Origin of the sequence: Serratia sp. NFX21, from assembly GCF_048517035.1 — a bacterium.
In the GTDB taxonomy this organism is placed as follows: domain Bacteria; phylum Pseudomonadota; class Gammaproteobacteria; order Enterobacterales; family Enterobacteriaceae; genus Serratia; species Serratia quinivorans.
This window is the reverse complement of sequence record NZ_CP183196.1, coordinates 4,406,369-4,464,039: the sequence shown is the minus strand read 5'-3', so window position 1 is coordinate 4,464,039 and position 57,671 is coordinate 4,406,369. Positions and strand designations below refer to the sequence as shown.

Genomic DNA, 57,671 nt, shown 5'->3' with positions numbered 1-57,671 from the left:
CGGCGTTTGGCGAGGCATTGGTGATTGCCGGTCATTCGCTTGGCGGTGGCCTGGCTGCAACGGCGGCACTGGCGACCGGCACGGTGGCGGTGACTTTTAACGCCGCAGGCGTTTCCGATTACACGCTGAACCGGATGGGGATCGATCCGGCAGCGGCGAAACAAGATGCGCAAGCGGGGGGATCCGCCGTTACAGCGAACAATACGACATGCTGACCGGCACTCAGGAATCCACTTCGCTGATCCCGGACGCTATCGGGCATAAAATCACGTTGGCCAATAACGATACTCTGAGCGGTATCGATGACTGGCGGCCGAGCAAACATGTGGATCGCAGCCTGACCGCGCACGGAATCGATAAGGTTATCAGTTCGATGGCGGAGCAAAAGCCATGGGAGATCAAGGCCAATGCCTGACAGGCGGCGCGTGCGGCAGACGTTGATTATCGCCATGCTGGCGTTGGTTGCGATCTCCGGTTTGCTGATTATGGCTAAGGAGCAACAGATGAATCAGGATATCTCTCCGTTCAACGGACGTGGCAATGCAGCGCTGGCTCAGGCGGTAGCGCGCGGTGATGTACAGGGTATTGCCGAACAGGCCACACAGGGGCGTCTGAGCGAGCAGGGTGAGCGTCAGGTCACTTTGCCGCAGTGGGCAATATTGGCGCAGCAACCGCAAAGTCTGGCCTTACTGCTGGAGCTGGGAGCTGATGCTTCCACTCCGGGTCTGGATGGCAACAGCGCGCTGCATACCGCGGCGGCGGTGCAGGACCCGCAGTATTTGCGGCTGTTGCTGGAGCAGGGGGGAGCGGTTAATCCACGTAATGCGGTAACCGGCGCCACCCCCTTGGCGACTGCCGTGTTGGCCGGGCGGGAAGAGCAACTGCGGTTGCTGTTGGTCTCTGGGGCGGATGTCACGCTGAGCGATCGGCTGGGCGATACGCCTTTGCACGTAGCGGCTAAAACCAACGCGCCGCAGTTGGCGCTGATGCTGTTGCAGGCGGGGGCAGATGCCAAGGCCCGTAATCAGCAGGGGATGGCCTTTCAGTTCTATTTCTCACAAACGCCAACGTCGTTGCAGAGTGAAGAAATGCGCGAGGGTTATCGTCAACTGAATGCCTGGCTGAAAGCCCATCAGCAGGCAACGCATTACGCGCAGCAGTAAGCAGGCATAAAAAAACCGCCTTCAGGTTAATGGAGGCGGTTTTTATTCACTACGGCAGCATTACTTCGCGCCGTTGCTCTCAGGTTTGGCCTTCGGCTGGCGACGTTTGCCCACGTTTTTCGCATCGCGATGACGCACTTTCACCTTGGCTTTTTCTTTGTTCTTTTCTTTATCGGCTGCGCGTTTGGCAATCACCTTCTTGGAAGGCTTGCCGTTGCTTTTTTCGCTCGGTACTTTGGTTGACGGACGCAGCTCTTCGATCACCCGCGCTTTCAGCGGCTCGTTCAGGTAACGGCCCACTTTGCCCAATAGCAGGTGGTCGTGTGCCTCAACCAGCGAGATCGCGGTGCCTTTACGCCCGGCACGACCGGTACGGCCGATGCGGTGCAGGTAGGTGTCCGCCGTGCGCGGCATGTCGAAGTTGAATACGTGGGTGATATCCAGGATATCCAGACCACGGGCAGCAACGTCGGTGGCGACCAGCACGTTGACACGGCCGTCCATCATGCGTTTTACCGCTTCGTTACGCTTGGCCTGCACCATTTCTCCTTCGAGGTAACAGGTATTGATGCCAGCCTCGCGCAGCCAGGCTGCCAGCTCATGCACGCGCTCACGCTTACGCACGAAGATTACGGATTTCTGCACGTCCGGTTGTTTCAGCAAATGCACCAACAGGGCGGTTTTATGCACCACGTCATCGGCGCGGTAGTACCACTGCAGGATCTTTTTGCGCTCACGGCGTGACGGGTCAGCTTCGACTTCTACCGGCTCTTTCAGAATGCGTTCGGCGAATTCGCGGATGGCATCGCCTTCCAGCGTCGCGGAGAACAGCAGGGTCTGGTTACGCCAGCGGGTTTCGGCGGAAATAGTTTCGATGTCCTGCGCGAAGCCCATGTCCAGCATGCGGTCGGCTTCATCAAGGATCAGCGTTTCTACCGCGCGGCAGTCGAAGTTTTCTTCTTTAATGTACTGCAGCAGACGACCGGTAGTGGCAACGACCACGTCCTGGTTTTCGCTGAAGACTTCCGCGTGGTTCATATAGGCGACGCCACCGGTGATGGTAGCGATATCCAGCGAAGTATGAGCAGCCAGTTCACGTGCCTGATCGGCTACCTGCATCGCCAGCTCGCGTGTCGGGGTCAGGATCAGTACGCGCGGTGGGCCGGACTTCTTGCGTGGGAAGTCGAGCAGATGTTGCAATACCGGCAGCAAAAATGCAGCGGTCTTGCCGGTGCCGGTCGGCGCCGAACCCAATACGTCGCGCCCATCCATCGCAGGCGGGATCGCCTCGGCTTGAATGGCGGTTGGGCGTTCGTAGCCTTTATCACGCAGGGCGTTTATCAGGCGTTCATCGAGTTCGAGCTCGGAAAAATTGGTTACTGTCATGGTCTACCTCTACTTGGGGCGCCGATTATAGACGGGTTGGCCGCGTTCTTCACCTATTTAAGCGGAAAGCATCTCTTTTCCCAAAAATCAGATTGCCTTATGCTACGCCAGTTTTGTATTCAGGTGGTTATTGTGAGCACTCAATCGAAAGCGAATTTTACTCCGCGTCGCGGCGGTTTTACCTTTAAGCAATTTTTTGTTGCTCACGATCGCTGTGCAATGAAAGTGGGTACCGACGGCGTGCTGCTCGGTGCATGGGCTCCCCTGGCACAGGCACAACGGGTGCTGGATATCGGCAGCGGTAGCGGATTGATCGCGCTGATGCTGGCGCAGCGTACCGCCGAGAACGTGCAGATTGACGCTGTAGAGCTCGATGAAGCCGCCGCTGCACAGGCGCATGACAATGTGCTGGAATCCCCTTGGTCGCTGCGCATTCAGGTGCATGCGCAGGATATTCACCATTTTGCCCAACATCATGCCGGTCAATATGACCTGATCGTCAGCAACCCGCCGTATTTCGAGCCTGCGGTCGCCTGTCGCGACCAGGCGCGCCATAACGCCCGTTATACCGAAACCCTGACCCACGATGCCCTGCTGGCCAGTGCGGAACAGCTAATCGCACCGCAGGGAATCTTTTGCGTAGTACTGCCGCATGACATTGGTGAAGCTTTCGAAACTAATGCACATCGCCGTGGCTGGCATACTGCGCAGCGGCTGAATGTCAGCGATCGCGCGGATACGCCGATGCACCGGGTATTGTTAGCCCTGACGCGTCAGCCTGTGGAAGAGGCAACCGAGCAGAAGTTGGCGATTAAGTTGGCCGATGGCAGTTACACCGATGATTTTCGCCGTCTGATTACCGATTTCTATTTGTTTTACTGAGATGAAAAGGGCGCCATGGTCAGGCGCCCAAGCGGCATCATTAGGGCTGCAGAATGGTCGGCAGCGCTTCCGGCAGCAGATCCGGATAGTCCAGCGTATAGTGCAACCCGCGGCTTTCCTTGCGCTCCATGGCGCTGCGGACGATCAGCTCCGCCACCTGCACCAGATTGCGCAGTTCCAGCAGGTTGTTGGAGATGCGGAAGTTGGCATAGTACTCGTCAATTTCTGCCTGCAAGGTATTGATGCGGCGCAATGCGCGCTCCAGCCGTTTGGTGGTGCGCACGATCCCTACGTAGTCCCACATAAACAATCGCAACTCATGCCAGTTATGTTGGATCACCACGCGTTCATCGGCATCGTCAACCCGGCTTTCATCCCACTGTGGCAGCTGTTTCGCCAGCTTGATAAACGGCAGACGCATCATGATGTCTTCCGCCGCTGACCAACCGTAGACCAGACATTCCAGCAGTGAGTTGGACGCCATGCGGTTAGCGCCGTGCAGGCCGGTATAGCTGACCTCGCCAATGGCATACAGCCCGTCAAGGTCGGTACGGCCATGCTGATCGACCATCACGCCGCCGCAGGTATAGTGCGCGGCAGGGACGATAGGGATCGGCTGGCTGGTCAGGTCAAAGCCCAACGTCAGCAGTTTTTCATGGATCATCGGGAAATGCTGGGTAATGAATTCAGCTGGTTTATGGCTGATGTCCAGATACATGCAGTCCGCACCCAGACGCTTCATTTCGTGGTCGATGGCTCGCGCAACGACGTCCCGTGGTGCCAGTTCGCCGCGAGGGTCAAAATCGGGCATAAAGCGGCTGCCATCCGGGCGTTTCAGATAGGCGCCTTCACCGCGCAACGCTTCGGTCAGCAGGAAGTTACGCGCCTGCGGATGGAACAGACAGGTCGGGTGGAACTGATTGAATTCAAGGTTGGCGACCCGGCAACCTGCGCGCCAGGCCATGGCGATCCCGTCGCCGGATGAGATATCCGGGTTGGTGGTGTATTGATAAACCTTGGCTGCACCGCCGGTAGCCAGCACCACTGTTTTGGCGCGGTAGGTTTCTACCTGCTCCAGCTCGCGGTTCCACACATAGGCGCCGACCACCCGACGAGTGCCCGGCAGGCCGATTTTGTTCGAGGTGATCAGATCGACCGCATTACGGCGTTCCATCACGCAAATATTCGGGTGGTTGCTTGCTTTCCCCACCAGGGTAGTCTCTACTTCTTTACCTGTAGCATCAGCGGCATGCAGGATACGGCGGTGGCTGTGCCCCCCTTCCCGCGTCAGGTGGTAATGTGCTTCGCCCTGAGCGTTGACCTCGGTGTCGAACAATACCCCCTGATCGATCAACCACTGCACGCAGTGGCGCGCATTGCCGGCGATAAACTCAACGGCGTCTTTGTCACACAGGCCGGCTCCGGCAATCAAAGTGTCATCTACGTGTGAGGCAATGCTGTCCGTTTCATCGAAAACCGCGGCGATCCCGCCTTGGGCATAAAATGTGGCGCCTTCGTTGAGCGGCCCCTTGCTGAGTACGGTAACCTTGCAATGCTGCGCCAGGCGCAGCGCCAATGACAGGCCGGCAGCACCACTACCGACGATCAGTACATCGCTAACATGTTCAGATGATGGTTGCATAGCGTATGATGTGTGCAGAAGAAGAGTGAAATTCATGTTAGCCTAATTGTCCGGGCAAAAGCCACGGATGGGTGACATCAACATAAAAAACAATGGCAATACGGAACTTCGTGTTCTGTATGAACTCCAAGCGAGTGCTTGCTCAGGAAAATAATGTATGGCTGGCAGTACAATTTTACGCGTGGAGACGGATTTGGGGAGAGTTTACCTCGGATGAGCGAGCAGTTAACGGATCAAGTTCTGGTTGAGCGGGTCCAAAAGGGCGATCAGAAATCGTTTAACTTACTGGTAATTCGTTACCAGCATAAAGTGGCGAGTCTCGTTTCCCGATATGTACCGCAGGGCGATGTGCCGGATGTGGTACAGGAGTCGTTTATTAAAGCCTATCGCGCACTGGAATCGTTCCGTGGGGATAGCGCTTTCTATACCTGGTTGTATCGAATTGCTGTGAATACGGCAAAAAATTATTTGGTGGCTCAGGGCCGTCGTCCGCCATCCAGCGATGTGGATGCCAACGATGCCGAAAATTACGAAAGTGCGGGTGCACTGAAAGAAATTTCGAACCCTGAGAACTTAATGTTGTCAGAAGAGCTGAGACAGATAGTTTTCCGTACCATTGAGTCTCTCCCTGAGGATCTTCGCATGGCGATTACCCTGCGGGAGCTGGATGGTCTAAGCTACGAAGAGATAGCTGCCATCATGGATTGCCCGGTAGGAACCGTACGCTCGCGTATTTTCCGCGCCAGGGAGGCTATCGATAATAAAGTTCAACCGCTGATTCAACGTTAGCAATGGCGGACACAGGAAGGGTACTTAGGCATGCAGAAAGAAAAGCTTTCCGCTCTGATGGATGGGGAATCGCTCGATAGCGAGCTGCTGAGTTCGTTGTCTAAAGACAGGGCGCTTCAACAAAGCTGGCAGAGCTATCACCTGATACGTGACACACTACGGGGTGATATCGGACAAGTTATGCATCTCGATATCGCAGATCGTGTTGCTGCTGCACTTGAGAAAGAACCTGCACGTCTGGTTCCTTCTGCAGTTCCAGAATCTCAGCCGCAACCTCACACCTGGCAGAAAATGCCGTTCTGGCACAAAGTCCGCCCTTGGGCCAGCCAGATCACACAGATTGGTATGGCGGCCTGCGTGTCGCTGGCGGTGATTGTAGGCGTACAGCAATACAATCAACCGGCTGCACAATCTGGCGCCGCTGAATCACCGGCGTTTAATACCCTGCCAATCATGGGGCAGGCGTCACCGGTCAGCCTCGGCGTGCCGGCAGACAGTTTCTCCACCGGCAGCGGTCAACAGCAGCAGGTGCAGGAACAGCGCAAACGCATTAACGCTATGCTGCAAGATTATGAGTTGCAACGTCGTTTGCATTCTGATCAGCTGCAGCTTGAGCAAAGCACCCCACAACAGGCTGCCGTTCAGGTTCCCGGAACTCAGTCTTTAGGAATGCAACAGCAGTAATGAAGCAAATTTGGTTCTCCGTCTGTCTATTGACGGGCAGCCTGCTCTACTCAAACATCGCCCCGGCGCAGCCCTCTGCGTCCGGGGCGTTGTTACAACAGATGAGCAGTGCCAGCCGTTCGCTCAATTATGAACTCGCCTATATCAGCATCAGCAAGCAGGGGATCGAATCGCTGCGCTATCGTCATGCGGTGATTGACCAGCAACCGCTCGGCCAATTACTGCATATGGACGGCCCGCGCCGTGAAGTGCTGCAGCGTGGCGGCGGAATTAGCTATTTCGAACCCGGCCTGGAGCCCTTTACGCTGTCCGGCGATCACATCGTCGATGCGTTGCCGGCCATTGTTTATGCTGATTTTGACCGTCTGGCGAAATATTACGATTTCATCTCCGTCGGCAGCACCCGAATTTCCGATCGTCCATGCGAAGTGATCCGCGTGGTTGCTCGCGATGGTTCACGCTATAGCTACATTGTCTGGATGGATGAAGCCACCAAGCTGCCGTTGCGGGTGGATTTGATCGACCGTGATGGCGAAACGCTTGAGCAATACCGGGTGATTTCGTTTGTCGTCGGGTCGCAGGTACAAGGCGCGATGCAGGGGCTGATCAAGGCTAATCTGCCACCCTTGCTGTCGCTTCCTGCGATAGATAAAATCAAGTTGAGCTGGAGCACGGGCTGGTTACCGGCTGGGGTCGATGAAGTCGCACGTAACCGTCGCAAGTTGCCGAATGTGAACGAACCTGTTGAGTCGCGGCTCTACAGCGACGGCTTGTTCAGTTTCTCGGTCAACATCAGCCCGGCGGGCAGCGGTGCCGGCCAGCAATATTATCGCCAGGGGCGTCGTACTATCCAAACCGAAGTGCGTAACGGCAATGAGATCACTATCGTGGGCGAACTGCCGCCGGCAACGGCCAAGCGTATCGCTGACAGTATTTCCTTCAAGGTGTCACCACAATGATGAAAGAGTGGGCCACGGTCGTTTCGTGGCAACAGGGCGTGGCGCTGCTGCGCTGTGAGCCGAAAGCCGGGTGTGGCAGTTGTACTGCCCGTTCTGGCTGTGGCGCGCGGGCGTTGAATGAACTGGTGCCGGAAACCGAACACCAGTTGCAGGTACATATCGAGCAGCCGCTTGAGCCGGGCCAGCGGGTTGAGGTGGGTATTGCGGAAGGCAGCCTGTTGCGCTCAGCAATGCTGGTTTATCTGACGCCGCTACTGGGCATGATGCTGGGGGGCAGCCTGTTGCAATACTGGTTGGGTACCGATGCTTCTGCCGCGCTTGGCGCACTGCTCGGCGGTGTCGCGGCCTTTATGCTGGCGCGCAGTCTGGCACACCGCCTCGGTGAACAGGCAAATTACCAACCCATCGTTCTGCAAATTGGTTTACCGCCTGGGGCCATGCGCCTGCAAACGGAAAACCAGCCTCTGCATTAAAACTGCTGCCGCGTCATCGCCGGGTTATGGTAGGCGGTGATGCGGGCGTAGATCATATGCTCCAGCAGCGCGATAAACAAATCGGCGCTGAGCAGCGAAAAATAGCCGATAGTAAATAACGCATTGCCCTGATTATCCAACAGGCGAATGGTGCCGCGCTGCGGATTATTTTCCAGTTCGCGGATCTGCTCAATCGGGATAGACCCCTGAGCTGTGATCAGTGCCGTTGAACTCAGGCTCAATGTTTGGGGCGATTGTCCTTTCCGATGGCCAGGCAGCAATTGGGTCAGCCAGCGAGTGCCGCAACTGAGATAGCGAAACGACAGCACTTCCCCCTGATACAGTGCATTCAAGGCCTGTGGTCCACGCTGTTGGATCTGCTGAGCGATAATGGTATCGGCCAGCCGCAAGGAGTGAGAAACATTGCTGAACACCGGACACCAGGGTTGATCAGCCGACGCGCGAAATGCCATCACATCCAAGACTCCCCCAAATAAACGACCGCCGCGAAAACGATAAATATCACCAATTTTTTCAAAGGGGATAAATCGTTCTTTATGACTATGTGGGTTAATCACCCGAACACCCTGTTCGTACAGGCGATAGGTCAATGCTGGCCGCAGGTAATGGCGCAGTGCCAGCAGGATACAGCCGAGTAAAATAGTCGCTGCGCCGGTTTGCAGTAAGGTCAGTACCTCATTTTCATCCATGTTGCTCAGCAGCGGCAGCAACAGCAGTGCCGCACCGAGAGTTAACAGCAGCGCTGCCGCTGCGAGAATGCCCCAATTGACCTTTGAAAAATCGTGCCGGCTCAGCATTTGCCCTTTATCGATCATTATGCACCTTCCAATCAACACGCAGAGATATGCTGGTGAACCCCGGTGGGCATGCCGATGTAGTGCCCTGAATTATGTTTTATCGCGGTGTTCACCCTCATTTCTATAGGAGCAGTCGGCGAGCGTACATCGGGTTTTTCCTAAAGCCCGGGGGCAAAGCGCAATTCTAAGATGTTGATCCAAATATTATTTTATTCAGAATTAGGAGAGAGTTTATTGCGTTATTGGCTGATATGTATTAACGGGCGATCCCGTCAACGGCTGGCGAGGCAATATGGGAGGGCAAGATTGTTATAACTTACCCTTTCGACCGCGTCGGGCTTTGTTAACATCCGCTTTCATAACCCGGAGCGCTCTGTAACATTAAAGTGTACATAATAGAATGCCTTCACTGCACCGATCGCTAGGTTTTCAGTGTTGTGGCATGTAGAATGCAGCGATTCAGGCGCAAGACGGCCGAACCCATTCACTGTCGCTTTAGGTCCATGCGGGTTTCTATAGGCGAGTAATTCAGAAATACCAAGGCAGAAAAACTTTTATAATGAAGCATATACGAAATTTCTCCATTATTGCCCACATTGACCACGGTAAGTCGACGCTGTCCGACCGTATTATCCAAATTTGCGGTGGCTTGACCGAACGTGAAATGGCCGCGCAGGTGCTCGATTCTATGGATCTTGAGCGCGAGCGTGGCATTACCATCAAAGCGCAGAGCGTGACGCTGGATTATAAGGCGCAGGACGGCCAAACCTACCAGCTCAACTTTATCGACACCCCTGGACACGTTGACTTCTCCTACGAGGTTTCCCGTTCACTGGCCGCCTGTGAAGGTGCACTGCTGGTGGTCGATGCCGGGCAGGGCGTAGAAGCCCAGACGCTGGCCAACTGCTACACCGCGCTGGATATGAATCTGGAAGTGGTGCCGGTACTGAACAAAATTGACTTGCCGGCAGCCGATCCCGATCGCGCCGCGCAGGAAATTGAAGACATCGTTGGCATCGACGCTACCGATGCGGTGCGTTGCTCGGCCAAAACCGGCGTTGGCGTACCAGAAGTGCTGGAACGCCTGGTGCGTGATATTCCGGGGCCGGCAGGCGATCCGGAAGCGCCACTGCAGGCACTGATCATTGACTCCTGGTTCGATAACTACCTTGGCGTAGTTTCCCTGGTGCGCGTCAAGAACGGTACCATGCGCAAGGGCGACAAGATCAAGGTCATGAGCACCGGCCAAACCTATAATGCCGATCGTCTGGGCATCTTCACCCCGAAACGTGTCGATCGCGACGTGTTGAACTGTGGTGAAGTGGGCTGGTTGGTCTGTGCAATCAAAGACATCCTTGGCGCACCGGTGGGCGATACCCTGACACTGGCTCGCCAACCGGCGGACAAAGCCTTGCCGGGCTTCAAAAAAGTGAAGCCGCAGGTTTACGCGGGCCTGTTCCCGATCAGCTCTGACGATTATGAATCCTTCCGCGACGCGCTGGGCAAGCTGAGCCTGAACGACGCCTCGCTGTTCTACGAGCCAGAGAGCTCCACCGCGCTGGGCTTCGGCTTCCGCTGTGGCTTCCTCGGCCTGTTGCACATGGAGATCATTCAGGAACGTCTGGAGCGTGAATACGATCTGGAGCTGATCACCACCGCGCCAACGGTAGTGTATGAAGTGGAAACCACCAGCAAAGAGACTATCTACGTTGATAGCCCATCCAAGCTGCCGCCACTCAATAACATCGAAGAGCTGCGTGAACCGATCGCCGAATGTCACATGCTGATGCCGCAGGAATTCCTGGGTAACGTGATCACCCTGTGTATCGAGAAACGCGGTGTGCAGACCAACATGGTTTACCACGGTAACCAGGTTGCGCTGACTTACGAAATTCCAATGGCGGAAGTGGTGCTCGACTTCTTCGACCGTCTGAAATCTACCTCGCGTGGTTATGCGTCGCTGGATTACAACTTCAAACGCTTCCAGACCTCTGACATGGTGCGCGTCGACGTGTTGATCAACAACGAGCGCGTGGATGCGCTGGCGCTGATCACTCACCGCGACAATTCGCAGTACCGTGGCCGTGAGCTGGTAGAGAAGATGAAAGAGCTGATCCCACGCCAGCAGTTCGATATTGCCATCCAGGCCGCTATCGGTACTCATATCATCGCGCGTGCGACGGTGAAACAGCTGCGTAAAAACGTTTTGGCTAAATGCTACGGCGGTGACGTCAGCCGTAAGAAGAAGCTGCTGCAGAAGCAGAAAGACGGTAAGAAACGCATGAAGCAGGTGGGTAACGTCGAGTTGCCACAAGAAGCGTTCCTGGCCATTCTGCACGTTGGCAAGGACAAGTAAGTAACAGCGATAAAGTCGCGAAACTAGGGAGTTTGCATGGCGAATATGTTTGCCCTGATCCTGGCACTGGCCACATTGGTGACCGGGATCATCTGGGCCTTTGAGCGCTTCAGATGGGCGCCGGCCCGCCGAGCGAAGATTGCGGCGGTGAATGCACAGACTGCGGGCGCCGTAGATGATAAAACGCTGGCAAAAGTAGCGAAACAACCGGGTTGGATTGAAACCGGCGCGTCGGTTTTCCCGGTATTGCTGCTGGTCTTTGTGGTGCGTTCGTTTATTTACGAACCTTTCCAGATCCCGTCCGGTTCCATGATGCCGACGCTGTTGATTGGCGATTTTATTCTGGTGGAGAAATATGCCTACGGCATTAAAGATCCTATTACCCAGACCACGCTAATTGAAACCGGTCATCCGAAACGCGGTGATATTGCGGTATTTAAATATCCGCTGGATCCGAAACTCGATTATATCAAGCGCGTAATTGGTCTGCCGGGCGACCGTGTGAGTTACGATCCGATCAATAAGCGTGTGACCGTTCAGCCTTCGTGTAATAGCGGCCAGTCATGCGACACCGCATTGGCAGTGACTTATAACGACGCACAGCCAAGTGACTTTGTGCAGCTGTTCAGCCGCAGCGGCATGGGTGAGGCCAGCAATGGTTTCTACCAGATCCCGCTGAGTGAAAACGTACCGCAGGGCGGCATCCGCCTGCGTGAACGCCAGGAAACGCTGGGTAATGTTTCTCACCATATTCTGACCGTGCCGGGCACGCAGGATCAGGTGGGCGCTTACTATCAGCAGCCGGGTAAACAGTTGGCGGAGTGGGTTGTGCCGGCGGGTCATTACTTCATGATGGGTGATAACCGCGACAACAGCGCCGACAGCCGCTATTGGGGCTTCGTACCGGAGAAAAATCTGGTAGGCAAGGCCACGGCTATCTGGATGAGTTTTGAAAAGCAGGAAGGCGAATGGCCTACCGGCGTAAGATTTAGCCGCATCGGTGGAATTCATTAATCCGGCGTCTATTAACGCAGCATTATATTTCCACTCGTTGTAGAATACCGGCTCGAGCGATAAAAAGTTGGCTCCCTGTTGGGGGCCACTGCAAACGAAACAGCTTTGGATTGGCTTTCGGCAAAGCAGGCCTGTTCCGTATGCTGCAAGTTTTTGACGCATTCTTGATCTATTGGTAACTCATGAACCCCATCGTAATAAATAGGCTACAGCGGAAGCTGGGCTACACTTTTCAACAGCAGGAGCTCTTACTGCAAGCGTTAACTCACCGTAGCGCCAGCAGTAAACACAATGAACGTCTTGAGTTTCTGGGTGACTCCATTCTCAGTTTTGTCATCGCCAATGCGCTGTTCCAGCGTTTTCCTCGCGTAGACGAGGGCGATATGAGCCGTATGCGCGCCACGCTGGTGCGCGGTAATACGCTGGCAGAGATGGGGCGTGAGTTTGATCTGGGCGAATGTCTGCGTCTTGGTCCGGGTGAGTTGAAAAGTGGTGGATTCCGCCGCGAATCAATCCTGGCGGATACGGTGGAAGCCTTGATTGGCGGCGTTTTCCTGGATAGCGACATCCAAACTGTTGAACGACTGATTTTGGACTGGTATCGCAGCCGGTTGGACGAAATCAGCCCCGGTGATAAGCAGAAAGACCCAAAAACCCGTTTGCAGGAGTTTTTGCAGGGTCGTCATCTGCCATTACCTTCTTATCTGGTGGTGCAGGTTCGCGGTGAGGCGCACGATCAGGAATTTACTATCCACTGTCAGGTGAGTGGTTTGAGCGAACCCGTCGTGGGAACCGGCTCAAGCCGCCGTAAAGCCGAACAAGCGGCAGCGGAACAAGCGTTAATAAAGCTGGAGCTTGAATGAGCGAAGAGAAACAATACTGTGGTTTTATTGCGATAGTCGGTCGCCCCAACGTGGGCAAGTCCACGTTGCTGAACCAACTGCTGGGGCAAAAAGTCTCCATCACCTCGCGTAAACCACAGACGACCCGTCACCGCATTATGGGTATCGATACCGATGGCGCCTATCAGGCCATCTACGTCGACACCCCGGGTCTGCACATCGAAGAAAAACGCGCCATCAACCGTTTGATGAACCGCGCGGCCAGCAGCTCAATCGGCGACGTCGAGCTGGTGATCTTCGTTGTGGAAGGGACCAACTGGACCGCCGACGATGAAATGGTGGTCAACAAGCTGCGTAGCCTGAAATGCCCGGTGCTGCTGGCGATCAACAAGGTCGACAACGTTACCGACAAATCCAAGCTGTTGCCGCATATTGCGTTCCTCAGCCAGCAGATGAACTTCCTCGACGTAGTGCCGATTTCTGCCGAAAAAGGTATGAACGTGGATACCATCGCGGCTATCGCACGCAAGGTATTGCCGGAAGCGGAACACCACTTCCCGGACGATTACATCACCGACCGTTCCCAGCGCTTTATGGCTTCGGAAATTATCCGTGAAAAGCTGATGCGTTTCCTGGGTGAAGAACTGCCTTACTCGGTGACGGTTGAGATCGAACAATTTGTGCCGAATGAACGTGGCGGTTACAACGTTCACGGGCTGATCCTGGTTGAGCGCGAAGGCCAGAAGAAAATGGTCATCGGCAACAAAGGCGCCAAGATCAAAACCATCGGTATCGAAGCCCGCCAGGATATGGAACAGATGTTTGAAACCAAAGTGCATCTGGAACTGTGGGTGAAAGTGAAATCGGGCTGGGCGGACGACGAACGTGCGTTGCGTAGCCTGGGCTATACCGACGACCTGAAATAAACTATCCAATGGACGGCTGGGAACGCGCTTTCGTCCTGCATGGACGACCGTACAGTGAAACCAGCCTGATGCTGGATATGTTTACCGAAAGTCATGGGCGGGTGCGCTTGCTGGCAAAAGGCGCGCGCAGCCGCCGTTCCAATTTAAAGGGTTGCCTGCAACCCTTTACTCCTCTGCTGGTACGCTGGGGCGGTCGTGGCGAAGTCAAAACGCTGCGTAGCGCCGAAGCGGTCTCTCTCGGTTTACCCCTTAGCGGCATGATGCTCTACAGCGGCCTATACGTGAATGAATTGCTGTCACGGGTGCTGGAGCAGGAGGCAAACTACTCGGTATTATTCTTCGATTATCTGCAATGTTTGCAGGCGCTGGCGGCAGAAGACGTTTCGCCGGAGCAGGCATTACGTCAGTTCGAATTGGCCTTGCTCAATCACCTGGGCTACGGCCTGGACTTCCTGCACTGTGCCGGTAGTGGCCAGCCAGTGGACGACGGCATGACCTATCGCTACCGCGAGGAAAAAGGCTTTATCGCCAGCCTGGTGGTGGACCATTACAGCTTTACCGGCCGCGAGCTGCGTGCGCTGGCAGAGCGCCAGTTCCCGGACGTGCAAACCTTGCGTGCCGCTAAACGTTTCACCCGCATGGCGCTCAAACCCTATTTGGGGGGCAAACCACTGAAGAGCCGCGAGCTGTTTCGTCAGTTTGTCCGTAAACAGCCGGATCCGCCGGTCGACGACGCCTGACCTTTTCCCCTTTTGCAGCACTGTTCCCGCGTGTAAACTACGGCCACTGAAAATCGTTTTTTAGAGGGTTGTCATGGCTGATTTGCTGCTGGGCGTCAATATCGATCACATCGCCACGTTACGTAACGCGCGCGGAACCCAATACCCGGATCCGGTTCAGGCGGCATTTATTGCCGAGCAGGCAGGGGCCGACGGGATCACCGTACACCTGCGTGAGGACCGCCGTCATATCACCGATCGCGACGTTCGCATTTTGCGCCAGACCATCCAGACGCGCATGAACCTGGAAATGGCCGTGACCGATGAAATGCTGGATATCGCCATTGAGTTGAAGCCGCACTTTTGTTGCCTGGTACCTGAAAAGCGTGAAGAAGTGACCACCGAAGGTGGGCTGGACGTCGCCGGGCAGCAAGATAAGATGGCCGTTGCGGTTGAGCGTTTGGCAAAGGCCGGCATTCTGGTTTCGCTGTTTATCGATCCGGATCATCGACAGATCGATGCGGCGGTGGCGGTGGGGGCACCTTACATTGAAATTCATACCGGCGCCTATGCCGAAGCCGAAGGTGAACTGGCGGTGAAAGCCGAGCTGCACCGCATTGCCGTTGCCGCTACCTACGCCGCAGAGAAAGGCCTGAAGGTCAACGCCGGCCACGGCCTGACTTACCATAACGTTCAGCCAATTGCTGCTCTGCCGGAAATGCATGAGCTGAATATCGGCCATGCAATCATCGGCCAGGCAGTGATGTGTGGATTGCCGGCAGCGGTGACAGATATGAAGTTACTGATGCGCGAAGCGCGTCGCTAATGGCGGTGCTGGGGCTGGGTACCGACATTGTCGAAATGGCGCGCATTGAAGCCGTCGTTGAGCGCAGTGGCGATCGTCTCGCGCGCCGCGTGCTGAGCGAGGCTGAATGGGAATTGTACCAGCAACATCAGCAGCCGGTGCGCTTTCTGGCCAAACGTTTTGCGGTGAAAGAAGCCGTCGCCAAGGCGTTTGGCACCGGTATTCGCAATGGGCTGGCGTTTAATCAGTTTGAAGTGTTCAACGACGGTCTCGGCAAGCCGAATATTCGCCTGCATGCTCGCGCCGCCGAGCTGGCAAAGGAAATGGGGGTCACCTCGATCCATGTTTCGCTGGCGGATGAACGTCGCTATGCCTGTGCCACGGTGATTATCGAAGGGTAATGGTTTTATCCGGCGACAAAATCAAAGGGCGCCTGTAGGCGCCCTTTGATCTGAACTACGTGGTCAGAGTCGGTCGGCGTGGTGCAGCACCACAAACTTGTCCCACAGCTGTTCGTTGGTTTCGTTGTGCTGCGGATCAACCACAATAGTGTTATCGATAGGGCACACCTGCTGGCAGGTGGGAACATCGTAATGGCCGACGCATTCGGTGCAGCGATCGGTATCAATCTGGTAGATATCCTCGCCCATCGAAATGGCCTGATTAGGGCATTCGGGTTCGCACATATCGCAGTTGATGCATTTCTTGGTAATCAGCAGTGCCATGTCAGTTATCTTTTAATCGGTGCACACGAACAGGCGCGCAATCTATCATAAAACCCATTTTTCCGGGCGTTTTTTCACCTGTAGCAGCAGATACGCTTAACCGGGCCGTCATAGTAACTCTGGCGGGTCGTTGGCCAACTGATCAAAATCAACCATTTCCTGACCATTGAAGACATGCCGTGTGCCTTGCGCAGTCACCGCTGCGTGTAATTGTGGTTGGGTGAGGGTAATCCCAGCCTGTTGGGCAAACAGACTGAGAAAGTCAAAGGCACTGTGCGGATCCTCTATGAGGGTATGCTGTCGGTCGGAATCAGAAAGCACCAGCAGTGGCACCTCATAATTCTGCCGATTATTGCCGCCATGGCGTAGATACAGCTTGCCGTCAATATCTCTGTGAGAAAGACCGTGGTCAGAGAAATAGAATAATTTAAAGGGAGAGTGAGTCTCTTGCAGCATTTGATAAGCATGCTCGATAAATCGATCTGTCTTGCGGTAGGTCGACAGGTAACAACCTAGCTCGGAATTATCGCTGGTGAAAGCCGGTGGCTCACCGCCCAGTCGTTCGCAAAAGTCCGAGTGAGATCCCATAATATGCAGAACATACAGGTTCCCCACGCCATTATGGGCCAGTGCCGTTTGCAACAGCGGCAGTAGTTCATCGTCATCGGTATTGCGTGATTGGTAATCTCCTTTTTTCAGGAACTGATGCTCATCACTGAACATGGCTATTTTGGAGATCGGCGTATCAAATTGGCCAATCAACCCTTGGTTGGAAAACCAATAGGTATGCAGTCCTGCGGCTTTTGCCAGGGTGATAATATTATCCGCAATATGATGTGTTTTTCCGTCGCTCAATGCCAGGGTTCTTGGCAAGGATTCGAAAGTGTTCGGCGCGGTGGAAATATAATTACTGTAAAAGGTCCCGTTCACGTGATCCAGAAAAGGGGTCGTCGGCGTCGGATAACCAAATAATGACATATAGTCCCTGCGCATGCTTTCGCCAACCACAATGACATAGTTAGCCTTGTTACTATTAGCGCCATTAAGGAGCCAGTTGGGTTGGGAATGCGTACCGGCTTCAATTTCGGCCATTTGTTGGTTGTAGCTCTGGTACGAAGAAGTTAGCGATGAAAAGAAATTCACCAAATGAAGATTCCCCACTCCCCCACTGAGTATTCTGGCGAGCAGCACAACGATAAAAATCACCAAAAATGGCAATATTTTTCTAGTCGGGAGTGGCCGCTGCCAGCTATAGCGAGCAAGAATAAACAACGTGAGCAGGGTGGCGCAGGGTAACAGGTAGCAGCCGGCAGGTATGGCGTACAGAAACTCGATGGCTTCCGCCCGGTTGGTTTGAAACAGGGCCGACACCACGGAGACGGAAGGTGGGCCGTAGATCACGCCGACGGGGGCATAAATGGCACAGAATATAATATAGGGGATAACCAGAAAATATCGAGTGAGGGGGATTGCGGATAATAATAACAGGCTAAGGGAAATAAACAGGATATCAATCCCTTTGGTGCCGCCATATCCCATCGCCTTTATTAATATCAACGAAACGACAACGAAAAGCAAAAAATGACGGGCCACGGGTGATGTTGCGAGTATGTGGGTTTTATTTAAAATTGCTGTATGTGTTTTCATAAAAACTCGATTATCAATATATTGCTGTCCATGCCTGATTAAATTCTGGGCGGAATTTAAACAATAAACGCCACGTACTCTATTTTTAGATGAGTTTTTTATATTCTGGTATTTGTGGCATGGGCATTATACGACTTAGACGAGTTTTTTCACTAACTGTTCGCTGTGTTTTATTCTATCGCGGGCATGATCAAGATCGTGTTGAATTAAGGCCATAAACAGCAGATCGGTGAGGGCATATTGAGCGGTGCTGGAAGAGATGGCAGCGCTGCGGGTGTTGGGTTCTTCGGCGATAGTATATAAGCAGTGGTCGGCACGTTGCTGCAGGCCGTTCGGTGAGAAACTGGTCAGCGCCAGTACTTTAGCACCGGCCAGGCGGGCTTCTTCCGCCGCCAGGTTGATTTCCCGTCGTTCGCCGCTGAACGAAATGGCCAACAGCAAATCCCGCTTGTCCAGCGCCTGAACCGTTGCCAACTGGACGTGCATATCCTGCTCGGCCACTGCCATCACGCCAATTTTAAGCAACTTATAGGAGAAGTCTTTGGCGACCAGGCCGGAAGCGCCAATCCCCAACAAAATAACCCTTCGCGCCTGACGCAACATTTCCAGTGCCTGATGCAGGCGTTCCTCACTATTAATGTCCAGCGTGGCGCGCAACGCTGCCTGCTTTTCTACCAACAGTTTTTCACCAACGGTTTTCAAGGCATCACTGCTGAGGATCTGGTTATGTACTGTAACTACGGGGGCTGTCTGCGGTTGGGCCAGGGTCTCGCTTAGCGCCAGTTTTAGTGCCGGGAAGCCTTTGTAGCCCATCTTCTGAGCAAACTTCACCACGCTCGACTGACTGATGCCAGCCAGTTGGGCCAACTTTTGCGAACTGAGATGGCGAGCCTGCTCGGCGTTATGCAGCAGAAAGTCCGCCAGCTTGCGATCATTTTGAGCCAGCGTTGGATACATCTGGCGAATACGAAGAAGGGTACTCATTGATATTGATATATCCCTGGAAACCAGACGCTATTCTGCCACGGTGATGGCGAAAACGCGCAGTGAAAATTTTTTGTGAGCCGGTCTCTAAAATAGCAAAAAGCGCTCGCTTTGTTGAATAAAATATTCAAATAATGATTTCAGTTTGTGAATTAAAAATTCAAAGGTGAAAAAATGAACTTGGGCGCTTTAGTCTCTGAAACCCGCAATCCGGCCACCATGGGGCTCGACGAGATGTCGACGCTGGAGATGGTGAGCTGTTTTAACCAGGAAGACCGCAAGGTACCGGAGGCGATTGAGAAAGTATTGCCGGCCATCGCACAAGCGGTGGATCTGGCGGCCGCGGCGTTGAAGGCCGGTGGGCGGTTGATTTATCTGGGGGCCGGCACCAGTGGCCGCCTTGGGGTGTTGGATGCCTCGGAATGTCCGCCGACCTTCGGCGTGCCGCATGGGATGGTGATCGGGCTGATTGCCGGTGGCCCGGGCGCGCTGCTCAAAGCGGTGGAAGGTGCGGAGGATGATGCGGCGCTGGGCGAGGCTGACCTTGTCGCGCTGGATTTGACCGCCACCGATATGGTGGTCGGGCTGGCAGCATCCGGGCGGACACCTTACGTGATTGGTGCACTGCGCTATGCACGCCAATTGGGCTGTCCGACGGCGGCGATCTCCTGTAACCCGGATTCGCCAATCGCCCATGAGGCGCAGGTGGCGATTTCACCGGTGGTGGGGCCGGAAGCCCTGACCGGTTCGACGCGTTTGAAGTCTGGCACTGCGCAGAAACTGGTGCTGAACATGCTGTCGACCGGGGCGATGGTCAAACTGGGTAAAGTCTATGAAAACCTGATGGTAGACGTGAAGGCCACCAACGTAAAACTGGTGGATCGTGCCTGCCGCATCGTGGTGGAAGCCACCGGTGCCGAGCGCAGTCAGGCCGAAGCGGCGCTGACGCAGACCGGTTTTGAAGTCAAACCGGCAATCCTGATGATCCTGGCCGGTATCGACGCACAAGAGGCGCAGCAGCGCTTACAACAGCATGACGGCTATTTGCGCGCGGCATTGACGCGCTAAACCACACCTGGGGCGGGCGATGGACAAGACAACGGCACTGGCGACACAGATTCTGGCGGGCATTGGCGGTGAGGGGAATATCCTCCGGCTGGAGAACTGCATGACACGAGTACGTGTCGAGGTTAGCGATGAGCAACGCCTTGACCTGGCAGCGCTCAAGCAGTTACCGGGTGTTAAGGGCTATATCAAACAGGGCGAACAGCACCAGTTTATTGTTGGGCCGGGTGCCGCTGCCAAGGTGGTCGATGCCATGCGTTCACTGCTCACCGGCGCACCGGTTGCCGTGGCCAGTGGAGATGACGTCGCCCGTAACAAGGCACAAGCCAAGCAAAAGTATGCTGCGCCAATGAGCGGCGCGCTGAAAAAGTTGGCCGATGTCTTTATTCCGTTGATCCCGGCGTTCATCGCCTCCGGTCTGATTACCGGCATCATCAACCTGCTGAAACGGCCGGATATTGCCGGCGAACTGGCGTTAAATTACCCCAACGTGCTGGGACTGCTGGCGATTTTTGGCAGTGCCGTGTTCGCCATCATGAATATTCTGGTCGGGGTTAACGCCGCCAGGGTGTTTGGCGGTTCTCAGGCTATGGGCGGCGTGATGGCCGGTATTCTCTCCAGCCCGGCGTTGGCGCAGATCACTTTGTTCGGTGAGGCGTTACAGCCGGGTCGTGGCGGGGTGATTGCAGTGCTGCTGGTGGTGGCGTTGATGTGCTGGGTGGAAAAGCGGCTGCGTAATTGGCTGCCGGAGTCGATCGAGCTGATCCTCAATCCGCTGATCACTACGCTGGTGACCGCATCGTTGGCGATTGTGATCCTGCAGCCGCTGGGCGGCTATATTTCGGATGCCATCGCCCACGGCGCTAACCTGGCTATCGACAAAGGGGGCCTGCTGGTGGGAGCTGTGCTGTCCGGGCTGTTCCTGCCGTTGGTGCTGTCCGGTTTGCATCAGGGGCTGGTGCCGATCCACGTCGAGCTGGTGCAGGCACATGGTTCCAACCCATTGCTGCCGATTTTGGCGATGGCGGGTGTTGGTCAGGTCGGGGCTGCGCTGGCCGTACTAATGAAAACCCGTAATGCACGGCTGAAAAAGGTGATCAAGGGAGCGTTGCCGGTCGGTATTCTCGGCATTGGTGAGCCCTTGATTTTCGGGGTGACCTTGCCGCTGGGGCGGCCCTTTGTCGCCGCGTGTCTCGGCGGTGCTGTGGGCGGGGCGCTGATCAGCTACTGGAAGGTAGCGACGGTGATCACCTTCGGTATCTCGGGTTTACCTTTGGCGTTAACCATTGTCTCGGGTAAGGTGATGTTGTATCTGACGGGTCTGGTGATTACCATTGCCGCTGGATTTATTTTCACCTGGATAATGGGATTCAACGATCCTGAGGAGTAGCGCTTGAGCGAGAAACAGAGCCAACAGGCCGCGGAAGGCCGCCGTGTGGTGTTCTTTGATCTGGACGGCACGCTGCATCAGGAAGACATGTTTGGTAGTTTCTTGCGTTTCTTGTTGCGCCATCTGCCATTGAATCTGTTGCTGGTGGTACCGTTGTTGCCGGTTGTCGGGCTGACGCTGTTGGTGATGGGCCGTGCTGCCCGCTGGCCGATGAGCGTGCTGCTGTGGTCGATTACCTTTGGTCGCTCGGAGGCCCGCTTAAAGGCGCTGGAACAGCGTTTTGTCAGTTATTTCCGCGATAAGGTGACCGCTTTCCCGGTGGTGCAAATGCGTTTGCGCCAGTACCTCGAAGCGAATGATGCGCAGGTATGGCTGATTACCGGTTCGCCGGAGCGTCTGGTGGAGCAGGTATATCAGGACTCTGCTTTTCTGCCGCAGGTCCATCTGGTGGGCAGCCGTATTTTACGGCGTTACGGTGGTTGGGTGCTGGCTCTGCGTTGCCTGGGGGTACAGAAAGTGACTCAGTTGGAACAGCGTCTCGGCGCGCCGCTGAAGTTATATAGCGGCTACAGCGACAGCAAGCAGGATAACCCTTTGCTGTATTTCTGCGAGCACCGCTGGCGGGTCAGTAAGCTGGGTGAGCTGCAGCAGTTGGAATAACTAAAGGGCGGATATCCGCCCTTGGTTTAATCATAAAGCTGTTGGTTAGACTGAGATACCCGGGCCTAGCGCACCGAGGGGCGCTCCGGCAGCTAAAGCTGCTACGACCCCTTCGGCACGCTCTCCCTAATAACTGGCTTTAACGAAGTATAAGGGCGGATATCCGCCCTTTACTGTTTTTAATGGATTACATTGCCGCGCGGAAGATGGCGACGATCTGTTCGTGGGTGGCTTGTATCGGGTTGGTGAAACCGCATGCATCTTTCAGCGCGTTGGCCGCCAGCGTATCGAAGTCCTGTTCTTTCACTTTTAAATCGAGCAGCCCAGCCGGGATGCCGACGTCTTTTGCCAGCAAACGAATGGCGGCGATACAGGCAGCGGCGCCCTGTGGGTCGTTAAGATGCTTCACATCCAGCCCCATGGCGACGGCGACGTCTTTCAACCGTGGCGCGCAAACGCGGGCGTTGAACTCCTGCACGTGCGGCAGCAGCACCGCGTTACATACCCCATGAGGCAGATCGTAGAAACCGCCAAGCTGGTGCGCCATCGCGTGCACATAACCGAGAGAAGCGTTGTTGAAGGCCATTCCGGCCAGGAACTGGGCGTAAGCCATATTTTCACGCGCCTGCATATTGCTGCCGTCGGCGACCGCGTCGCGCAGCGATTCGGCAATCATGGTGACGGCTTTTAGTGCACAGGCATCGGTAATCGGGTTGGCGGCGCTGGAAACATAGGCCTCAATCGCGTGGGTTAATGCATCCATCCCGGTGGCGGCGGTCAGGCCTTTCGGCATACCGGCCATCAGGTGCGGGTCGTTGACCGACAGGATTGGGGTGACGTGCTTGTCGACAATCGCCATTTTGATGTGGCGTGCTTCATCGGTGATGATGCAAAAACGGGTCATTTCAGACGCGGTGCCAGCAGTGGTGTTGATGGCAATCATCGGCAACTGCGGTTTGGCGGAGCGATCGACACCTTCATAATCCTTGATCTCTCCGCCGTTGGTCGCGACCAGCGCGATGCCTTTGGCACAGTCGTGTGGCGAGCCGCCGCCAAGAGAAACTACGCAGTCACAGCGGTGTTCTTGCAGCAGCGCCAGGCCCTGTTTCACGTTAAGGGTAGTTGGGTTAGGGTGAGTACCGTCATAAACGCAGCTTTCGATCTGTTGCGCGGCGAGTAACTGTTGAACCTGGGCGACCACGCCGATGTTATTCAACACTTTGTCGGTCACGATCAATGCGTGGCGCAATCCCTGTTGTTTCATGGTCTTTGCCGCTTCGTCCAGACAGCCGGAACCAATCATATTGACGGAAGGGATAAAGAAAGTTGAGGCAGCCATAAGTCACTCCTTGATAAAAGCTTTATTGCTTGCCTCAAACATTACTACGCTAATTATTAAGCGTTTATGATCTATCGCAATTTCGCGGTATACCCGTTGTCTTTTAAACCACCCTGTTGTTAGCTGCGCTGCAGACGTGGCCGGATGTTAATCATCGGTCAGGTCGTGCGGTTTGCGGCCCAGTTGCCATATTTTTTCAGCGTAGTGGCCTAACGCCCACAGACTCAGGCCGAGCAGCACAAAGAAAATCGCCTTTGGCATCGCACCCCAGAAAAACTCGAAAAAGCGGGTATAGAGGTTAATGCCAAGGAAAGTCAGGCCGAACCCGCGCAGCATGCCATCGTCACGTTTTAGCCCCAGCCAAATGCAGCCGACGGCGACAAGGCCGAACAATAGGCTCCAGTGCAACAGTTCTATTTGACGAGCGTTGTACCAACTGTCGAGGTCACCATAGTTGCCAAAGATTGACAGCAGCCACAGGGCAATAAACAGATACAACAAGCCCATCGCCAGGGAAACTCGTTCCAGCCCGCGACTGGCGAGCAGCGGTCGTAACAGCAAAGCCGCGGCGATCAGGACCAACCCGAAGGCAATAAAGCGCATCGGGAAACTCATGCCCAGCCAATAAGCTCCCCAGCCGGACATATAACCGGTTTCGGCGCCGAAGGCGTTGCCGAGTGACAGCAGGGCAAACCACCACACCAGCCCGGAGCGGCTGAACCAGCCGATCACGCCATACAATAGGGCGGCGAATATCAGCAGCAGTGAAACCCGGCCGCTGCCGTTATCCAGCCAGACGCCCATCTGCCACAGGGCACAGGCGGTAAACAGCACGGCAACGAACAGCGCCGCCTCATTACCGTAGCGTTTTTCCGGATGGCGACGACGACGGCGCAGCGCCCAGATATAGCAAAGTGCGGCTACTACGGCAGCGATAGTCATGCGCACCGGTGCGTCGAAGCGGAACAATTCGCTCAAGCGGTAAAGCAGCTCGCTGTCGGCGAACAGGCTGCTGATGGCTATCACCAGCGAAGCCAGCGCGGCGAGAAACGCATAACGTGCCAGTCGTCGCCAGTCGAAGGGTTGTACCTCGAGATGTTGCAGCAGCTGCTGCTGTTGTTGCGGGGTCAGCGCGCCTTCACCCACCCAACCGTCCAGTGCTTTTCGCACCACGGCGGCATTTTTTTTGCTGAACTTCATGTTTCCTGTCCCTGAAAAGCACCGTTATTCAATCAGTATATACCCGTTGTATTTCAAGCAGCAGAGTTCAACTTTGCTCCCACCTGTAGGGGGCGAATATATTCGCCCCGGCTAACACGGGCGCAGCATGCAGCGCCCCTACTGTGTATAATGCCCGCCGCAAAGTGCACGAGGAATGATGCAATGACTGAATATAACGATGAGTACTGGATGCGTCAGGCATTGCGGTTGGCCCTGCGTGCGCAGGAAGAGGGCGAGGTGCCGGTAGGGGCATTGCTGGTGCTGGATAATCAGGTGATAGGCGAAGGCTGGAACCGACCGATTGGCCGCCACGATCCGACGGCGCATGCGGAAATCATGGCTTTGCGGCAGGGCGGGGCAGTGCTACAGAACTACCGTCTGCTGAATGCTACCCTGTACGTGACCCTGGAACCCTGCGTGATGTGTGCAGGCGCTATGGTGCACAGCCGTATTCGTCGGTTGGTGTACGGCGCGGCCGATGTTAAAACCGGTGCGGCAGGGTCGCTGGTGGATATTTTGCGCCACCCCGGCATGAATCATCAGGTGGAGATCCTGTCCGGCGTGCTGGCCGAGGAGTGCGCCGCTACGCTGAGCAACTTTTTCCGCATGCGTCGTGAGCAGCAAAAGGCGTTGAAACAAGCGCAGCGCACCGATGTAGATAACAAGCCGGAATAATCAGAAGTTCAGTGCCAGTTCCGGCGTAACGGCCGGATAACCTTTCCCCAGGTCAGCCTGTTCGGCCGCTTCCTGTGCCGCCTTTCTCTCTTTTTCCTGCAAATAACCCACCAGGCTGACCTGATAGCGGCGAATGTTTTCCACGTAGTTATAGGCTTCGCGCCCACGCGCATAGCCGTAGGTTAATTGCGGGTAATAGCGTTTCTGGCTGAGCATCGGCAGACGCTGTTTGACGTCGACCCAGCTGTCCGGATTGCCTTTTTGCATTTTGGTCAGTTTGCGGGCATCGAGCATATGGCCCCAGCCCATGTTATAGGCTGCCAGTGAGAACCAGATACGTTCATCTTCCGGCACGCTGTCGGGCACCTTGGCCATTAGCCTTTGCAGGTAGAGGGCACCGCCCTGAATACTTTCCTCGGGATCGAGACGATCGTTAACCCCCAGACCGTCGGCAGTGGCGCGTGTCAGCATCATCAGGCCACGCACGCCGGTCGGTGAGGTTGCCTGCGGGTTCCAGTGCGATTCCTGATAGGCAATGGCCGCCAGCAGTTTCCAGTCGATCTCGCTGGCGTACTTTTCAAACAGTGAGCGGAAGGTCGGCAGCACCGAATCGATGGCGGACAGGAAGGTTTTGGTATCGACGTAATCGAAACTGCCTACGTGGCCGAGGTACTTCTCTTCCAGCCGCGCCAGCGTGCCGTCATCAACCATCTGGCTGTAGAAGTCCAGCATTGCCGCATACAGGCTGTCATCGGTGCCACGTTTCAGATACCAGGTGACCGGTTCTTCATCGGTGACGTCGAACGCCACTGCCAATTGCGGGTGGATGCGTTGCAGCAGCGCGATGGTAACGGAATCGCCGAGGGTGTAATCCAGCTTGCCGTCGGCCACCTGCTCGAGCAGCTCTTTGGAGGTGAGATCGCTGGAGGCTTCCCAACTGAGATCCGGGAATTTACTTTGCTTGAGCTGTTTCAGGGTGCTGACGTGTGCCGAGCCGGAGGCCACCGCCAGTTTGCCTTTAATATCAGCAAAGGTTTTCGGCCGCGCCGTACCCAGGCGATAAACCAACTGTTGGGAAACGGAATAATAAGCCGGGCCAGTGCGCGCGCGGCTGAGGCGATCCTGATTGTAGATCAGACCGGCGGCCAACAGGTCGGCATCGTCATCGTCCAGATCGTCAAACAGGTCATTAATGTTCTTGTGCGGGATCACCACCAGTTTCACGCCCAGGTAGTTGGCGAAGCGTTTTGCCAACTCGTAGTCGAGACCACTCGGCCCCTGCTTGGTGGTGAAATAGGTCAACGGCGAGTTTAGCGTACTGATACGCAACTCTCCGCGCGATTTGATCTCTTCGAGTTGCCCGCCCTGACCGCCGCGCCAGGTAATATTGGGCCACAGGGCGAGCGCCAGAAGCAAGGTAACAACACCGATTAGAATGTAGTTTATTTTAAGGCGTTTCAAATAGTTATCCAGTGGTGGCACACATGCACTGCCGACGGCTGACCAGTCTTTTCTTATGGTTAAATCAACAGTGCCGGGGCATTTTGCGCAACAAAACGCCAGCGCGCAACTTTATTGACACGTTATGACAATTCGAGGGGGCGGAGAGCTTTTATCAATAATAGCTACGCAAACGGTTTCGTCGGCGGCGTAGATTCTCTATAATGGCGCGCGTTTTCCCCCTGTTGCGCCCAATGAAGTGCTGAAGTCAGTTGCTTCGAAGACGAGAGAACTTTGATTATGGAAATACTGCGTGGTTCGCCCGCTTTGTCGGCTTTTCGTGTTACCAAACTGCTGTCCCGCTGCCAGGACGCTCAACTTCCGGTCAGTGATATCTACGCCGAGTACGTCCACTTTGCTGATGTTAGCGCACCATTAAATACCGAAGAGCACGCCAAGCTCGCGCGCCTGCTCAAGTACGGCCCCTCTCTCGCCGAACATGCCCCTGAAGGCCGCCTGCTGTTGGTGACGCCGCGTCCGGGTACCCTTTCTCCGTGGTCTTCCAAAGCCAGCGATATCGCCCATAACTGCGGTTTGAAGCAGGTGCTGCGGCTGGAGCGCGGTCTGGCGTTCTACGTCAAGGCAGAGGCGCTGACCGAAGCCCAATGGCAGCAGCTTGCCACCTTGTTGCACGACCGCATGATGGAAACCGTCTTCAGCAGCCTGCAACAGGCGGAGCAACTGTTCGCTCAGCATCAGCCGGCACCTTACCAGAGGGTCGATATGCTGGGGGAAGGGCGCAGCGCGCTGGAGCAGGCTAACCTCAAGCTGGGCCTGGCACTGGCCGAAGACGAAATCGACTATCTGCTGAATGCCTTTACCGGTCTGGGGCGCAACCCGACGGATATCGAACTCTACATGTTCGCGCAGGCCAATTCCGAGCACTGCCGCCATAAAATTTTCAATGCCGATTGGATCATCGACGGCGAACAGCAACCGAAGTCGCTGTTCAAAATGATCAAAAATACCTTCGAACAGACGCCGGATTACGTGTTGTCGGCATATAAAGACAACGCGGCCGTGATGGAAGGCTCGCAGGTCGGTCGGTTCTTCGCCGCACCGGAAAGCGGCCAGTATGACTACCATCAGGAAGCCGCTCATATCCTGATGAAGGTGGAAACTCATAACCACCCAACGGCGATCTCCCCATGGCCGGGTGCGGCTACCGGCTCCGGCGGCGAGATCCGTGACGAAGGCGCGACTGGCCGCGGTGCCAAACCCAAGGCCGGTCTGGTAGGCTTCTCGGTTTCCAACCTGCGTATTCCCGGTTTTGAACAGCCATGGGAGCAGGATTTCGGCAAGCCAGACCGCATTGTGACGGCACTGGACATCATGACCGACGGCCCATTGGGCGGTGCGGCGTTCAATAACGAATTCGGCCGTCCGGCGCTGGTGGGGTATTTCCGTACCTATGAAGAGCAGGTCAACAGCCATAACGGCGTGGAACTGCGTGGCTACCACAAGCCGATCATGCTGGCGGGCGGTATCGGTAACATCCGTGCCGACCACGTACAAAAAGCTGAAATCACCGTCGGTGCCAAACTGGTGGTGCTGGGTGGCCCGGCAATGAATATCGGCCTGGGCGGCGGCGCGGCATCATCCATGGCCTCTGGCCAGTCTGATGCCGATCTGGATTTCGCTTCGGTACAGCGCGACAACCCGGAAATGGAACGTCGTTGCCAGGAAGTGATCGACCGCTGCTGGCAGTTGGGTGAACAAAACCCGATTCTGTTTATCCACGATGTCGGCGCCGGTGGCTTGTCCAACGCCATGCCTGAACTGGTCAGCGACGGTGGCCGCGGTGGTCGTTTCGAACTGCGCGATATTCTGAACGACGAACCGGGCATGAGTCCGCTGGAAGTCTGGTGTAATGAATCGCAGGAACGCTATGTGATGGCGATTGCACCGGCGCAGATGGCGCAGTTTGATGAGATTTGCCGCCGTGAGCGTGCGCCTTATGCGGTGATCGGTGAAGCCACCGAAGAACAGCATCTGACACTGAACGACAGCCATTTCGACAACCAGCCGATCGACATGCCGCTGGACGTGCTGTTGGGCAAAACGCCGAAGATGACGCGTGACGTGACTCGTCTGCAGGCCAAAGGCCAGCCGCTGCAGCGTGACGAGATCACCCTGAATGATGCGGTCAACCGCGTACTGCATCTGCCGGCGGTTGCAGAGAAAACCTTCCTGATCACCATTGGCGACCGTACCGTGACCGGTATGGTGGCACGCGATCAGATGGTCGGCCCGTGGCAGATCCCGGTGGCCGACTGTGCGGTTACCACCGCCAGCCTGGACAGCTATTACGGTGAAGCGATGTCGATCGGCGAACGTGCGCCGGTAGCCCTGCTGGACTTCGCTGCCTCTGGCCGCCTGGCGGTCGGGGAAGCGCTGACCAACCTGGCCGCGACCGAAATCGGTTCGCTCAAGCGCGTGAAGCTTTCTGCTAACTGGATGGCGGCAGCCGGTCACCCGGGTGAAGACGCCGGTCTGTATGAAGCGGTGAAAGCGGTGGGCGAAGAACTTTGTCCGGCGCTGGGGATCACTATTCCAGTGGGCAAAGACTCGATGTCGATGAAAACCCGCTGGCAGGAAGGCAACGAACAGCGCGAAATGACCTCGCCGCTGTCACTGGTGATCACCGGTTTTGCTCGTGTAGAAGATGTCCGCCACACCGTGACGCCACAACTGCGTACCGATAAGGGCGACAGCGCACTGCTGCTGATCGACCTGGGTAACGGCCATAACGCGCTGGGTGCCACTGCGTTGGCGCAGGTTTATCGTCAACTGGGCGACAAACCGGCCGACGTGCGCAACGTTGAGCAGTTGGCGGGCTTCTTTAACGCCATGCAGCAGTTGGTGGCCGATCGCGCGCTGCTGGCTTATCACGACCGTTCCGACGGCGGCCTGTTGGTTACGTTGGCGGAAATGGCGTTTGCCGGCCACTGCGGCGTGCAGGTGGATATCAAAGCGCTGGGCGACGATGCGCTGGCTGCGCTGTTCAACGAAGAGTTGGGCGCAGTGATCCAGGTTACGGCTGACCAGCTTGCAGCGGTACAGCAGGTATTTGCTCAGCACGGCCTGACGGACAATGTTCATCACATCGGCAGCGTGCAGACTGGCGATCGCTTTGTGATCACACAGGGCGATAAAACGGTATACAGCGAAAGCCGCGCCACGCTGCGCACCTGGTGGGCGGAAACCACCTGGCAGATGCAGCGCCTGCGTGATAACCCGGAATGTGCCGATCAGGAACACCAGGCCAAGCAGGATGAGCGCGATCCTGGTCTGAACGTCAAACTGAGCTTTGCTCCGGAAGAAGACATTGCTGCGCCGTACATCGCCAAGGGCGCACGTCCTAAAGTGGCGGTACTGCGTGAGCAGGGGGTTAACTCTCACGTTGAGATGGCGGCAGCATTCCATCGCGCCGGTTTTGATGCGGTAGACGTGCATATGAGCGATTTGCTGGAAGGCCGTCGCGACCTGCAGGACTTCCATACGCTGGTGGCCTGCGGCGGCTTCTCGTACGGTGACGTACTGGGCGCCGGTGAAGGCTGGGCGAAGTCGATTCTGTTCAACGATCGCGTCCGTGACGAGTTCGAATCCTTCTTCCACCGTCCGCAGACCCTGGCGTTGGGCGTGTGTAACGGTTGCCAGATGATGTCGAACCTGCGCGACCTGATCCCAGGGGCTGAACATTGGCCGCGTTTCGTACGCAATTTGTCAGACCGTTTTGAAGCGCGTTTCAGCCTGGTGGAAGTGGCGGCCAGCCCGTCGCTGTTCATGCAGGGTATGGCGGGTTCACGCATGCCGATCGCCGTCTCGCACGGTGAAGGGTACGTCGAGGTGCGCGATGCTGCACATCTGGCGGCTCTGGAGCACCATAACCTGGTGGCGTTGCGCTTTGTCGATAATGCCGGTCAGGTCACGGAAACCTACCCAGCCAACCCGAACGGTTCACCGAACGGGATCACCGCAGTGACCAGCAGCAATGGCCGTGCGACGGTGATGATGCCGCATCCGGAGCGGGTATTCCGCACCGTCAGCAACTCGTGGCATCCGGAAGAGTGGGGCGAAGACAGCCCGTGGATGCGTATGTTCCGCAACGCCCGTAAGCAACTGGGTTAAGCGAGCATTTAGCGGTAGCCTGAGGGGCGCAAGAGATTGCGCCCCTTTTTATTGCGCTGCCTGCTGAGGGTTGTCGGCATTTTGCGACAGGGGCTATTTTAACTGTCTCTAAAAAGAGACACATAACTCATTGATTTATAATGGTGTAAAATTAATTGGCTTAAGTTGTCGGTTTTTGGCGACAGGGTGGCGTTTTTTTCTTCGCCGGATACGCGGTTAATTTGTGTATTTTGACAGTGAATAAATATTTTATTCATAAATATCAATTAATTAAAAATAACTTGAAAAGTTGGCACGCTAAGTGCATTATTCTGCCCAGTTGCTCATTCAACTATTTATGACGGCCCCGTATTTAGACGGAATTGTTGCCTCATAAGCCTCCGAATGATGCCAAAGAAATGGTGCCTATCGTCCAACCAAACCGATAACAGACGCGCAAGCGCTTTATCAAGCATCGGGCGACACGTGGAGTGAGGCACCGCCTGTATCCAACTGTGATGAGTGTTCATCAATCCCGGATACGTACGGATGCTATTCGTCCTGTTCGATGCCAGCCATGTGCTACATCACCCTGGGGACGAGATTCAAGGGCATCCACACATTCTTGCGATGGGGCAGCTCTGCCCCAGCGTCAAATCTTCAAAGTCCTGTTTACCCCTCTTTCATTAGCGACAGATCCAAACGCAAACTTCTGCCCAAGGCCCACTTGCCGTTATTTTCCTGACGCTGCGCTGAACACCGGGCTTTCCTCTCATCGGCGACTCGGTTAGCAAAAAAACCGTGGGCTTTTAAAGATTAGCCAGGTGTTGACTGGCTTTGAACATAGGCTCTGAGCATTTCAATCGTTGCATCGCCAGTGCTACAGACAAAATACAATCTTGACCACAGAAGCCCTGTTTTGCTTTGGATCCGCAAATGTGTATTTTATTGGTGTAGTCAACGCGACGATACCGATTTCAGTTTGTTCACCATCACATGACATATGCACTTAACCTGTTAAAATGAAATAATTATATTAATGAGCGTTGACGATGTTAAGAGCCACAAAAGTACGCATCTATCCGACACCGGAACAGGCCGCATTCATTAATGCCCAGTTTGGCGCGGTTCGATTTGCGTATAACAAAGCTCTGCATATCAAAAAACAGGCGTACAAACGGCACGGTGTTAACTTAAGCCCCCGCAAAGACCTGAAGCCTCTGCTGGCCGTGGCGAAAAAATCCCGCAAGTACCTATGGCTTAAAGAATATGATTCAATCGCCTTACAGCAGGCTGTCATTAATCTTGATGCGGCCTTTGCCCATTTTTTTAACCCGAAGCTGAAAGCGCGCTTTCCTGTTTTTAAGAGAAAACACGGCAGACAGTCTAGCTATCATTGTGTCGGTGTTAAGGTGCTTGACGGCGCAATCAAAATCCCGAAAATCCCGCCGATTGCAGCACGTTCGCATCGTGAAACCGCAGGCACGCTGAAAAGTATGACGTTGAGTCGTTCCGCCACAGGGAAATTTTATGCGTCGATACTCTGTGATGATGGTACGAAAGTACCAGCGAAGCTAACCCGAATATCCTGTGTTACCGGGTTGGATATGGGGCTGACGCATTACGTTATCAAATCGGACGGCAAAAAGATCACCAATCCACGCTACCTTATCAATGGCGGTCTCAATCTGCGCAGAAAGCAGAAAGCGTTATCCCGTAAGCAAAAGGGGAGCGCCAATCGGCGAAAATCCCGGGTGCAGCTTGCGGCGGTGCACGAACGAGTCGCCTCTGCCCGTGCCGATTTCCAACATAAATTATCTCGCGCAATGGTTGACGAAAACCAAGCGATCATTGTCGAGACGCTGAAAACGGCGAATATGATGAAAAATCGCAGGCTGGCACGCGCCATTGGGGACGCAGGCTGGAATGGATTCATTACAAAGCTGGAATATAAGGCAGCAGAGAAAGGTGTACATCTGGTCAAACTGGATCCATGGTTTGCCAGTTCGAAAACCTGTCATTGCTGCGGTCACAAAATGTCGGAGATGCCGTTACATAAGCGTATTTGGCAATGTCCTGGGTGTGGAATAGAACATGATCGTGATGTAAATGCGGCAATCAATATCCAGCGCCAGGGGATAATGGAATTACAGGCGGCGGGGCTCGTCGTTTCTGCCCATGGAGGCCAGCGTAAATCCGTCGTACAGACGGTAGCGGCCTGAGAAGTGGGAAGCCTTGCCGTTTACGGCGAGGAGCAGTCACCATCAAAGCAACTAGAGACAGTGAGATGATTTCATTGAAAAGATGGCGTTTATTTCCCCGATCGCTGCGCCAACTGGTGCTGATGGCGTTCCTGCTGGTGCTGCTGCCACTGCTGGTGCTGGCCTATCAGGCTTACCAGAGCCTGGATCACCTCAGCGCGCAGGCGGCAGACATCAACCGCACCACGCTGGTGGATGCGCGACGCAGTGAGGCAATGACCAGCGTGGCGCTGGAAATGGAACGCAGTTACCGCCAGTATTGCGTACTGGTCGATCCCACTCTGGCGCGGTTGTACCAAAACCAGCGCAAACAGTATTCACAGATGCTCGATGCCCACGCGCCGATCCTGCCGGATGAACGCTATTATCAAACCTTGCGCGATCTGCTGACCCAGCTTGCGGCGATTAAATGCCAAAGCAGCGGCCCGGACGCACAGGCTTCGACGTTGCTGGAGTCATTCTCGCGTTCCAATGCCGAAATGGTGCAGGCCACGCGCGCCGTGGTGTTCTCTCGCGGTCAGCAGTTACAGCAGGCGATTGCCGAGCGTGGTCAGTTCTTCGGCTGGCAGGCATTGATGCTGTTCCTGGTCAGCGTGATGCTGGTGGTGTTATTCACCCGGATGATTATCGGCCCGGTAAAAGCGGTAGAGCGAATGATCAACCGCCTGGGGGAAGGTCGGGCGTTGGGCAGTACCGACTCTTTCAAAGGGCCGCGTGAACTGCGTTCTCTGGCTCAGCGCATTATTTGGCTGAGTGAACGTCTGGCGTGGCTGGAGTCGCAGCGCCATGAGTTCCTGCGCCATATTTCGCACGAGCTGAAGACGCCGTTGGCCAGCATGCGTGAGGGCACCGAATTGCTGGCGGACGAAGTGGCCGGTCCGCTGACCTCCGATCAGAAAGAGGTGGTAACCATTCTCGACGGCAGCAGTCGCCACCTGCAGCAACTGATTGAACAACTGTTGGATTACAACCGCAAACTGGCCGATGGCCCGGCAGAGCATGAGAATGTCGAGCTGAAAGAGATGGTCGAAATGGTGGTGGCGGCACACAGTTTGCCGGCCCGGGCAAAATTGATCCGCACCGAGATCCAATTGGATGCGGAAATATGCTGGGCAGAGCCTACGCTATTAATGCGCGTGCTGGATAATCTCTACTCCAATGCGGTGCACTACGGCAAGGAATCCGGTAACATTTGGATCCGCAGCCGTCAGGTTGGGCAACGGGTGCAGATTGATGTCGCCAACAGCGGCACGCCGATCCCCGAAGCCGAGAGAACCATGATTTTTGAGCCTTTTTTCCAGGGTAGTCACCAGCGAAAAGGGGCGGTAAAAGGAAGCGGTCTGGGGCTGAGCATTGCGCAGGATTGTATCCGCCGCATGCGTGGCGAACTGCAGTTGGTTGAAGTCGCCGGCACCGACGTCTGCTTCCGTATTGAATTGCCATTAACCGCCGAGAATGAATAATAATGTACACATGGTCTAAACGCCTTCGTCTCTCGCAGACCGAACGTTCACCGCGTGCCACACAGGGCACGCCGCTCGGCAAGCGTCGATTTTCCTTTTTAGGCAGCGTTCTTTTTATGCCGTTTCTGTTGGCGGGTTGCGTCGATCGTGCGGTTAGCGGTGGCCTGAATCAGCCGCAGCAAGAAGCGATCCCGGACACCAAAGTGGTGGATTATCGCATCGCAGCCTGCGACAGCCTGTGGCCGCTCGACGAAAAAGACGCGTTGAATAACTCACTTTACTGGCTGCGAGCCATGGACTGTGCCGATCGTATCGGTTCAACCCAGGCGCGTGCGCTGGCGAAAACCCTGCCTGGCAACAGCTGGGACGGTATTTTCAAGCAAAGTATCCTGTTGGCCAGTGCCGAGCCGACCTCGGGCGAACGTCGCCAGATGATCGACCGTCTGAACAGTTACCGCATGGAGTTCCCAAGCTCACTGCGCCCGCTGTTGCAGCTGTGGCGTCAACAGCAGGTACTGCAGATCACCCTGTTTGATGAAAAGGCGCGCTATCAGCACCTGCAGGAAAGCTCCGACAGCCAGATAGATACGCTGCGTCAGAGCCAGATACGTTTACAGGCGCAGCTGCAGGATACCTCGCGCAAGCTGGAAAACCTGACCGATATCGAACGCCAGCTCTCTTCGCGCAAGCAGATGCAGAGTGACATCCCGGACAACAGCGGCACGCAGCAAAAAACTGACGCCACGGGCAAGAAAGTTGCGCCGGCCAAGGCTGCAGAATCGGATGCTGAACCTGAGAAGGGTACCGCTTTGCCGGTGGAGCCGGAAGATACCTACGCGCCGCCCCCCGCTAACAAGGAGTCTCACGCGCAATGACCGCACGCAAACCGGCCAATTTGTTATTGGTTGACGACGATCCCAGCCTGCTTAAGCTGCTGGGGATGCGCCTGACCAGCGAAGGTTTTCATGTCACCACCGCCGAAAGCGGCCAGGAAGCGCTGCGCCTGTTAGGGCGTGAGAAGATTGATCTGGTGATCAGCGACCTGCGGATGGATGAAATGGACGGCATGGCACTGTTTGCCGAAATCCAAAAGCATCAGCCTGGCATGCCGGTGATCATTCTTACCGCCCATGGTTCAATCCCGGACGCGGTGGCGGCTACCCAGCAAGGGGTGTTCAGCTTCCTGACCAAACCGGTGGATCGTGATGCGCTGTATAAAGCCATCGACGATGCCCTATCGCTGTCACTGCCGGCCGGTGACGACAGTTGGCGTGAAGACATCGTCACCCGCAGCCCGATTATGCTGCGCCTGCTGGAGCAGGCAAAAATGGTGGCGCAGTCGGACGTCAGCGTATTGATTAACGGCCACAGCGGCACCGGTAAAGAGGTGCTGGCACAGGCGATCCACGGTGCCAGTCCTCGCGGTAAAAAGGCCTTTATCGCCATTAACTGCGGTGCGTTGCCGGAGCAACTGCTGGAGTCCGAGCTGTTTGGCCATGCCAAAGGGGCCTTTACCGGCGCGGTCAGCAGCCGCGAAGGGCTGTTCCAGGCGGCAGCCGGCGGCACGCTGTTCCTCGACGAGATCGGCGATATGCCGCTTTCGCTGCAGGTTAAGCTGTTGCGCGTATTGCAGGAGCGCAAGGTGCGCCCGCTGGGCAGCAACCGCGATCTGGACATCGACGTCCGCATTATTTCCGCCACTCACCGCGATCTGCAAAAGGCGATGGCGAAAAACGAATTCCGCGAGGATTTGTACTACCGCCTGAACGTGGTGAACCTGAAGATCCCGGCGTTGAATGAGCGTGCCGAGGATATCCCGCTGCTGGCCAATCATCTGCTGCGCGAATCGGCCAAGCGACACAAACCCTTCGTTCGCAGCTTCTCAACGGACGCCATGAAACGCCTGATGACCGCCACCTGGCCGGGCAACGTGCGCCAACTGGTGAACGTCATCGAGCAGTGTGTGGCCCTGACCTCTGCGCCGGTGATCAGCGAAGCGCTGGTTGAGCAGGCGTTGGAAGGGGAAAATACCGCCTTGCCGACCTTTGTCGAGGCCCGCAATCAGTTTGAATTGCACTATCTGCGCAAGCTGTTGCAGATCACCAAGGGTAACGTGACCCAGGCCGCGCGCATGGCAGGCCGCAACCGTACCGAGTTTTATAAATTGCTGTCGCGTCATGAACTGGACGCCAACGATTTTAAAGAATGATGTTTTCCGCCGCAGCCTGCGCACGCAGGTTCTCAACAAACGCGGCGGAATGATTTACACTCCGTTCTCTTGTTTGTGGCGTGGCCCAACACAGAGCACCATGGAACGTATTAAGCGGGATCCTAAACAATGAGCAGATCACTTTCCATCGCACTGGCCCAGCTGAATCTGCTGGTCGGTGACATTGAAGGCAACACCGAACGCATGTTGCAAACCGTGCAAGAGCAGCAGAAGGCGGGAGCCGATCTGGTCATGTTCACCGAGTTGGCGCTCTCCGGCTATCCGCCGGAAGACCTGCTGTACCGCAACGATTTTTACCAGCGCTGTGACGCGCAGCTGCAGCGTCTGCAGCAGGCATCTGCCGAGGTCGCCATTCTGGTTGGCCATCCGTGGCGCGAAGACGACAAGCTGTATAATGCGCTGTCGCTGTTTTCTGAAGGGCAGTTGCTGGCGCGTTACTTCAAGCAGCAGTTGCCGAACTACGGCGTTTTCGATGAGAAACGCTACTTCCAGGCCGGTAGTGAAACCTGCGTGGTTGAGCTGAAAGGCTATCAATTGGGCCTGCTGATTTGCGAAGATCTGTGGTTCCCAGGGCCGGTCGATGCCGCCAAGGCGGCCGGTGCCGAAATGATTTTGTCGATCAACGCCTCGCCCTACAACCGCGAAAAACCGTATATCCGCAAGACGTTAATGGCCGGCCATTGCCAACGTACCCATCTGCCGCTGGTGTATCTGAACCAGATTGGCGGGCAGGATGAACTGATTTTCGACGGCTGTTCGAAGGTGTTCGATGCGGCCGGTAACATGACCCATCGCCTGACCGCATTTGCCGAGCAGGTAACCCTGCTTGAGCTCAATGAGCTGGAGGTGGTGCCAATGACCGCTCCGGCGGCCGAGCTGCCACAGTTGGCGCAGGTGTACGAAGCCCTGGTGTTGGCGGTGCGCGATTACGTCACTAAAAACGGCTTTAAGGGCGCGGTACTGGGGTTGTCTGGCGGTATCGATTCGGCGCTGACGCTGGCGATTGCCGTCGATGCCTTGGGCAAAGATAAAGTGCAGGCTCTGATGATGCCGTTCCGCTACACCGCGGATATCAGTATCGCTGACGCCAAAGAAGAAGCTGAAATCCTCGGCATTGAATTCGATATCGTCTCTATTGAACCTATGTTCGACGCCTTTATGGGCCAGCTGACGCCAATGTTTGCCGGCACCGAACGCGACACCACCGAAGAGAACCTGCAGGCACGCTGCCGCGGCGTGGTGTTGATGGCGCTGTCCAACAAGCGCCGCAGCATCGTGTTGACCACCGGCAACAAAAGCGAGATGGCCGTAGGTTACGCCACGCTGTATGGTGATATGGCGGGTGGCTTCGACGTGCTGAAAGACGTACCGAAAACGCTGGTGTTTAAGCTTTCCGAATACCGTAACACCGTCTCATACGTGATCCCGCAGCGGGTTATCGATCGTCCACCGTCCGCAGAGCTGGCGCCGGATCAGCTCGATCAGGACAGCCTGCCGCCGTACGACATTCTGGATGCGATCCTGGAAGGTTACGTCGAGCGCGATAAGTCGGTTGCCGATCTGGTGGCCGAAGGCTTCGACGAGGCGATCGTGCGCAAGGTTATCCGCCTGGTAGATATCAACGAATACAAACGGCGTCAGGCCGCCGTCGGGCCACGCATCACCGCCCGCAATTTCGGCAAAGACCGCCGCTACCCAATCACATCCGGCTTTGGCCGCAAAAATTGGTAAAGGAAACAAGATGAAAAAGATCGACGCTATTATCAAGCCGTTCAAACTGGATGATGTCCGTGAAGCGCTGGCTGAGGTTGGCATTACCGGGATGACCGTCACCGAAGTGAAAGGCTTCGGCCGCCAGAAGGGCCACACCGAGCTGTACCGTGGCGCGGAGTACATGGTCGATTTTCTGCCGAAGGTGAAAATTGAGATCGTGGTGGCCGACGATATCGTCGATACCTGCGTCGAGACCATCATGCAGACCGCGCAAACCGGCAAAATCGGCGATGGCAAAATCTTTGTCTTCGACGTGGCACGCGTAGTGCGTATCCGTACCGGCGAGCAGGACGAAGAAGCGATTTGATTTATTGAGATACTCGGGCCTAGCGCACCGAGGGGCGCTCCGGCAGCTAAAGCTGCTACGACCCCTTCGGCACGCTCTCCCTAATAACAGGCTTTATCAGTCGCTTGGGGGCGCGGTTCAATACTGCGCCCTTGTTGTATCTGCCATCTGCTGTTCTGTTCCTGCCGACCTCTCTTTCTTTTGCAGTCATTCCTGTCGTGAGCATTCTAAAAAAGCGAAGGCTGTCGCGTTTTTAATAGTTTTCCCGATCGCTTTGCGAACGACATCTACACTCAATCCAACTGTTTTGATTGAGGTTGTGACCTATGATGACGCTACGCCAAATTCGCCACTTCATTGCGGTGGCGGAAACCGGGTCGATCTCCGCCGCCGCCCAGGCGGTGTTTGTTTCCCAATCCTCGCTGACGCTGGCTATTCAGCAGTTGGAGACCGACATTGGCGTTCGGCTGTTTGATCGCCACGCCAAGGGCATGAACCTGACGCATCAGGGCCATCAGTTTCTGCGCCAGTCTTACCTGATCCTCGCCACGGTGGATAACGCCAAGCGCAGCCTGCAACTGGGTACCGAAAGCCTGACCGGCAAGCTGACCATTGGCGTGACCAGCCTGGTGGCCGGGTACTTTTTGGTCGAACTGCTCAAGCGGTTTAAATCGGCCTATCCCAATGTCACCATTCAGATGATCGAAGATGAGCGTCCTTATATTGAGCACCTGCTGGTGAGCGGGGAGATCGATATCGGCGTTCTGATACTGTCGAATATTGAGGATCGTGATGCGCTACAGACCGAAGTGCTGATGCACTCGCCTTATCGTCTGTGGTTACCGCCGCTGCATCCGTTGCTGGATCATGAAAGTATCGGGTTGGCGGATGTGGCGAAGCTGCCGCTGATCCAGCTGAATGCCGACGAAATGGACGTGCATGCGCGGCGTATCTGGGCGCGCGCCGGAGTGAAACCGGAGATCGCCATGAAAACCGGTTCGACGGAGGCGGTGCGCAGCCTGGTAGCGGCGGGGATGGGTGTTTCAATCCTGCCGGACATGGCTTATCGCGCCTGGTCGCTGGAGGGCAACATGATTGAGGCCCGCAAGCTGGTAGATCTGCTGGAGCCGCTCGACATCGGCCTGGCCTGGCGACGCGGCAGTGCGCGGCCGGAGCTGGTCACGCCTTTCCTCACCATCGCCCGTGAGAATGGCAATATGCACGCTGCCGGACTGAAGCATTCGATTTAATCGAACGCGGCGTTCAGTATTTAGAATTTGTTGGCTGCCTGATGCTCGCTTAGTCTGATTGAAACTAACTTATTCACATTTGGTTAACGTTTTGGTCACTTAGGGGCAATACACCATGGCAGATGTGCACCTCCTTTCAGGTTTATCCTGTCAGCAATTCATTAACGGTCAGTCGGTCGAAGGCGAAGGCCAGCAGGAGTGCATCGTTAATCCGGCCAATGGCGAAACGCTGGTTTCCATCACCGAAGCCTCATCGGCGCAGGTCGGCAGTGCGGTTAAGGCGGCGCAGCAGGCTTTCGGCCACTGGTCGCGCACCACACCGGCCTATCGTGCTTCCATTCTGCTACGTATTGCCGACGCCATCGAACGGCAGGCCCCGCGCCTGGCCGGTCTGGAGGCGCTCAACTGCGGCAAACCACTGCATCAGGCGCTCAATGACGATCTGCCGGCCGCCGTCGACGTGTTTCGTTTCTTTGCCGGCGCGGTGCGCACCCAGCAGGGGCAACTGGCCGGTGAATATATTGAAGGGCACACCTCGATGATCCGCCGTGACCCCGTCGGTGTGGTGGCCTCGATTGCGCCATGGAACTACCCGTTGATGATGGCGGCCTGGAAGATCGCGCCGGCGCTGGCGGCGGGCAACACCGTAGTATTCAAACCTTCCGAACACACCCCGCTGACCATTCTTGCGCTGGTGCCCGCACTGCAGGACATCCTGCCGCCGGGCGTGCTGAATATCATCTATGGCGGTGGCGAAGGGGTCGGTAGCCATCTGGTCGGGCATCCGCAGGTGCGTTTGGTCTCGGTGACCGGCGATATTGTCACCGGGCAAAAAATTCTGCAGGCCGCGGCGAAAAGCGTTAAACGCACTCATCTCGAACTGGGCGGCAAGGCCCCGGTGATTGTCTGTGACGACGCCGACCTGGATGAAGTGGTCAACAGCATCCGCACCTACGGCTACTACAACGCTGGGCAAGACTGCACCGCCGCCTGCCGCATCTACGCGCAGGCGGGGATCTATCCGAAGCTGGTGGAAGCGCTGGGCGAGGCGGTTGCCAGCCTGCGTTTTGCCCGCAAGCGCGATGAAGATAACGAAATCGGCCCGCTGATCAGCAGCCGCCAGCGCGATCGCGTGGCCAGCTTTGTCGAGCGGGCGCTCAGCCAGCCGCATATTGAATTGATTACCGGCGCCGCCGCGCACTCCGGTCCGGGTTTCTATTACCAACCCACGCTGCTGGCCGGCTGCCTGCAAAGCGACGAAATCGTCCAGCGCGAGGTATTCGGCCCGGTGGTGAGCGTCACCCGCTTCGAACATCTGGAGCAGGCGGTCAACTGGGCCAACGATTCCGAATACGGCCTGGCCTCGTCGGTCTGGACGCAGAATATCGATCGAGCGCTGCATATTGCCGCACATCTGCAATACGGCAGCACCTGGATCAACACCCATTTCACCCTGGCGAGTGAGATGCCACACGGCGGTCTGAAACGCTCCGGCTACGGCAAAGATCTTTCCAGTGATTCACTGCAGGACTACAGCGTAGTCAGGCATGTAATGGCGAAGTTTAAAGCCAGCTTCTAATGAAAACTACAGCGGCAGCCGTTCCCTGCCGCACACAGATACGCAACACAGGGGTCATTACGATGGGAAAAACTACCGCAGTCACCACCACAGTTTCCGCACTCTGTTTCACCGTGCTTTGCGGCCTGGCCCAGGCGGCAGACTTGCCGCAGGCGCTGGGTAAAGGCGAAGGGCGACTGGATATCATCGCCTGGCCGGGCTATATCGAACGTGGCCAGTCCGATAAAAACTATGACTGGGTCAGCCAGTTTGAAAAGCAAACCAGCTGCGCGGTGAATGTGAAAACCGCCGCCACCTCCGATGAAATGGTCAGCCTGATGGCCAAGGGCGGGTACGATCTGGTCACCGCTTCCGGCGACGCCTCGCTGCGATTGATCTTCGGTAAACGGGTGCAGCCAATCAACACTGCGCTGATCCCCAACTGGAAAAACATCGACCCGCGCCTGCTGAACGGTGCCTGGTACACCGTTGACGGCAAAACCTACGGCACGCCTTATCAGTGGGGGCCAAACCTGCTGATGTACAACACCAAAACCTTCCCAACGCCGCCAGACAGCTGGGCGGTAGTGTTCCAGCAGCAGAACCTGCCGGACGGCAAGACCAATCAGGGCCGGGTGCAGGCCTACGACGGGCCAATTTACATCGCCGATGCGGCGCTGTTCCTGAAGGCCACGCAGCCGCAGCTTGGCATCAGCGATCCGTACCAACTGAACGAAGAGCAGTATCAGGCCGCCTTGAAGCTATTGCGCACCCAGCATGCCTTGATCCACCGCTACTGGCATGACACCTCGGTGCAGATGAGCGATTTCAAAAACGAAGGCGTGGTGGCCTCCAGCGCCTGGCCCTATCAGGCCAATGCTCTGAAAGGAGAAGGCCAGCCGATTGGCACCGTGTTCCCGAAAGAGGGGGTTACCGGCTGGGCGGACACCACCATGCTGCACAGCGATGCCAAGCATCCGAACTGTGCTTACCTGTGGATGAACTGGTCGCTGGAGCCGAAAGTGCAGGGCGACGTTGCCGCCTGGTTTGGTTCGGTACCGGCATCACCGGCGGGCTGCAAGGCCAGCACGCTACTGGGCGACAAAGGTTGTGAAACCAACGGCTTCAACCAGTTCGACAAGATTGCCTTCTGGAAAACACCGCAGGCACAGGGCGGCAAATTCGTGCCATACAGCCGCTGGACTCAGGACTATATCGCCATCATGGGCGGTCGCTAACCCGCGGGGGCGTAGCCTGCTACGCCCGATTAATGCCTTTCAGGAGCGCAGATCATGACCATTGCCGTGCAATTTATCGATGTTTCGCGGAGCTTCGGCGAGGTTCGCGCCGTGGATCGGGTTTCTATCGAGATACAGGACGGGGAATTTTTCTCCATGCTCGGGCCTTCCGGCTCGGGCAAAACCACCTGCCTGCGACTGATCGCCGGCTTTGAACAGCTCAGCGCCGGTTCGATCCGCATTCACGGGCAGGAGGCGGCCAACCTGCCGCCGTACCAGCGCGACGTGAATACCGTATTCCAGGATTACGCCCTGTTCCCGCACATGTCGGTACTGGAAAACGTCGCCTATGGATTGATGGTGAAGGGCGTCGCCAAACGTGAACGGCTGGCACGGGCACAGGAAGCGCTGGACAGCGTGGCGCTGGGTTTCGTGGCCGAGCGTAAGCCGGCGCATCTTTCCGGTGGCCAGCGCCAACGGGTCGCACTGGCCCGCGCATTGGTGAACCGACCGCGGGTGCTGTTGCTGGACGAGCCGCTGGGCGCGCTGGATCTCAAGCTGCGTGAACAGATGCAGGGCGAGTTGAAAAAGCTGCAGCGCCAACTGGGGATCACCTTTATTTTCGTCACCCACGATCAGAGCGAAGCGCTGTCGATGTCTGACCGGGTGGCGGTGTTCAACAACGGGCGAATCGAACAGGTGGATGCGCCGCGTGAGCTGTACATGCGGCCGAAGACGCCGTTTGTTGCCGAGTTTGTCGGCACCTCTAACGTGGTGCGCAGCGAACTGGCTCAGCGTTTGCTCGGCCAGACCGCCACTTTCTCGATCCGCCCCGAGCATATTCGCCTAATGGATCAGGCCGGTGCCGCGCAGGGTGAAATCCAGGTGCAGGGATTGCTGCAAGAGATCCATTATCAGGGGGCGGCTACGCGCTATGAAATTGCGTTGAGCAGCGGTGAGAAACTGCTGGTCAGCGAGGCGAATCCTCAGTGGCATGCCGCCGGACAGCAGCATCTGATCGGTCAGCCGGTCACCGCCTGCTGGTCACGTGAGGCGATGGTGCCCCTGCTGGAGGAGAGGTGAGATGGAGATGAGCATCGACTATCCCGCGCCGCGCCGCGGTACTCTGCGCGCCCTGTCGACCTTTCTCTATCGCCGGCCGACGCTGTACCTGTTGCTGTTATTGGTTCCACCGCTGTTGTGGTTCGGCGCGGTGTACCTTGGCTCATTACTGACGCTGCTGTGGCAGGGATTTTATACCTTCGACGACTTCACCATGACGGTGACGCCGGATCTGACCTTCGATAACCTACGGGCGCTGTTCAACCCGGCCAACTACGACATTATTCTGCGCACATTGACCATGGCGGTGCTGGTGTCGCTGGCCAGTGCGGTGTTGGCGTTCCCGATTGCTTACTACATGGCGCGTTACACCAGTGGCCGCGTCAAAGCGTTCTTTTATATCGCGGTGATGATGCCGATGTGGGCCAGCTATATCGTCAAGGCCTACGCCTGGACGCTGCTGCTGGCAAAGGATGGTGTGGCGCAGTGGTTCCTGCAACATCTGGGGCTGGAGCCGGTGTTGGCGGCAATCCTCACCGTGCCGGGCGTTGGAGGCAATACCCTGTCGACCTCGGGGCTGGGGCGTTTTCTGGTGTTTGTTTATATCTGGCTGCCGTTCATGATCCTGCCGATCCAGGCGGCGCTGGAACGCCTGCCGCCTTCGTTGCTGCATGCCTCGGCAGATTTGGGTGCGCGTCCGTCGCAGACTTTCCGTTACGTGATCCTGCCGTTGGCGGTGCCGGGCATTGCCGCCGGGTCGATCTTCACCTTCTCGCTGACGCTGGGGGACTTTATTGTGCCGCAGCTGGTAGGGCCACCGGGCTATTTCATCGGCAGCATGGTGTACGCCCAGCAAGGGGCGATCGGCAATATGCCAATGGCAGCGGCCTTTACCCTGGTGCCGATTGTGTTGATCGCGATTTATCTTTCCATTGTGAAACGTCTGGGGGCCTTCGATGCACTCTGAGCGCGCACCATTAGGGCTGAAACTGGCCGCCTGGGGCGGTCTGATCTTCCTGCATTTCCCGCTGGCGATTATCGCCATCTACGCCTTCAACACCGAGGACGCGGCGTTCAGCTTCCCGCCGAAGGGCTTTACGCTGCATTGGTTTAGCGTCGCTGCCGGTCGGCAGGACATTATCGATGCGATGCTGCTTTCCGCGCAGATTGCTGCGCTGGCGACGGCGGTGGCGTTGGTGCTGGGCACCCTGGCGGCGGCGGCGCTGTACCGGCGTGATTTCTTCGGTAAGGACAGTATTTCACTGTTGCTGCTGTTACCGATCGCGCTGCCGGGCATTGTAACCGGTCTGGCGCTGCTGGCGGCGTTCAAGGCGCTGAATATCGAGCCGGGAGTACTGACCATCGTGATCGGTCATGCCACCTTCTGCGTGGTGATCGTATTCAACAATGTCATCGCTCGTTTCCGCCGGACTTCCCATAGCCTGATCGAGGCTTCCATGGATCTCGGTGCCGACGGTTGGCAAACCTTCCGCTACGTGATGCTGCCCAACCTGGGTTCAGCATTGCTGGCCGGTGGCATGCTGGCGTTCGCACTGTCGTTTGATGAAATCATTGTCACCACCTTTACCGCCGGGCATGAGCGCACGCTGCCGCTGTGGCTGCTCAATCAGCTCGGTCGTCCGCGCGATGTACCGATCACCAACGTGGTGGCGCTGTCGGTGATGTTGCTGACCATGATCCCGATTTTGGGGGCCTATTACCTGACCAAGGGCGGTGAAAGCGTCGCCGGCAGCGGCAAATAAATAGCCTCTTGACCCTAATGCGTACCAGACATCTTATAAAAGGATAATCCTATGCAAAGCCAACTGTTGATTAACGGCCAACTGGTTACCGGCCAGGGCGCGTTGTTGCCGGTGTATAACCCGGCAACCGGAGAGGTAGTGGTACAGGTGGCTGAAGCCAGTGCAGAGCAGGTCGATCAGGCGGTGCTGGCGGCCGACGCCGCCTTTGAACACTGGGGGCAGACCACGCCGAAGGAGCGGGCTGAACATCTGCTGAAGCTGGCGGATTTGATCGACAGCCATGCGGAAACCTTCGCCCGCCTGGAATCGATTAACTGCGGTAAACCCTATCACTGCGTGCTGAATGATGAACTGCCGGGTGTGGCCGACGTCTTTCGCTTTTTCGCCGGGGCCAGCCGTTGTTTGAGCGGGCTGGCGGCCGGTGAATATCTGGCTGGACACACCTCGATGATCCGCCGTGATCCCCTGGGCGTCGTCGCCTCGATCGCCCCCTGGAACTACCCGTTGATGATGGCGGCGTGGAAGCTGGCTCCGGCCCTGGCGGCGGGCAATTGCGTGGTGCTTAAGCCGTCGGAACAAACACCGCTGACCACCTTCAAGCTGGCTGAACTGGCCGCCGGGCTGTTCCCGCCGGGCGTGCTCAACGTCCTGTTTGGTCGTGGTGCCAGCGTCGGTGACAGGCTGACCGGCCATAGCAAAGTGCGCATGGTATCCCTGACCGGCTCAATCGCCACCGGCGAACATATCATTGGTCATACCGCATCCGGCATTAAACGCACCCATATGGAGCTGGGGGGCAAGGCGCCGGTGCTGGTGTTTGACGACGCCGACCTGCAACAGGTGGTGGAAGGGATCCGCAGCTTTGGCTTCTACAACGCCGGTCAGGACTGCACCGCCGCCTGTCGCATTTACGCGCAGAAAGGCATCTATCCGCAGTTGGTGAAGGCGTTGGGCGAGGCTATCGGCAGCCTGAAGATTGGCCCGCCGATCGATGCCAGCAGCGAACTGGGCCCGTTGATTACCGCTCAGCATCTGGAGCGGGTGGTGGGTTTTGTCGAGCGAGCCAAGGCGTTGCCGCATGTACAGGTGGTGACCGGTGGTGAGCGGGTTAACGGCCCTGGGTACTATTTCCAGCCGACGCTGTTGGCCGGTGCTCGTCAGGAGGATGAAATCGTGCAGCGTGAGGTGTTTGGGCCGGTGGTGACCGTCACGCCGTTCGACGATGAGGCGCAGGTGCTGGCCTGGGCCAACGAGTCTGACTACGGGCTGGCGTCTTCCCTGTGGACCCGCGACGTGGGGCGGGCACACCGTCTGAGCGCCCGTTTGCAATACGGCTGCACCTGGGTGAATACCCATTTCATGCTGGTGAGCGAGATGCCGCACGGTGGCCAAAAGTTGTCTGGCTACGGCAAGGATATGTCGATGTACGGCCTGGAAGATTACACCGCAATCCGCCACGTGATGTTTAAACATTGATTCATCAGGTTTTATCTGCAAAATAATGCGGCTTTCAGACCGGCTCCGGCCGGTCTGATGATAATAAAAACTCAAAGGAAGCCAATAGCCATGGGAATCACCAGACGCGATTTTCTTAATGGGGTGGCGATCACTATCGCCGCCGGGTTAACGCCGATGCAGATCCTGCGTGCATCGCCGCAAACCGCCAATCAAACCCTCTATTATCCGCCGACGCTGACCGGATTGCGGGGCAACCATCCTGGTTCGTTTGAGCATGCTCACCAACTGGGGCGTGACGGCAAGACCTTCGATTTTGCCAGCATCCCGGCCACGGAAGAGTTCGATCTGGTGGTAGTCGGTGCCGGGATCAGCGGACTGGCCGCTGCCTGTTTCTGGCAGCAAATGAAAGGTCAGCAGCAGCGTATCTTGCTGATCGACAACCATGATGATTTCGGCGGCCACGCCAAGCGTAATGAATTCAGCAGCGAAAATGGCACCATTCTCGGCTACGGCGGCAGCGAGTCGCTGCAGTCGCCGCGCTCCAACTTCAGCCCGGTGGCGATGGGGCTGCTGCAAAAACTGGGCGTCAGCATCGACAACCTGGAAAAGGCTTTCGATAAAACCTTCTACCCGGATCTTAACCTGAGCCGTGGCGTCTATTTCGATCGCAAAAACTTCGGCGTCGACAAAGTAGTGAACGGGGATCCTGGCCGTATGGTGGCGGATGATATTCCCCATGACCGCCTTAATGGCCGTTCCTACGAAGCCTTTATCGGTGATTTCCCGCTGCCGGAAAGCGATCGCCAGGCGCTGATTGCACTGCATACGGTGGAAAAGGATTACCTGCCGGAAATGAGTCAGGAGCAGAAAAGCGAATGGCTCGACAAGCACAGTTATACCGAATTCCTGCGTGACAAGGTTGGCCTGAGCGAAATGGCGATCCGCTATTTCCAACAAACCACCAGTGACTTCCAGGCGGTGGGCATCGACGCCACTTCGTGCAGCGATGCGCGTATTTGCGATCTGCCTGGCCTGAACGGCATGAACCTGCCGCCGCTGGATGAAGAGTCACAGGCGGATCTCGACGATCCTTACGTGTTCCACTTCCCGGACGGCAACGCCACGCTGACACGCTTAATGGTGCGCCATCTGATCCCGGCGGTCTCACCGGGCGGTAAGGACATGAATGACATAGTGCTGGAGAAGTTCGATTACAGCCAGCTTGACCGGGCGGAGTCACCGGTAAAACTGCGGTTGAACAGCACCGGGCTGCACGCGGCTAACGTCGGCGACAAGGTCGAAGTGACCTACATGACCGGCGAGAAAATGACCAAGGTGCGCGCCGGGCAGGTAGTGATGGCCGGTTACAACATGATGATCCCTTATCTGGTGCCGGAAATGTCGCCGGAGCAGCAACAGGCGCTGAAGCAGAACGTCAAGTCGCCGCTGGTGTACAGCAAAGTGGTGATCCGTAACTGGCAGTCGTTTATTAAACTGGGCGTGCATGAAGTTTACTCGCCAACGGCGCCTTATTGCCGTGTGAAGCTGGATTATCCGGTGAGCATGGGCGGCTACCAGCATCCACGCGATCCGAACCAGCCGATTGGCCTGCACATGGTGTATGTGCCGACGCTGGCGGGCAGCGGGTTAAGCCCACGAGAACAGTCGCGCAAGGGCCGTGCCTTGCTATTGGGCACGCCGTTTGAAGTGCATGAGCAGATGATCCGTGAGCAGTTGCAGGGCATGCTCGGCTCCGCCGGTTTTGATCATCAGCGTGATATTGAAGCGATCACCGTAAACCGCTGGTCGCACGGCTATTCCTACTTCCTCAACGGGCTGTTTGACGATGAGGACGAGGCGAAGAAAATCATTGAGACGGCGCGTAAGCCGATCGGCAAAATTGTGATTGCCAACTCGGATTCAGACTGGAGCCCGTACGCCAACTCGGCGATCGATCAGGCGTGGCGCGCGGTTAATGAACTGGCCTTCGGCCAGGTTGCCGCCAAGGAGGGAGCATGAGCATGCGTTCACTGTACTTACTGACCTTACTGGCGGCGGGTGGCTCGGCACAGGCGATGTCGGCCGGGGAATATGTTGCCAGGGCTGGTGACTGCACCGCCTGCCATACCGCGCCGGGTGGGGCTTTGCTCGCCGGTGGTATGAAGTTTCCGACCCCGCTGGGCAATATTTACGCTACCAATATTACGCCGGACAAGCAGCAGGGCATCGGCGCCTATTCCTTTGACGAGTTTGACCGTGCGATGCGTCAGGGGATCGCCAAAGATGGCCATCGACTGTATCCGGCGATGCCGTACACCTCTTACGCCAAAATGAACGCGGAAGATATGCGTGCGCTGTACGACTATCTGATGAAGGAAGTCCCGGCGCAGAACACCGCCAACCGCGCCAGTGATATCAGTTGGCCGCTGTCGATGCGTTGGCCGTTGGCAATATGGAACCAACTGTTCCATGAGGATACGCCTTATCAGCCGGACAGCAGCCAGAGCACCGAGTGGAACCGTGGCGCCTATTTGGTGCAAGGAGCAGGGCACTGCGGCAGTTGCCATACGCCGCGCGGCTGGGCGATGCAGGAGAAAGGGCTGGACAGCAAAGATCCGGCCTTCCTGAGCGGTGCCGAACTCGATGGCTGGTACGCTTCAGGAATACGCGGGCTGAAACAGGATGATGTGGTGGCCTTGCTGAAAACCGGGCGCAGCCAACATGCGGCAGTCGCAGGGCCGATGAGTGAAGTGGTTAGCCACAGCACGCAATATCTGACCGACGGTGATTTGAACGCCATTGCTACTTACCTGCACAGTCTGGCGGCAGAGAAACCGCCGGCGGAGAAACCCGTAGCCATGGCGGTCGACAACTGGCAAGCGGGGCAACGCACCTATGCCATGTACTGTTCAACCTGCCATGGTAATAAGGGCGAGGGCAGCGATAACACCATTCCGGCATTGGCCGGTAACGCAACGGTCACGGCGGAGGATCCACTAACCGCGCTGCGCGTAGTGTTGGAAGGAGCACATACGCCGATCACCCAACATGCTACGGCGCTTGCCATGCCGGGTTACGCCTGGACATTGAACGACCAGCAGGCTGCCGATCTGATGAGTTATTTGCGGGGAAGTTGGGGCAACCAGGCGGCACCGGTCACGGCGCAGCAGGTAAAAGAGACACGCAAGCTGGCGGAGAAATAACGGTGGGGCACGGCAGCAGGCCGCGCCCCTTTCAATTACATGACCTTATGCGGGCCGAAGCATTCGTAGTGGATGCGTTCGGCCTCTACGCCCATGTCCAGAAGTTGGCTGGCCACAGACTGCATAAACGGTAACGGTCCGCAGAAGTAGTAATGCATCTGCGGCGTGCTGAGCGTTTCACGCAGGGCACTGAGATTCATCAGGCCACGGCTCTGGTAGTCGCGGCCTTCCACATCATTGGCACCCGGTTGGTTGTACCACACGTGACGGCTCAGATTCGGCATGCGGCCGGCAATATCCGCCACTTCATCGGCAAAGGCGTGAACGCTGCCGTTTTCCGCCGCGTGCAGCCAGTGCACGTCCGCCGGGTGCTGGTTATCGTGCAGCGTATGGAGCATGCCGAGCATTGGTGTTTGGCCGACACCGGCGGAGATCAGTGCCACCGGGGTTTCCGGCTGCGCTTCCAGGAAGAAATCCCCGTGCGGCGGAGCGATATAAATGACGTCGCCTTCTTTGGCCTGCTGGTGCAGGAAGTTCGATACCTTGCCCTGATCCTCTCGTTTTACCGCAATGCGATAGTACTCGCCATTCGGTGAGGTGGTCAGTGAGTATTGGCGAATCTCCTGGTTTTCCATGCTGTCGTGCTTGATGTAGACCGCCAGGTATTGGCCCGGTTTGAAGTCGATCACCTTGCCACCGTCAACCGGCGCCAACACGAAGCTGCAAATCACCTCGCTCTGTGGCTGTTTTTTGACGATGCGGAAGGCTCGTCGATCGCGCCAGCCACCCTCGGCAGTTTCGCTGGCCTGATAAATCTGGCCTTCGCGCTGGATAAATACATCCGCCAACACCCCGTAGGCTTTACCCCAGGCGTCCAGCACTTCCTGCCCCGGGCTGAACATTTCGTCCAGAGTTGCCAGCAGATGACCACCGACAATCTGATATTGATCCGGGCGAATATTCAGGCTGGTATGCTTCTGGGCAATGCGCTCCACCGCCGGCAGCAGCGCCGCCAGGTTTTCGATATTCGCGGCATAGGCGCAGATCGCGTCGAACAGCGCCTGACGCTGATCGCCATTGCGCTGGTTGTTCATGTTGAACACGTCCTTTAACTCGGGATTATGCTCGAACATGCGATCGTAGAAGTGGGCGGTCAGTTTTGGCCCGGTAGCGGCCAGCAGGGGAATGGTAGATTTTACGGTGGCGATGGTTTGGCTATCCAGCATGGTGGCGCTCCTTGGTCGGACATTATTGGAATATTCTAATGATGCATTTTAAATGCATCTTTGTGTTTGAACGCATCCTAACGGTTTCTGCCGTGGCTGTAAATACCCCTGTTTTTGTTGCGGAGTCGCCAGGCGACGATCTCGCTCACAGAACATGAAAAAACCGCATCCTCAGTATGAGTAAAAGTCGGTTGTCGAATGGGGTGTTTTATCGGATCAAAGCCTTGCTGCGCCTAATGCCAATCGTTTGCGTAAAAACCTCTGTCAAGACCTATCCTCGGTGGGGCGAAACAGTTTACACTGTGGCCCAGAACCCGAACGGGTAGTTATTTGGTGATTTTTTAGTTAGCTGATTTAGTCAGGAGAAGCCGGATGTTAAAGCGTGAAATGAACATTGCTGATTACGATGCCGAACTGTGGCGTGCAATGGAGCAAGAAGTTGTGCGTCAGGAAGAGCACATTGAGCTGATTGCGTCTGAGAACTACACCAGCCCGCGCGTAATGCAGGCCCAGGGCTCCCAGTTGACCAACAAATACGCTGAAGGTTATCCGGGCAAGCGTTATTACGGCGGCTGCGAATATGTGGATATCGTTGAGCAACTGGCCATCGATCGCGCAAAAGAGCTGTTCGGCGCAGATTACGCCAACGTCCAGCCACACTCCGGTTCCCAGGCGAACTTCGCTGTTTACACCGCGCTGCTGCAGCCGGGCGACACCATTCTGGGCATGAACCTGGCGCACGGCGGCCACCTGACCCACGGTTCACCGGTCAACCTGTCTGGTAAACTGTATAACGTGGTGCCTTACGGCATCGACGAAAAAGGTCAAATCGACTACGAAGATCTGGCCAAGCAGGCACAGACTCATAAACCAAAAATGATCATCGGCGGCTTCTCTGCCTTCTCCGGTATCGTTGATTGGGCAAAAATGCGCGAAATCGCCGACAGCATCGGCGCTTACCTGTTCGTTGACATGGCGCACGTAGCGGGTCTGATCGCCGCCGGCGTTTATCCGAACCCGGTCCCTCACGCACATATCGTGACCACCACCACCCACAAAACCCTGGCAGGTCCGCGCGGCGGCCTGATCCTGGCGAAAGGCGGTGATGAAGATCTGTATAAAAAGCTGAACTCCGCGGTGTTCCCAGGCGGCCAGGGCGGCCCGCTGATGCACGTGATCGCCGGTAAAGCGGTGGCGCTGAAAGAAGCCATGGAGCCTGAGTTCAAAATTTACCAGCAGCAAGTGGCCAAAAACGCCAAAGCCATGGTGGAAGTGGTGCTGGAGCGCGGCTACAAAGTGGTTTCCGGTGGCACTCATAACCACCTGTTCCTGCTGGATCTGGTTGATAAGAACCTGACCGGTAAAGAAGCTGACGCTGCACTGGGCCGCGCCAACATCACCGTGAACAAAAACAGCGTGCCAAACGATCCCAAGAGCCCGTTCGTCACCTCCGGTGTGCGTATCGGTACTCCGGCAGTGACCCGCCGCGGCTTCAAAGAGGCTGACGTGCGTGAACTGGCCGGCTGGATCTGCGACGTGCTGGACAACATCAACGATGAAGCCACCATCGAACGCACCAAGAAGAAAGTACTGGATATCTGCGCCCGCCTGCCGGTCTACGCATAATTTCCATTGCTGTAAAAAACGCTGAGGCGTCAGGCCGGTCACTTGGGTGACCGGTTTTTTTTTACCTTTAGGCGACGGTTAGAGATTGAACGTCGTATATATATTTCCGTCATTAATATTAGTTATTGATATATATATCAACGATAGGGTGTGATATTTGTCGTCTTTTAATTAATTACCTTGTTTACAGACGGTGTTATGTGATGTAAGTCTATATGATTGTTATTTGCTCTCATGGTATACCTTGAAAAAGGACGGTTATTATACTATGGAGTGTCGTATGACGCAGGTTATTCACTTTATCCTCTCGTGTCTGTTAGTGACGATAATGGCATTGATGGTCAGCCATGACCGAAAGTTAATTAAGATCCGCTATATTATTCAGCTGCTGGTGATTGAAGTATTACTTGCCTGGCTGTTCCTTCGTTCTGATATGGGTACCGGATTTACGGCACAGGTTTCTACGGTGTTTAACGGTTTGATGCTGTTTGCCGGTGAAGGCACTGACTTTTTATTCGGCGGAATGCGGGCGCAAGGGCTGGCATTCTTCCTTCTCAATGTATTGTGTCCTATTATTTTTATTTCTGCATTGATCGGTATTATTCAGCACATCAATCTGTTGCCGATTATTATTCGGGTAGTGGGGACGGTGTTGTCCAAAGTCAATGGCATGGGCAAGTTGGAGTCTTTTAACGCCGTCAGCGCATTGTTGCTGGGGCAGTCAGAGAACTTTATCGTTTATAAAGACGTGCTGGGCAAGATGTCCGAAAATCGCATTTACACTATGGCAGCCACCGCGATGTCAACCGTCTCGGTTTTTATGGTCGGTGCCTATATCAATATGGTTGATGCCCGCTATGTCGTAGTGTCATTGATTCTGAATATGTTTAGCACATTTATCGTGCTGTCACTGATTAATCCGTATCGTGTCGATTTGGAAGAAGAGGTTGAGATGCAGGATCTGCATCGTGGACAAAGTTTATTTGAAATGTTGGGCGAATATATTCTTGCCGGCTTTAAGGTCGCAGTAATCATTGCCGCCATGCTGCTGGGCTTTATTGCCCTGATCGCCGCCATCAACGCGTTGTTTAGCAGCCTGTTTGGCATCAGTTTTCAAGGCTTGCTGGGCTATCTGCTTTATCCATTTGCCTGGGTGCTTGGCGTGCCGGCTCATGAGGCGCAGCAGGTTGGCAGCATCATGGCGACCAAGATTGTCGCCAACGAGTTTGTCGCCATGACTGAGTTGCAACAGATTAAAGCCGTTCTGTCGCCCCGCGCCGAAGGGATCTTGTCGGTATTCCTGATTTCCTTTGCCAACTTCACCTCGGTGGGCATTGTGGCGGGGGCGATTAAAGCATTGAACGAGGAGCAGGGGAACGTGGTTTCCCGTTTCAGTATGAAACTGCTGTATGGCTCAACGCTGGTGAGTTTCTTATCGGCAGCGGTAGCGGGCTTGGTCATTTAAACCCTCTGGCAGGCTCGATTAAGGAATATTTATCCCGGCGGTATTTAAAATCAACCGACATAAGGAGGTGTTGCAATGAAGATTTTGTTTATTGGTGAGTCATGGCATATTCACATGATCCACTCTAAAGGCTTTGACAGTTTTACCTCGAGTAAATATGAAGAGGGGGCAGAGTATCTGTTGTCCTGTCTGCGCAGCGCCGGTATTTCCATCGACTATATGCCGGCGCATACAGTTCAAAATGCCTTCCCACAAACGTTAGACGAACTGCTGGTTTATGATGTCGTCGTGATTAGCGATATCGGCAGTAATACCTTCCTATTGCAAAATAAAACCTTTTATAAAATGGAGATGATGACCAATGCTCTGTCACTGATAAAAGACTATGTCGCTATGGGGGGCGGTGCGTTAATGATAGGCGGTTATCTTTCCTTTACCGGCATAGAGGCAAAAGCAAATTATAAAAACACCATCCTTGCCGAAGTATTACCGGTTGAAATGTTAGACCACGACGACCGCGTTGAGTTACCGCAAGGCTGCAAGCCCCTCACATTAAGCAAGACTCACGAGATTACCCGTCATTTAAATGAATGGCCGCCCTTACTGGGCTATAACAAATTTATTGCCAAACCCGGCAGCGAAACATTAGCCGAAATTAACGGCGATCCTCTGCTGGTGGTGGGTAAGTATCAAGAAGGCCATGTTGCCTGCTTTGCCGCTGATTGCTCCCCTCATTGGGGTGGGCCGCAATTTATGCAATGGGAAAGTTATACCGCCTTCTGGTGCAATATATTGAATTCAATCAAAAGGAGAAATTAGAATGGAAGACAAAGCCAAGATTCAAGAAATGATTGCTGCCGCCTCCCAGGCCAGAGAGTTTTCCTATGCCCCTTATTCCAACTTTACCGTGGGGGCGGCATTGATCACCAAGAGCGGCAAGGTGTTCACCGGCTGCAATGTCGAATCCGTCTCTTATTCGCCAACCACCTGCGCAGAACGCGTGGCGATCCTGAAAGCGGTCTCCGAAGGCGAGCGCAGTTTTGAGATGATTGTGGTGATCGGCGGCCCCAGAGTGGGTGAAAGCAAGGCTAAAGGTTATTCCGGGCCTTGCGGCGTGTGCCGCCAAATGATTTATGAATTCGGCAAGGATATCCAAATCATTATCGCTAACAGCCTGGATGAGTACTATGTACACGATATTTCTGAGCTTTTCCCACTTGGGTTCGGCCCGGACCATTTGTTGGGCTAAATAGCTATCTCTCCATAATCAGGGTAGCGGCAAGCTGCGCCCTGATTATGGGAATAAACTGTGAACTCCCTAGCACTCTACTCCCTCGACTGTGAATGAACATTGCTAGCCAGTGTGAGCTCTGTCAAAGTATCGCCCTCACACCGGAGGGATCATGGTTCTGCAATCTACGCGTTGGCTAGCTCTCAGTTACTTCACCTACTTTTTTTCTTACGGCATCTTCTTACCCTTTTGGGGCGTTTGGTTAAAAGGTGAGGGCATACCGCCTGAAACCATCGGTATTCTGCTTGGCGCCGGTCTGGTTGCGCGCTTCCTCGGTAGTTTGTTGATTGCTCCCCGGGTAAAAGATCCCGCCCATCTGGTGACGGCATTGCGCCTGCTGGCATTGCTGACGCTGGCTTTTGCCATTGGGTTCTGTTTCGGCAACGGCTGGGGCTGGCTGATGCTGGTGATCGCCGGCTTTAACCTGTTCTTTTCACCGTTGGTTCCGCTCACCGACGCACTGGCCGGCACCTGGCAAAAACAAATCACCATGGATTACGGCCGGGTCAGGCTATGGGGCTCGCTGGCGTTTGTGATTGGTTCGGCGCTGACCGGGCAGATGGTTTCCGTCTGGGGCCATAGCGCCATTCTCTACAGCCTGATAATCAGCATACTGGCGATGCTGTTGGGCATGATGCTGAAACCGAGCGTGATGCCGCAGGGGGAAACGCGCACCCACAGCGAAACCGAACGTTCTCTGTGGGAGATGCTTAAGGAAGGGCCCGTCTGGCGCTTCCTGTTGTGCGTCACTCTGCTGCAGGGCGCGCATGCCGGTTATTACAGTTTCGGCTCTATTTATTGGCAGGAGGCGGGTTACTCGGCTTCGACCATTGGTTACTTGTGGTCGCTGGGCGTGGTGGCCGAAGTGGTTATTTTTGCCAGCAGCAATTTCCTGTTCCGCCGCTGGAATGCGCGCAATCTGCTACTGCTTTCCGCCTGTTGCGGGATACTGCGCTGGAGCCTGATGGCCAGTAGCACCGAGTTGGGGTGGCTACTGGTGATCCAAATTCTGCACTGCGGCACCTTTACCGTTTGCCATCTGGCAGCGATGCGTTTTATCGCCGCGCGCAAGGGGCCGGAAGTGATCCGGCTGCAGGCGGTTTATTCGGCTCTGGCGATGGGCGGCGGTATTGCGATTATGACGGTGATCGCCGGTTTCCTGTTCGAGCATCTGCAGGGTGGGGTGTTCTGGGTGATGGCGGCAGTGGTGTTGCCGGCGTTGTTTATCCGCCCACCGGCCGTTGTGGTCAGCAGCAGCCGCTAAGAGGTTTCCAGCAGCGCACGGATGAATTTGCGCTGCTGGCGCGCTAATGGCAATTCGGTATAAATCAGCGGCGGCTGTGGCGCACTGTGCTCCGTGGCATAGGGGGTGATCACCAGGGTGACTCCCTGCGGCGCGCCAGAATGCAGATAGTCGCGCAGTGGCAAATACTTGATATTCAGCGGCAGCAGCGTTAATTCGCGGATCTGATATTCCACTTCATCTTCCAACTGCGGGTTGTCCAGCGTCAGCAATAACACCTGTTTTTCCTGCAACGCATTGCCCTGCATCAACCAGGCACCGAAACTGATGGCGACCAGCCCGGCTTCTTCGCTGGAAAAATGAATACCGTATTCCTGTTCCAGCGGGGCCAGTGCCTCCTGGGCGGTACGCATCAGGCGCGGATACTTGCGTTCAACTTCCTCCAGCAGTGTGTTATCGATACCAATCTCAAAGCGACAGCGTTCTACCGCAGGGGCCAGA

The 57,671-nt window shown here is 55.9% G+C and carries 49 protein-coding genes and 2 pseudogenes (2 of these 51 running past the window's edge); 39 read left to right on the top strand and 12 right to left on the bottom strand.

The features are described 5' to 3' along the window. A pseudogene (locus ACNT1W_RS20840) lies at positions 1–415 on the top strand (phospholipase); it begins 547 nt to the left of the window's first position. Beyond that, positions 408–1,163, top strand: a complete 756-nt coding sequence (locus ACNT1W_RS20835; protein WP_017893729.1) for an ankyrin repeat domain-containing protein — start codon at positions 408–410, stop codon at positions 1,161–1,163. The pseudogene ACNT1W_RS20840 and the gene ACNT1W_RS20835 overlap by 8 nt, the downstream one beginning before the upstream one ends. Positions 1,164–1,223: 60 nt before the next feature. Here ACNT1W_RS20835 and srmB read toward each other — a convergent pair whose 3' ends face one another. After that, complete coding sequence (gene srmB, locus ACNT1W_RS20830; protein ID WP_012146385.1) at positions 1,224–2,549, bottom strand: ATP-dependent RNA helicase SrmB; 1,326 nt, start codon at positions 2,547–2,549, stop codon at positions 1,224–1,226. Positions 2,550–2,648: 99 nt separating this feature from the next. Here srmB and trmN point away from each other — a divergent pair, with 99 nt between their 5' ends. After that, positions 2,649–3,431 (top strand): tRNA(1)(Val) (adenine(37)-N(6))-methyltransferase TrmN, encoded by a 783-nt coding sequence (gene trmN, locus ACNT1W_RS20825; protein WP_419246094.1) that lies wholly within the window; start codon positions 2,649–2,651, stop codon positions 3,429–3,431. A gap of 40 nt (positions 3,432–3,471) precedes the next feature. Here trmN and nadB read toward each other — a convergent pair whose 3' ends face one another. Beyond that, complete coding sequence (nadB, locus tag ACNT1W_RS20820) at positions 3,472–5,073, bottom strand: L-aspartate oxidase (protein ID WP_174354903.1); 1,602 nt, start codon at positions 5,071–5,073, stop codon at positions 3,472–3,474. Positions 5,074–5,286: 213 nt separating this feature from the next. Between nadB and rpoE the strand changes: the two genes are divergently transcribed. The 4 genes from rpoE to rseC are packed head-to-tail and all read left to right on the top strand — an operon-like array spanning position 5,287 to position 7,978. Beyond that, positions 5,287–5,862, top strand: coding sequence for an RNA polymerase sigma factor RpoE (gene rpoE / locus ACNT1W_RS20815; RefSeq protein WP_012146382.1), 576 nt, complete (start codon positions 5,287–5,289; stop codon positions 5,860–5,862). Between the two features lie 30 nt (positions 5,863–5,892). Further along, on the top strand, positions 5,893–6,546 hold the full coding sequence (rseA, locus tag ACNT1W_RS20810) for an anti-sigma-E factor RseA (protein ID WP_012146381.1): 654 nt from the start codon (positions 5,893–5,895) through the stop codon (positions 6,544–6,546). Next, the gene (gene rseB / locus ACNT1W_RS20805) at positions 6,546–7,505 is read left to right on the top strand and encodes a sigma-E factor regulatory protein RseB (protein ID WP_135345058.1); all 960 of its coding nucleotides are present in this window, start codon (positions 6,546–6,548) and stop codon (positions 7,503–7,505) included. Before rseA ends, rseB begins: the two co-directional genes overlap by 1 nt. Next, positions 7,502–7,978, top strand: a complete 477-nt coding sequence (gene rseC / locus ACNT1W_RS20800) for a SoxR-reducing system protein RseC (RefSeq protein ID WP_041418661.1) — start codon at positions 7,502–7,504, stop codon at positions 7,976–7,978. Before rseB ends, rseC begins: the two co-directional genes overlap by 4 nt. Here rseC and ACNT1W_RS20795 read toward each other — a convergent pair. Continuing rightward, complete coding sequence (locus tag ACNT1W_RS20795) at positions 7,975–8,814, bottom strand: hypothetical protein (protein ID WP_135345059.1); 840 nt, start codon at positions 8,812–8,814, stop codon at positions 7,975–7,977. The two genes, rseC and ACNT1W_RS20795, sit on opposite strands and share 4 nt — an antisense overlap. A gap of 541 nt (positions 8,815–9,355) precedes the next feature. On the opposite strand from ACNT1W_RS20795, the gene lepA reads away from it, so the two are divergent. From lepA to acpS, 7 genes are all read left to right on the top strand, one after another. Continuing rightward, positions 9,356–11,152: a translation elongation factor 4 gene (gene lepA, locus ACNT1W_RS20790; protein WP_012146377.1), complete on the top strand. Its 1,797-nt coding sequence runs from the start codon at positions 9,356–9,358 to the stop codon at positions 11,150–11,152. A gap of 36 nt (positions 11,153–11,188) precedes the next feature. Further along, entirely contained in the window at positions 11,189–12,166 is a 978-nt protein-coding gene (lepB, locus tag ACNT1W_RS20785; protein WP_012146376.1) for a signal peptidase I, read from the top strand. Positions 12,167–12,348: 182 nt separating this feature from the next. Then, positions 12,349–13,029, top strand: a complete 681-nt coding sequence (gene rnc / locus ACNT1W_RS20780; protein WP_012146375.1) for a ribonuclease III — start codon at positions 12,349–12,351, stop codon at positions 13,027–13,029. Next, positions 13,026–13,934: a GTPase Era gene (gene era, locus ACNT1W_RS20775; protein ID WP_012146374.1), complete on the top strand. Its 909-nt coding sequence runs from the start codon at positions 13,026–13,028 to the stop codon at positions 13,932–13,934. Before rnc ends, era begins: the two co-directional genes overlap by 4 nt. An 8-nt stretch (positions 13,935–13,942) precedes the next feature. Continuing rightward, positions 13,943–14,674 carry a DNA repair protein RecO gene (gene recO / locus ACNT1W_RS20770; protein WP_419246093.1) on the top strand — a complete coding sequence of 244 codons (732 nt, stop codon included), beginning with the start codon at positions 13,943–13,945 and terminating at the stop codon, positions 14,672–14,674. Positions 14,675–14,747: 73 nt separating this feature from the next. Next, entirely contained in the window at positions 14,748–15,479 is a 732-nt protein-coding gene (pdxJ, locus tag ACNT1W_RS20765) for a pyridoxine 5'-phosphate synthase (RefSeq protein ID WP_017893719.1), read from the top strand. Further along, on the top strand, positions 15,479–15,859 hold the full coding sequence (gene acpS, locus ACNT1W_RS20760; RefSeq protein WP_012146371.1) for a holo-ACP synthase: 381 nt from the start codon (positions 15,479–15,481) through the stop codon (positions 15,857–15,859). Before pdxJ ends, acpS begins: the two co-directional genes overlap by 1 nt. A 63-nt stretch (positions 15,860–15,922) precedes the next feature. Here the strand turns inward: acpS and ACNT1W_RS20755 are convergent, their stop codons facing one another. The 3 genes from ACNT1W_RS20755 to ACNT1W_RS20745 all read right to left on the bottom strand — a co-directional run bounded on the left by ACNT1W_RS20755 (position 15,923) and on the right by ACNT1W_RS20745 (position 18,814). Then, positions 15,923–16,183 (bottom strand): YfhL family 4Fe-4S dicluster ferredoxin, encoded by a 261-nt coding sequence (locus ACNT1W_RS20755; RefSeq protein WP_012146370.1) that lies wholly within the window; start codon positions 16,181–16,183, stop codon positions 15,923–15,925. 108 nt (positions 16,184–16,291) lie between these two features. Further along, positions 16,292–17,830 (bottom strand): phosphoethanolamine transferase, encoded by a 1,539-nt coding sequence (locus ACNT1W_RS20750; protein WP_419246092.1) that lies wholly within the window; start codon positions 17,828–17,830, stop codon positions 16,292–16,294. 135 nt (positions 17,831–17,965) lie between these two features. Further along, complete coding sequence (locus ACNT1W_RS20745) at positions 17,966–18,814, bottom strand: MurR/RpiR family transcriptional regulator (RefSeq protein ID WP_012146368.1); 849 nt, start codon at positions 18,812–18,814, stop codon at positions 17,966–17,968. A gap of 174 nt (positions 18,815–18,988) precedes the next feature. Between ACNT1W_RS20745 and murQ the strand changes: the two genes are divergently transcribed. From murQ to yfhb, 3 genes are read left to right on the top strand one after another with little or no spacing between them, the layout of a single operon-like run. Next, positions 18,989–19,882, top strand: coding sequence for an N-acetylmuramic acid 6-phosphate etherase (gene murQ, locus ACNT1W_RS20740; protein WP_115184002.1), 894 nt, complete (start codon positions 18,989–18,991; stop codon positions 19,880–19,882). Between the two features lie 19 nt (positions 19,883–19,901). Continuing rightward, entirely contained in the window at positions 19,902–21,269 is a 1,368-nt protein-coding gene (locus tag ACNT1W_RS20735) for a PTS transporter subunit EIIC (RefSeq protein ID WP_135345062.1), read from the top strand. A 3-nt stretch (positions 21,270–21,272) separates the two neighbouring features. Further along, positions 21,273–21,929 carry a phosphatidylglycerophosphatase C gene (gene yfhb / locus ACNT1W_RS20730; protein ID WP_419246091.1) on the top strand — a complete coding sequence of 219 codons (657 nt, stop codon included), beginning with the start codon at positions 21,273–21,275 and terminating at the stop codon, positions 21,927–21,929. 187 nt (positions 21,930–22,116) lie between these two features. Here the strand turns inward: yfhb and yiaY are convergent, their stop codons facing one another. Both yiaY and ACNT1W_RS20720 read right to left on the bottom strand, forming a co-directional pair. Then, positions 22,117–23,268, bottom strand: a complete 1,152-nt coding sequence (yiaY, locus tag ACNT1W_RS20725; RefSeq protein ID WP_115184005.1) for an L-threonine dehydrogenase — start codon at positions 23,266–23,268, stop codon at positions 22,117–22,119. A gap of 147 nt (positions 23,269–23,415) precedes the next feature. Further along, positions 23,416–24,468 carry a DUF2157 domain-containing protein gene (locus tag ACNT1W_RS20720; protein WP_419246090.1) on the bottom strand — a complete coding sequence of 351 codons (1,053 nt, stop codon included), beginning with the start codon at positions 24,466–24,468 and terminating at the stop codon, positions 23,416–23,418. A gap of 150 nt (positions 24,469–24,618) precedes the next feature. Between ACNT1W_RS20720 and tadA the strand changes: the two genes are divergently transcribed. Beyond that, on the top strand, positions 24,619–25,164 hold the full coding sequence (gene tadA, locus ACNT1W_RS20715; RefSeq protein ID WP_375189166.1) for a tRNA adenosine(34) deaminase TadA: 546 nt from the start codon (positions 24,619–24,621) through the stop codon (positions 25,162–25,164). Here the strand turns inward: tadA and mltF are convergent, their stop codons facing one another. Continuing rightward, the gene (gene mltF, locus ACNT1W_RS20710; protein ID WP_026142494.1) at positions 25,165–26,625 is read right to left on the bottom strand and encodes a membrane-bound lytic murein transglycosylase MltF; all 1,461 of its coding nucleotides are present in this window, start codon (positions 26,623–26,625) and stop codon (positions 25,165–25,167) included. It lies immediately after the preceding gene. Between the two features lie 279 nt (positions 26,626–26,904). Between mltF and purL the strand changes: the two genes are divergently transcribed. Next, on the top strand, positions 26,905–30,795 hold the full coding sequence (gene purL, locus ACNT1W_RS20705) for a phosphoribosylformylglycinamidine synthase (RefSeq protein WP_259191079.1): 3,891 nt from the start codon (positions 26,905–26,907) through the stop codon (positions 30,793–30,795). A 795-nt stretch (positions 30,796–31,590) separates the two neighbouring features. Here the strand turns inward: purL and ACNT1W_RS20700 are convergent. Further along, positions 31,591–31,785 (bottom strand): annotated as a pseudogene (locus ACNT1W_RS20700) (transposase); the annotation flags it as partial. 41 nt (positions 31,786–31,826) lie between these two features. Here ACNT1W_RS20700 and ACNT1W_RS20695 point away from each other — a divergent pair. From ACNT1W_RS20695 to ACNT1W_RS20625, 15 genes are all read left to right on the top strand, one after another. Continuing rightward, on the top strand, positions 31,827–32,996 hold the full coding sequence (locus ACNT1W_RS20695; protein WP_419246089.1) for an RNA-guided endonuclease InsQ/TnpB family protein: 1,170 nt from the start codon (positions 31,827–31,829) through the stop codon (positions 32,994–32,996). Between the two features lie 65 nt (positions 32,997–33,061). Continuing rightward, a complete protein-coding gene (locus tag ACNT1W_RS20690) occupies positions 33,062–34,498 on the top strand; it encodes a sensor histidine kinase (RefSeq protein ID WP_012146359.1) in 1,437 nt (478 codons plus the stop codon). 2 nt (positions 34,499–34,500) lie between these two features. Beyond that, on the top strand, positions 34,501–35,373 hold the full coding sequence (qseG, locus tag ACNT1W_RS20685) for a two-component system QseEF-associated lipoprotein QseG (protein ID WP_012146358.1): 873 nt from the start codon (positions 34,501–34,503) through the stop codon (positions 35,371–35,373). Then, positions 35,370–36,707 (top strand): two-component system response regulator GlrR, encoded by a 1,338-nt coding sequence (glrR, locus tag ACNT1W_RS20680; RefSeq protein ID WP_012146357.1) that lies wholly within the window; start codon positions 35,370–35,372, stop codon positions 36,705–36,707. The genes qseG and glrR overlap by 4 nt, the downstream gene beginning before the upstream one ends. A gap of 129 nt (positions 36,708–36,836) precedes the next feature. Then, on the top strand, positions 36,837–38,459 hold the full coding sequence (locus ACNT1W_RS20675; protein WP_115184009.1) for an NAD+ synthase: 1,623 nt from the start codon (positions 36,837–36,839) through the stop codon (positions 38,457–38,459). 10 nt (positions 38,460–38,469) lie between these two features. Beyond that, on the top strand, positions 38,470–38,808 hold the full coding sequence (gene glnB, locus ACNT1W_RS20670; protein ID WP_004847623.1) for a nitrogen regulatory protein P-II: 339 nt from the start codon (positions 38,470–38,472) through the stop codon (positions 38,806–38,808). 305 nt (positions 38,809–39,113) lie between these two features. Beyond that, positions 39,114–40,037, top strand: a complete 924-nt coding sequence (locus ACNT1W_RS20665) for a LysR substrate-binding domain-containing protein (RefSeq protein WP_012146355.1) — start codon at positions 39,114–39,116, stop codon at positions 40,035–40,037. A gap of 115 nt (positions 40,038–40,152) precedes the next feature. After that, entirely contained in the window at positions 40,153–41,616 is a 1,464-nt protein-coding gene (locus ACNT1W_RS20660; protein ID WP_012146354.1) for a gamma-aminobutyraldehyde dehydrogenase, read from the top strand. Positions 41,617–41,678: 62 nt separating this feature from the next. Continuing rightward, on the top strand, positions 41,679–42,833 hold the full coding sequence (gene ydcS / locus ACNT1W_RS20655) for a putative ABC transporter substrate-binding protein YdcS (RefSeq protein ID WP_012146353.1): 1,155 nt from the start codon (positions 41,679–41,681) through the stop codon (positions 42,831–42,833). 54 nt (positions 42,834–42,887) lie between these two features. Next, positions 42,888–43,916 carry an ABC transporter ATP-binding protein gene (locus ACNT1W_RS20650; RefSeq protein ID WP_012146352.1) on the top strand — a complete coding sequence of 343 codons (1,029 nt, stop codon included), beginning with the start codon at positions 42,888–42,890 and terminating at the stop codon, positions 43,914–43,916. Between the two features lie 7 nt (positions 43,917–43,923). Continuing rightward, positions 43,924–44,862, top strand: coding sequence for an ABC transporter permease (locus ACNT1W_RS20645; RefSeq protein ID WP_369804750.1), 939 nt, complete (start codon positions 43,924–43,926; stop codon positions 44,860–44,862). Then, entirely contained in the window at positions 44,852–45,658 is an 807-nt protein-coding gene (locus ACNT1W_RS20640) for an ABC transporter permease (protein ID WP_012146350.1), read from the top strand. The genes ACNT1W_RS20645 and ACNT1W_RS20640 overlap by 11 nt, the downstream gene beginning before the upstream one ends. Before the next feature lie 51 nt (positions 45,659–45,709). Further along, a complete protein-coding gene (gene patD / locus ACNT1W_RS20635) occupies positions 45,710–47,134 on the top strand; it encodes an aminobutyraldehyde dehydrogenase (RefSeq protein ID WP_218218636.1) in 1,425 nt (474 codons plus the stop codon). A gap of 90 nt (positions 47,135–47,224) precedes the next feature. Then, positions 47,225–49,135, top strand: a complete 1,911-nt coding sequence (locus ACNT1W_RS20630) for an NAD(P)-binding protein (protein ID WP_419246088.1) — start codon at positions 47,225–47,227, stop codon at positions 49,133–49,135. Next, positions 49,132–50,319 carry a c-type cytochrome gene (locus ACNT1W_RS20625; RefSeq protein WP_261131406.1) on the top strand — a complete coding sequence of 396 codons (1,188 nt, stop codon included), beginning with the start codon at positions 49,132–49,134 and terminating at the stop codon, positions 50,317–50,319. The genes ACNT1W_RS20630 and ACNT1W_RS20625 overlap by 4 nt, the downstream gene beginning before the upstream one ends. Before the next feature lie 35 nt (positions 50,320–50,354). Here the strand turns inward: ACNT1W_RS20625 and hmpA are convergent, their stop codons facing one another. Next, positions 50,355–51,545 carry an NO-inducible flavohemoprotein gene (hmpA, locus tag ACNT1W_RS20620; RefSeq protein ID WP_017893703.1) on the bottom strand — a complete coding sequence of 397 codons (1,191 nt, stop codon included), beginning with the start codon at positions 51,543–51,545 and terminating at the stop codon, positions 50,355–50,357. Positions 51,546–51,917: 372 nt separating this feature from the next. Here hmpA and glyA point away from each other — a divergent pair, with 372 nt between their 5' ends. From glyA to ACNT1W_RS20595, 5 genes are all read left to right on the top strand, one after another. Continuing rightward, the gene (glyA, locus tag ACNT1W_RS20615; protein WP_012146345.1) at positions 51,918–53,171 is read left to right on the top strand and encodes a serine hydroxymethyltransferase; all 1,254 of its coding nucleotides are present in this window, start codon (positions 51,918–51,920) and stop codon (positions 53,169–53,171) included. A 280-nt stretch (positions 53,172–53,451) separates the two neighbouring features. After that, positions 53,452–54,636, top strand: a complete 1,185-nt coding sequence (locus ACNT1W_RS20610) for a NupC/NupG family nucleoside CNT transporter (RefSeq protein WP_112363257.1) — start codon at positions 53,452–53,454, stop codon at positions 54,634–54,636. A 75-nt stretch (positions 54,637–54,711) separates the two neighbouring features. Continuing rightward, a complete protein-coding gene (locus tag ACNT1W_RS20605) occupies positions 54,712–55,455 on the top strand; it encodes a glutamine amidotransferase (RefSeq protein WP_012146343.1) in 744 nt (247 codons plus the stop codon). 1 nt (position 55,456) lies between these two features. Continuing rightward, positions 55,457–55,885 (top strand): cytidine deaminase, encoded by a 429-nt coding sequence (gene cdd, locus ACNT1W_RS20600; RefSeq protein ID WP_012146342.1) that lies wholly within the window; start codon positions 55,457–55,459, stop codon positions 55,883–55,885. Positions 55,886–56,039: 154 nt separating this feature from the next. Further along, the gene (locus ACNT1W_RS20595; protein ID WP_112363255.1) at positions 56,040–57,191 is read left to right on the top strand and encodes a 3-phenylpropionate MFS transporter; all 1,152 of its coding nucleotides are present in this window, start codon (positions 56,040–56,042) and stop codon (positions 57,189–57,191) included. Here ACNT1W_RS20595 and csiE read toward each other — a convergent pair. Then, positions 57,188–57,671, bottom strand: the final stretch of a protein-coding gene (csiE, locus tag ACNT1W_RS20590; protein ID WP_419246087.1) for a stationary phase inducible protein CsiE. It continues 782 nt past the right edge of the window; the window shows 484 of its 1,266 coding nt (coding positions 783–1,266); its start codon lies beyond the right edge, outside the window; the stop codon is at positions 57,188–57,190. The genes ACNT1W_RS20595 and csiE overlap by 4 nt on opposite strands.

Bases quoted from the DNA above. Each gene is read 5' to 3' on its own strand.
- glnB (WP_004847623.1), top strand. From the start codon at position 38,470: ATGAAAAAGATCGACGCTATTATCAAGCCGTTCAAACTGGATGATGTC.
- ACNT1W_RS20750 (WP_419246092.1), bottom strand. From the start codon at position 17,830: ATGAAAACACATACAGCAATTTTAAATAAAACCCACATACTCGCAACA.
- rseC (WP_041418661.1), top strand. From the start codon at position 7,502: ATGATGAAAGAGTGGGCCACGGTCGTTTCGTGGCAACAGGGCGTGGCG.
- ACNT1W_RS20630 (WP_419246088.1), top strand. From the start codon at position 47,225: ATGGGAATCACCAGACGCGATTTTCTTAATGGGGTGGCGATCACTATC.
- ACNT1W_RS20640 (WP_012146350.1), top strand. From the start codon at position 44,852: ATGCACTCTGAGCGCGCACCATTAGGGCTGAAACTGGCCGCCTGGGGC.
- ACNT1W_RS20745 (WP_012146368.1), bottom strand. From the start codon at position 18,814: ATGAGTACCCTTCTTCGTATTCGCCAGATGTATCCAACGCTGGCTCAA.
- lepB (WP_012146376.1), top strand. From the start codon at position 11,189: ATGGCGAATATGTTTGCCCTGATCCTGGCACTGGCCACATTGGTGACC.
- murQ (WP_115184002.1), top strand. From the start codon at position 18,989: ATGAACTTGGGCGCTTTAGTCTCTGAAACCCGCAATCCGGCCACCATG.
- pdxJ (WP_017893719.1), top strand. From the start codon at position 14,748: ATGGCTGATTTGCTGCTGGGCGTCAATATCGATCACATCGCCACGTTA.
- ACNT1W_RS20595 (WP_112363255.1), top strand. From the start codon at position 56,040: ATGGTTCTGCAATCTACGCGTTGGCTAGCTCTCAGTTACTTCACCTAC.
- recO (WP_419246093.1), top strand. From the start codon at position 13,943: ATGGACGGCTGGGAACGCGCTTTCGTCCTGCATGGACGACCGTACAGT.
- ACNT1W_RS20690 (WP_012146359.1), top strand. From the start codon at position 33,062: ATGATTTCATTGAAAAGATGGCGTTTATTTCCCCGATCGCTGCGCCAA.
- srmB (WP_012146385.1), bottom strand. From the start codon at position 2,549: ATGACAGTAACCAATTTTTCCGAGCTCGAACTCGATGAACGCCTGATA.
- rpoE (WP_012146382.1), top strand. From the start codon at position 5,287: ATGAGCGAGCAGTTAACGGATCAAGTTCTGGTTGAGCGGGTCCAAAAG.
- ACNT1W_RS20645 (WP_369804750.1), top strand. From the start codon at position 43,924: ATGAGCATCGACTATCCCGCGCCGCGCCGCGGTACTCTGCGCGCCCTG.
- ACNT1W_RS20625 (WP_261131406.1), top strand. From the start codon at position 49,132: ATGAGCATGCGTTCACTGTACTTACTGACCTTACTGGCGGCGGGTGGC.
- ACNT1W_RS20650 (WP_012146352.1), top strand. From the start codon at position 42,888: ATGACCATTGCCGTGCAATTTATCGATGTTTCGCGGAGCTTCGGCGAG.
- qseG (WP_012146358.1), top strand. From the start codon at position 34,501: ATGTACACATGGTCTAAACGCCTTCGTCTCTCGCAGACCGAACGTTCA.
- hmpA (WP_017893703.1), bottom strand. From the start codon at position 51,545: ATGCTGGATAGCCAAACCATCGCCACCGTAAAATCTACCATTCCCCTG.
- purL (WP_259191079.1), top strand. From the start codon at position 26,905: ATGGAAATACTGCGTGGTTCGCCCGCTTTGTCGGCTTTTCGTGTTACC.
- acpS (WP_012146371.1), top strand. From the start codon at position 15,479: ATGGCGGTGCTGGGGCTGGGTACCGACATTGTCGAAATGGCGCGCATT.
- glyA (WP_012146345.1), top strand. From the start codon at position 51,918: ATGTTAAAGCGTGAAATGAACATTGCTGATTACGATGCCGAACTGTGG.
- ydcS (WP_012146353.1), top strand. From the start codon at position 41,679: ATGGGAAAAACTACCGCAGTCACCACCACAGTTTCCGCACTCTGTTTC.
- patD (WP_218218636.1), top strand. From the start codon at position 45,710: ATGCAAAGCCAACTGTTGATTAACGGCCAACTGGTTACCGGCCAGGGC.
- trmN (WP_419246094.1), top strand. From the start codon at position 2,649: ATGCTACGCCAGTTTTGTATTCAGGTGGTTATTGTGAGCACTCAATCG.
- rnc (WP_012146375.1), top strand. From the start codon at position 12,349: ATGAACCCCATCGTAATAAATAGGCTACAGCGGAAGCTGGGCTACACT.
- ACNT1W_RS20665 (WP_012146355.1), top strand. From the start codon at position 39,114: ATGATGACGCTACGCCAAATTCGCCACTTCATTGCGGTGGCGGAAACC.
- glrR (WP_012146357.1), top strand. From the start codon at position 35,370: ATGACCGCACGCAAACCGGCCAATTTGTTATTGGTTGACGACGATCCC.
- ACNT1W_RS20660 (WP_012146354.1), top strand. From the start codon at position 40,153: ATGGCAGATGTGCACCTCCTTTCAGGTTTATCCTGTCAGCAATTCATT.
- cdd (WP_012146342.1), top strand. From the start codon at position 55,457: ATGGAAGACAAAGCCAAGATTCAAGAAATGATTGCTGCCGCCTCCCAG.
- rseB (WP_135345058.1), top strand. From the start codon at position 6,546: ATGAAGCAAATTTGGTTCTCCGTCTGTCTATTGACGGGCAGCCTGCTC.
- ACNT1W_RS20835 (WP_017893729.1), top strand. From the start codon at position 408: ATGCCTGACAGGCGGCGCGTGCGGCAGACGTTGATTATCGCCATGCTG.
- rseA (WP_012146381.1), top strand. From the start codon at position 5,893: ATGCAGAAAGAAAAGCTTTCCGCTCTGATGGATGGGGAATCGCTCGAT.
- ACNT1W_RS20720 (WP_419246090.1), bottom strand. From the start codon at position 24,468: ATGAAGTTCAGCAAAAAAAATGCCGCCGTGGTGCGAAAAGCACTGGAC.
- yiaY (WP_115184005.1), bottom strand. From the start codon at position 23,268: ATGGCTGCCTCAACTTTCTTTATCCCTTCCGTCAATATGATTGGTTCC.
- ACNT1W_RS20795 (WP_135345059.1), bottom strand. From the start codon at position 8,814: ATGATCGATAAAGGGCAAATGCTGAGCCGGCACGATTTTTCAAAGGTC.
- tadA (WP_375189166.1), top strand. From the start codon at position 24,619: ATGCCCGCCGCAAAGTGCACGAGGAATGATGCAATGACTGAATATAAC.
- ACNT1W_RS20695 (WP_419246089.1), top strand. From the start codon at position 31,827: ATGTTAAGAGCCACAAAAGTACGCATCTATCCGACACCGGAACAGGCC.
- nadB (WP_174354903.1), bottom strand. From the start codon at position 5,073: ATGCAACCATCATCTGAACATGTTAGCGATGTACTGATCGTCGGTAGT.
- ACNT1W_RS20605 (WP_012146343.1), top strand. From the start codon at position 54,712: ATGAAGATTTTGTTTATTGGTGAGTCATGGCATATTCACATGATCCAC.
- ACNT1W_RS20675 (WP_115184009.1), top strand. From the start codon at position 36,837: ATGAGCAGATCACTTTCCATCGCACTGGCCCAGCTGAATCTGCTGGTC.
- ACNT1W_RS20755 (WP_012146370.1), bottom strand. From the start codon at position 16,183: ATGGCACTGCTGATTACCAAGAAATGCATCAACTGCGATATGTGCGAA.
- lepA (WP_012146377.1), top strand. From the start codon at position 9,356: ATGAAGCATATACGAAATTTCTCCATTATTGCCCACATTGACCACGGT.
- ACNT1W_RS20610 (WP_112363257.1), top strand. From the start codon at position 53,452: ATGACGCAGGTTATTCACTTTATCCTCTCGTGTCTGTTAGTGACGATA.
- era (WP_012146374.1), top strand. From the start codon at position 13,026: ATGAGCGAAGAGAAACAATACTGTGGTTTTATTGCGATAGTCGGTCGC.
- ACNT1W_RS20735 (WP_135345062.1), top strand. From the start codon at position 19,902: ATGGACAAGACAACGGCACTGGCGACACAGATTCTGGCGGGCATTGGC.